General features: G+C 43.4%; 51 protein-coding genes and 1 tRNA gene (2 of these 52 cut by a window edge). 32 read left to right on the top strand and 20 right to left on the bottom strand.

The genetic code is table 11. From position 1 onward, the window contains the following. Both ureG and SJY28_RS02155 read left to right on the top strand, forming a co-directional pair. Window positions 1–553: the 3' portion of an urease accessory protein UreG gene (gene ureG / locus SJY28_RS02160; RefSeq protein WP_379543277.1), read on the top strand. 137 nt of this gene lie to the left of the window's left edge; only the last 553 of its 690 coding nucleotides appear in the window; its start codon lies beyond the left edge, outside the window; the stop codon is at window positions 551–553. Window positions 554–602: 49 nt separating this feature from the next. After that, window positions 603–1340 (top strand): HupE/UreJ family protein, encoded by a 738-nt coding sequence (locus tag SJY28_RS02155; RefSeq protein ID WP_379543276.1) that lies wholly within the window; start codon window positions 603–605, stop codon window positions 1338–1340. A gap of 168 nt (window positions 1341–1508) precedes the next feature. Here the strand turns inward: SJY28_RS02155 and tig are convergent, their stop codons facing one another. Together tig and rdgB are read right to left on the bottom strand one after the other, a co-directional pair. Beyond that, a complete protein-coding gene (tig, locus tag SJY28_RS02150; RefSeq protein ID WP_102091742.1) occupies window positions 1509–2852 on the bottom strand; it encodes a trigger factor in 1344 nt (447 codons plus the stop codon). A gap of 534 nt (window positions 2853–3386) precedes the next feature. Continuing rightward, complete coding sequence (gene rdgB, locus SJY28_RS02145; RefSeq protein WP_379543275.1) at window positions 3387–4040, bottom strand: RdgB/HAM1 family non-canonical purine NTP pyrophosphatase; 654 nt, start codon at window positions 4038–4040, stop codon at window positions 3387–3389. 552 nt (window positions 4041–4592) lie between these two features. On the opposite strand from rdgB, the gene SJY28_RS02140 reads away from it, so the two are divergent. After that, a complete protein-coding gene (locus SJY28_RS02140) occupies window positions 4593–5222 on the top strand; it encodes a superoxide dismutase (protein WP_101205324.1) in 630 nt (209 codons plus the stop codon). Between the two features lie 134 nt (window positions 5223–5356). Here the strand turns inward: SJY28_RS02140 and SJY28_RS02135 are convergent, their stop codons facing one another. The 4 genes from SJY28_RS02135 to SJY28_RS02120 all read right to left on the bottom strand — a co-directional run bounded on the left by SJY28_RS02135 (window position 5357) and on the right by SJY28_RS02120 (window position 9064). Continuing rightward, the gene (locus SJY28_RS02135) at window positions 5357–6097 is read right to left on the bottom strand and encodes an SDR family oxidoreductase (RefSeq protein WP_379543274.1); all 741 of its coding nucleotides are present in this window, start codon (window positions 6095–6097) and stop codon (window positions 5357–5359) included. Window positions 6098–6230: 133 nt separating this feature from the next. Continuing rightward, complete coding sequence (locus SJY28_RS02130) at window positions 6231–6965, bottom strand: hypothetical protein (protein ID WP_372864051.1); 735 nt, start codon at window positions 6963–6965, stop codon at window positions 6231–6233. 132 nt (window positions 6966–7097) lie between these two features. Beyond that, complete coding sequence (locus tag SJY28_RS02125) at window positions 7098–7916, bottom strand: DUF72 domain-containing protein (RefSeq protein WP_379543273.1); 819 nt, start codon at window positions 7914–7916, stop codon at window positions 7098–7100. Window positions 7917–7987: 71 nt separating this feature from the next. After that, window positions 7988–9064 (bottom strand): polyprenyl synthetase family protein, encoded by a 1077-nt coding sequence (locus tag SJY28_RS02120; RefSeq protein WP_379543272.1) that lies wholly within the window; start codon window positions 9062–9064, stop codon window positions 7988–7990. Window positions 9065–9931: 867 nt separating this feature from the next. On the opposite strand from SJY28_RS02120, the gene fadB reads away from it, so the two are divergent. The 4 genes from fadB to SJY28_RS02100 all read left to right on the top strand — a co-directional run bounded on the left by fadB (window position 9932) and on the right by SJY28_RS02100 (window position 15226). Then, a complete protein-coding gene (fadB, locus tag SJY28_RS02115; RefSeq protein ID WP_101205329.1) occupies window positions 9932–12091 on the top strand; it encodes a fatty acid oxidation complex subunit alpha FadB in 2160 nt (719 codons plus the stop codon). A 230-nt stretch (window positions 12092–12321) separates the two neighbouring features. Beyond that, a complete protein-coding gene (gene fadA, locus SJY28_RS02110; protein WP_057761795.1) occupies window positions 12322–13494 on the top strand; it encodes an acetyl-CoA C-acyltransferase FadA in 1173 nt (390 codons plus the stop codon). A gap of 285 nt (window positions 13495–13779) precedes the next feature. Then, a complete protein-coding gene (locus SJY28_RS02105) occupies window positions 13780–14355 on the top strand; it encodes an isochorismatase family protein (protein ID WP_379543271.1) in 576 nt (191 codons plus the stop codon). 241 nt (window positions 14356–14596) lie between these two features. Further along, window positions 14597–15226: an HD family hydrolase gene (locus tag SJY28_RS02100; protein ID WP_379543270.1), complete on the top strand. Its 630-nt coding sequence runs from the start codon at window positions 14597–14599 to the stop codon at window positions 15224–15226. A gap of 93 nt (window positions 15227–15319) precedes the next feature. Here the strand turns inward: SJY28_RS02100 and asd are convergent, their stop codons facing one another. Next, the gene (gene asd / locus SJY28_RS02095; protein ID WP_379543269.1) at window positions 15320–16156 is read right to left on the bottom strand and encodes an archaetidylserine decarboxylase; all 837 of its coding nucleotides are present in this window, start codon (window positions 16154–16156) and stop codon (window positions 15320–15322) included. 274 nt (window positions 16157–16430) lie between these two features. Here asd and dtd point away from each other — a divergent pair, with 274 nt between their 5' ends. The 3 genes from dtd to phoR all read left to right on the top strand — a co-directional run bounded on the left by dtd (window position 16431) and on the right by phoR (window position 18850). Continuing rightward, a complete protein-coding gene (gene dtd / locus SJY28_RS02090; RefSeq protein ID WP_379543267.1) occupies window positions 16431–16883 on the top strand; it encodes a D-aminoacyl-tRNA deacylase in 453 nt (150 codons plus the stop codon). A 112-nt stretch (window positions 16884–16995) separates the two neighbouring features. Then, window positions 16996–17700, top strand: coding sequence for a phosphate regulon transcriptional regulator PhoB (gene phoB, locus SJY28_RS02085; protein ID WP_057761786.1), 705 nt, complete (start codon window positions 16996–16998; stop codon window positions 17698–17700). 58 nt (window positions 17701–17758) lie between these two features. After that, the gene (phoR, locus tag SJY28_RS02080) at window positions 17759–18850 is read left to right on the top strand and encodes a phosphate regulon sensor histidine kinase PhoR (protein ID WP_379543266.1); all 1092 of its coding nucleotides are present in this window, start codon (window positions 17759–17761) and stop codon (window positions 18848–18850) included. A 107-nt stretch (window positions 18851–18957) separates the two neighbouring features. On the opposite strand, the gene SJY28_RS02075 is transcribed toward phoR, so the two are convergent. After that, window positions 18958–19548: a M23 family metallopeptidase gene (locus tag SJY28_RS02075; protein WP_379543265.1), complete on the bottom strand. Its 591-nt coding sequence runs from the start codon at window positions 19546–19548 to the stop codon at window positions 18958–18960. A gap of 197 nt (window positions 19549–19745) precedes the next feature. Here SJY28_RS02075 and SJY28_RS02070 point away from each other — a divergent pair, with 197 nt between their 5' ends. Continuing rightward, window positions 19746–20468 carry a putative quorum-sensing-regulated virulence factor gene (locus SJY28_RS02070; protein ID WP_379543264.1) on the top strand — a complete coding sequence of 241 codons (723 nt, stop codon included), beginning with the start codon at window positions 19746–19748 and terminating at the stop codon, window positions 20466–20468. A 48-nt stretch (window positions 20469–20516) separates the two neighbouring features. On the opposite strand, the gene SJY28_RS02065 is transcribed toward SJY28_RS02070, so the two are convergent. Further along, window positions 20517–21482 carry an alpha/beta fold hydrolase gene (locus SJY28_RS02065; RefSeq protein WP_379543262.1) on the bottom strand — a complete coding sequence of 322 codons (966 nt, stop codon included), beginning with the start codon at window positions 21480–21482 and terminating at the stop codon, window positions 20517–20519. A gap of 303 nt (window positions 21483–21785) precedes the next feature. Between SJY28_RS02065 and SJY28_RS02060 the strand changes: the two genes are divergently transcribed. After that, window positions 21786–22469, top strand: coding sequence for a TIGR00730 family Rossman fold protein (locus tag SJY28_RS02060; protein WP_057761780.1), 684 nt, complete (start codon window positions 21786–21788; stop codon window positions 22467–22469). 131 nt (window positions 22470–22600) lie between these two features. Here SJY28_RS02060 and SJY28_RS02055 read toward each other — a convergent pair whose 3' ends face one another. Then, window positions 22601–24220: an FAD-dependent oxidoreductase gene (locus tag SJY28_RS02055; RefSeq protein WP_379543261.1), complete on the bottom strand. Its 1620-nt coding sequence runs from the start codon at window positions 24218–24220 to the stop codon at window positions 22601–22603. Window positions 24221–24780: 560 nt separating this feature from the next. On the opposite strand from SJY28_RS02055, the gene SJY28_RS02050 reads away from it, so the two are divergent. Beyond that, window positions 24781–25215, top strand: a complete 435-nt coding sequence (locus SJY28_RS02050) for a hypothetical protein (RefSeq protein WP_379543260.1) — start codon at window positions 24781–24783, stop codon at window positions 25213–25215. A gap of 170 nt (window positions 25216–25385) precedes the next feature. Here SJY28_RS02050 and SJY28_RS02045 read toward each other — a convergent pair whose 3' ends face one another. Together SJY28_RS02045 and SJY28_RS02040 are read right to left on the bottom strand one after the other, a co-directional pair. Beyond that, on the bottom strand, window positions 25386–26462 hold the full coding sequence (locus SJY28_RS02045; RefSeq protein WP_379543259.1) for a GNAT family N-acetyltransferase: 1077 nt from the start codon (window positions 26460–26462) through the stop codon (window positions 25386–25388). Window positions 26463–26694: 232 nt separating this feature from the next. Further along, the gene (locus tag SJY28_RS02040; protein WP_379543258.1) at window positions 26695–27294 is read right to left on the bottom strand and encodes a YceI family protein; all 600 of its coding nucleotides are present in this window, start codon (window positions 27292–27294) and stop codon (window positions 26695–26697) included. A gap of 503 nt (window positions 27295–27797) precedes the next feature. On the opposite strand from SJY28_RS02040, the gene SJY28_RS02035 reads away from it, so the two are divergent. Next, window positions 27798–28076 (top strand): type B 50S ribosomal protein L31, encoded by a 279-nt coding sequence (locus SJY28_RS02035; protein ID WP_057761772.1) that lies wholly within the window; start codon window positions 27798–27800, stop codon window positions 28074–28076. A gap of 119 nt (window positions 28077–28195) precedes the next feature. Here the strand turns inward: SJY28_RS02035 and SJY28_RS02030 are convergent, their stop codons facing one another. The 4 genes from SJY28_RS02030 to SJY28_RS02015 all read right to left on the bottom strand — a co-directional run bounded on the left by SJY28_RS02030 (window position 28196) and on the right by SJY28_RS02015 (window position 32841). Further along, window positions 28196–29056, bottom strand: coding sequence for an SGNH/GDSL hydrolase family protein (locus tag SJY28_RS02030; protein WP_379543257.1), 861 nt, complete (start codon window positions 29054–29056; stop codon window positions 28196–28198). Then, a complete protein-coding gene (locus SJY28_RS02025) occupies window positions 29050–30447 on the bottom strand; it encodes a nicotinate phosphoribosyltransferase (RefSeq protein ID WP_379543256.1) in 1398 nt (465 codons plus the stop codon). The genes SJY28_RS02030 and SJY28_RS02025 overlap by 7 nt, the downstream gene beginning before the upstream one ends. Before the next feature lie 197 nt (window positions 30448–30644). Beyond that, a complete protein-coding gene (locus SJY28_RS02020; protein ID WP_379543255.1) occupies window positions 30645–31712 on the bottom strand; it encodes a bifunctional nicotinamide-nucleotide adenylyltransferase/Nudix hydroxylase in 1068 nt (355 codons plus the stop codon). 139 nt (window positions 31713–31851) lie between these two features. Beyond that, window positions 31852–32841 (bottom strand): alpha/beta fold hydrolase, encoded by a 990-nt coding sequence (locus tag SJY28_RS02015; RefSeq protein ID WP_379543254.1) that lies wholly within the window; start codon window positions 32839–32841, stop codon window positions 31852–31854. Between the two features lie 583 nt (window positions 32842–33424). Between SJY28_RS02015 and nfuA the strand changes: the two genes are divergently transcribed. Next, window positions 33425–34108, top strand: a complete 684-nt coding sequence (gene nfuA / locus SJY28_RS02010) for a Fe-S biogenesis protein NfuA (RefSeq protein ID WP_057761762.1) — start codon at window positions 33425–33427, stop codon at window positions 34106–34108. 256 nt (window positions 34109–34364) lie between these two features. Beyond that, window positions 34365–35687, top strand: coding sequence for an O-acetylhomoserine aminocarboxypropyltransferase/cysteine synthase family protein (locus SJY28_RS02005; protein ID WP_379543253.1), 1323 nt, complete (start codon window positions 34365–34367; stop codon window positions 35685–35687). 115 nt (window positions 35688–35802) lie between these two features. Here the strand turns inward: SJY28_RS02005 and SJY28_RS02000 are convergent, their stop codons facing one another. Both SJY28_RS02000 and rsmI read right to left on the bottom strand, forming a co-directional pair. Continuing rightward, entirely contained in the window at window positions 35803–36822 is a 1020-nt protein-coding gene (locus SJY28_RS02000) for an adenosine kinase (protein WP_379543252.1), read from the bottom strand. Window positions 36823–36875: 53 nt separating this feature from the next. After that, a complete protein-coding gene (rsmI, locus tag SJY28_RS01995; RefSeq protein WP_379543250.1) occupies window positions 36876–37832 on the bottom strand; it encodes a 16S rRNA (cytidine(1402)-2'-O)-methyltransferase in 957 nt (318 codons plus the stop codon). Between the two features lie 143 nt (window positions 37833–37975). On the opposite strand from rsmI, the gene SJY28_RS01990 reads away from it, so the two are divergent. The 8 genes from SJY28_RS01990 to hisC all read left to right on the top strand — a co-directional run bounded on the left by SJY28_RS01990 (window position 37976) and on the right by hisC (window position 46044). After that, complete coding sequence (locus tag SJY28_RS01990; RefSeq protein ID WP_379543249.1) at window positions 37976–38461, top strand: YraN family protein; 486 nt, start codon at window positions 37976–37978, stop codon at window positions 38459–38461. A gap of 213 nt (window positions 38462–38674) precedes the next feature. Then, on the top strand, window positions 38675–39475 hold the full coding sequence (locus SJY28_RS01985; protein ID WP_341610590.1) for a BON domain-containing protein: 801 nt from the start codon (window positions 38675–38677) through the stop codon (window positions 39473–39475). Between the two features lie 236 nt (window positions 39476–39711). Further along, window positions 39712–40707 (top strand): alpha/beta hydrolase, encoded by a 996-nt coding sequence (locus tag SJY28_RS01980; RefSeq protein WP_379543248.1) that lies wholly within the window; start codon window positions 39712–39714, stop codon window positions 40705–40707. 164 nt (window positions 40708–40871) lie between these two features. Further along, complete coding sequence (locus SJY28_RS01975) at window positions 40872–41123, top strand: BolA family protein (protein ID WP_102091608.1); 252 nt, start codon at window positions 40872–40874, stop codon at window positions 41121–41123. A 111-nt stretch (window positions 41124–41234) separates the two neighbouring features. Next, complete coding sequence (gene murA / locus SJY28_RS01970; protein WP_114701832.1) at window positions 41235–42503, top strand: UDP-N-acetylglucosamine 1-carboxyvinyltransferase; 1269 nt, start codon at window positions 41235–41237, stop codon at window positions 42501–42503. 94 nt (window positions 42504–42597) lie between these two features. Then, window positions 42598–43290, top strand: a complete 693-nt coding sequence (gene hisG / locus SJY28_RS01965) for an ATP phosphoribosyltransferase (RefSeq protein ID WP_057761746.1) — start codon at window positions 42598–42600, stop codon at window positions 43288–43290. Window positions 43291–43540: 250 nt separating this feature from the next. After that, window positions 43541–44836: a histidinol dehydrogenase gene (hisD, locus tag SJY28_RS01960; RefSeq protein ID WP_379543247.1), complete on the top strand. Its 1296-nt coding sequence runs from the start codon at window positions 43541–43543 to the stop codon at window positions 44834–44836. 74 nt (window positions 44837–44910) lie between these two features. After that, window positions 44911–46044 (top strand): histidinol-phosphate transaminase, encoded by a 1134-nt coding sequence (gene hisC, locus SJY28_RS01955; protein WP_379543246.1) that lies wholly within the window; start codon window positions 44911–44913, stop codon window positions 46042–46044. Between the two features lie 155 nt (window positions 46045–46199). Here the strand turns inward: hisC and SJY28_RS01950 are convergent, their stop codons facing one another. Both SJY28_RS01950 and SJY28_RS01945 read right to left on the bottom strand, forming a co-directional pair. Further along, a complete protein-coding gene (locus SJY28_RS01950; RefSeq protein WP_379543245.1) occupies window positions 46200–47933 on the bottom strand; it encodes an anthranilate synthase component I family protein in 1734 nt (577 codons plus the stop codon). A 3-nt stretch (window positions 47934–47936) separates the two neighbouring features. Next, on the bottom strand, window positions 47937–49172 hold the full coding sequence (locus tag SJY28_RS01945) for a beta-ketoacyl-ACP synthase II (protein WP_102091614.1): 1236 nt from the start codon (window positions 49170–49172) through the stop codon (window positions 47937–47939). A gap of 499 nt (window positions 49173–49671) precedes the next feature. Between SJY28_RS01945 and SJY28_RS01940 the strand changes: the two genes are divergently transcribed. The 8 genes from SJY28_RS01940 to nusG all read left to right on the top strand — a co-directional run. Beyond that, on the top strand, window positions 49672–50793 hold the full coding sequence (locus SJY28_RS01940; RefSeq protein ID WP_379543244.1) for an EcsC family protein: 1122 nt from the start codon (window positions 49672–49674) through the stop codon (window positions 50791–50793). A 411-nt stretch (window positions 50794–51204) separates the two neighbouring features. Next, window positions 51205–51579 (top strand): 30S ribosomal protein S12, encoded by a 375-nt coding sequence (rpsL, locus tag SJY28_RS01935; RefSeq protein WP_011281154.1) that lies wholly within the window; start codon window positions 51205–51207, stop codon window positions 51577–51579. A gap of 218 nt (window positions 51580–51797) precedes the next feature. Further along, window positions 51798–52271: a 30S ribosomal protein S7 gene (gene rpsG, locus SJY28_RS01930; protein ID WP_057761735.1), complete on the top strand. Its 474-nt coding sequence runs from the start codon at window positions 51798–51800 to the stop codon at window positions 52269–52271. Window positions 52272–52614: 343 nt separating this feature from the next. Next, window positions 52615–54741 carry an elongation factor G gene (gene fusA, locus SJY28_RS01925; RefSeq protein ID WP_057761733.1) on the top strand — a complete coding sequence of 709 codons (2127 nt, stop codon included), beginning with the start codon at window positions 52615–52617 and terminating at the stop codon, window positions 54739–54741. Window positions 54742–54964: 223 nt separating this feature from the next. Next, window positions 54965–56155: an elongation factor Tu gene (gene tuf, locus SJY28_RS01920; RefSeq protein ID WP_057758488.1), complete on the top strand. Its 1191-nt coding sequence runs from the start codon at window positions 54965–54967 to the stop codon at window positions 56153–56155. A gap of 330 nt (window positions 56156–56485) precedes the next feature. Next, a tRNA-Trp gene (locus tag SJY28_RS01915) sits at window positions 56486–56561 on the top strand. Window positions 56562–56612: 51 nt separating this feature from the next. Further along, window positions 56613–57098: a preprotein translocase subunit SecE gene (secE, locus tag SJY28_RS01910; protein ID WP_057761731.1), complete on the top strand. Its 486-nt coding sequence runs from the start codon at window positions 56613–56615 to the stop codon at window positions 57096–57098. 71 nt (window positions 57099–57169) lie between these two features. Continuing rightward, window positions 57170–57671, top strand: partial view of a transcription termination/antitermination protein NusG gene (nusG, locus tag SJY28_RS01905; protein WP_057761729.1) — the 5' portion only. Its footprint extends 29 nt past the window's final position; only the first 502 of its 531 coding nucleotides appear in the window; its start codon is at window positions 57170–57172; the stop codon falls past the right edge of the window.

The raw sequence follows: 57671 nt of genomic DNA, 5'->3' as shown, positions 1-57671 counted from the left end.
TGCTTTGACATTAAGACTATGCCAAAACTTACGCGATACGGTCAATATGGCAGTGGTGACCAATGACATCTATACCAAAGAAGATTCAGAGTTTTTGACCCGCAATGATGCCATGCCTGCTGAGCGTATCCGCGGTGTAGAGACGGGCGGCTGTCCGCATACAGCTATCCGAGAAGATGCTTCTATTAATCTGACTGCGATTGCTGAGCTACAAGCAACGTTTGAAGGTTTGGAGTTGATTATCATTGAGTCAGGTGGCGACAATCTAGCCGCGACATTTAGCCCGGAGTTGTCTGATTTGACCTTGTACGTCATTGATGTCTCTGCAGGCGATAAGATACCTCGTAAAGGTGGTCCCGGCATTACCAAGTCTGATTTGTTGATTATTAATAAGACTGACCTTGCACCAATGGTTGGTGCTTCGCTTGAAGTGATGGAACGCGATGCCAAAAAAATGCGTGGCGACAAACCTTTTGTATTTAGCAATATGAAAACAGGCGATGGGCTAGACGAGATTATCGCCTTTATTAAAGAACATGGCATGCTTGCTTAGCTAGTCGCCCACATCGATAACTAGAATAGTAATAACAAGGAAAAATCGTATGATAAAGGTTTCAAAAAACTCTCGCTTTTCACAAGCGCTATCAGCTCATCATATCGTGTCTGGTTCGGCTATGATGATGACATCACTAATGCTACCGTCATTGGCGCAGGCACATTCAGGGCATATTCATTCGACTACCGCGCAAGCGCCATCGTTTTTAGGCACGTTGCAAGCAGGACTGATCCATCCAGTCACTGGCCTTGATCATCTGTTTTTGGCAGTAGGCATGGGCATGTTGTTTTATGGTCTACAAAAGCAGCGCTTAGGCATGATGTCATTGACCGCAGGGTTGTCATTAGGTGCGATATTGGGCACGGCTGGCGTACTGATTGGCGGTATCGCGTTTGCTGCATCATCTGGGCTAATTGAAGTGGCGATATCACTGTCGGTAGTCGTATTGGCTATGGTCTTGATGAGCCAAAAAAGTAGACAAGAGGTATTCTCTGCTCAGACCCATACAGCACGCACGCCAAGTATTCAGCAGCTATCGTTATTTGGCTTTGGTGGTCTGGCAGTGTTTCATGGCATGGCACACGCGATGGAAGTACCAGCGAATGTCGGTGTGAGCGGTCAGCTAGGATTTTATGCAGGGATGATGGTCACGATGCTAGCGCTATATGCAGTTGGTACGCTGGTTAGTCAGCAGTTGCAGCAACGCTTTAGTGATAGCTTATGGTTACAGCGCGGGCTAGTGCTGCTAGGATTAAGCGCCGTATTTGCACCTGTTTTGGTATAAAGTAAGCTTTATATTACAAGTACTATTTTTGTAGGTTCGATAGTTGTGGCTGATTTTATTTAGCTAGCGAACGCCATAAAAAATGCGCCCCCGATCAAAAGGTCGGGGGCGCATTTTAGTTTTGATAACCGACTACAGCATATCTAAAAAGACAGCTTGTCGTATCAATTACATTGCTTGCTGCTGTTGTTGCTGAGCAGCTAGCAAGTCTTGGTAGCTAACTTCTTTGTCAGTTACTTTACCTTGTGCGATCAAGTAATCTACTACTTGGTCTTCTAGTACAACAGACTCAATGTTAGCGCGCTGCTGCTTGTCATTGGTGTAGTACTCGATAACTTCTGCTGGATCTTCGTAGTTTTCAGCGGCTTCTTTGATGAAGGTTTCAACACGCTCTTGATCTACTTCTAAGCCTTTAGTGTCGATAACACGGGCAACGATGATGCCAAGACGGGCAGCACGTAGCGCTTGCTCTTCAAATAGCTCATTTGGCAGCATGTCTTTATCGAAGCTATCAGCATTCGCACCGAACTGCTGAGAAAAACGTTGCATCATCATGTTGCGTTGACGCTCGATTTCTTGCTCTAGCATCGCGTTTGGTACGTCAAACTCGTTCTTTTCTAACAATGCGTCAAAAGTCGCTTGCTTAACTTGGCTACGCGCAGCGTTTTTGATTTCGCGTTCCATGTTTTTGCGTACGTCTTCTTTCAACTTCTCAACGCCGCCTTCTTTTACGCCGAATAGCTCAAGGAACTCTTCGTTGATTTCAGGTAGCTTAGATTTTTCAACCAGTTTTACATTGATTTTGAACTGAGCTTCTTTACCAGCTAGGTTCTCAGCTTGGTAATCTTCTGGGAAAGTGACGTCGATAGTTTTTTCTTCGCCAGCTTTCATGCCTTTGATACCAGCTTCAAAACCTGGAATCATCTGGTTGCTACCGATAACTAGTTTAAAGTCTTCAGCAGAGCCGCCTTCGAATTTTTCGCCGTCGATAGAACCTTCAAAGTCAAAAGTCACTTGGTTGTCTTTCGCAGCCATGCCCTTTTTCTCAACGAATTCTTCACGTTGCTTTTGTAGGTTTTCGATCATAGTGTCAACGTCTTCTTCACTCACTTGTGCAGTGTGACGCTCAACTTCGATCTCATCGATACCTTGTACATCTACTTCTGGGAAGATTTCAACAGTGGCTTGATATACCAAGAAATCGTCTTCAAGTTTTACGTCGTCGATGTTAGGCATGCCAACAGCGCGGATGTCTTCAGATTTGATCGCTTCAAATACAGTATCACGGATGACATCGTTGATAACTTCTTGTTGAATGCCAGCACCGTACTGAGAGCGGATGTGTGACATAGGGACGTTACCTTTACGGAAACCGTCAATCTTGGCAGTTTTCGCAACTTGGCGAATACGGCCTTCAACTTTGTTTTGAATTTTTTCAACGGGCACTTTAACCGTTAGCTGGGTTTCTTTATTAGATAGCTTGTTGGTTGTGACTTGTAAATCTGTAGCCATGTTAATTACACCTTTAGGATTAAGTAGTACGTTTGATTAATGAAATAGTACTTAGGGTTAAATTGTAATAGACAGACCGCGCCTCAAATTACGGGCATGTACGACGGGCTGCCGTTGAAATAAATAGGGGATAGCGATAGTGCACAACGTCAAATTCAGTGCCAGTAGCAATCGCCGCTGATACCAAAAGGTGAACCTGCTGAGGTTGTCCATGCTATCAAATATCGATAATAAACCGTTAATGCACCGCATAATAACGCTTTTTGGTGAATTATACAGCCAAATAACGGATTTCAACAAAATTTTAAAAGTAGAACAGTATAATCTATCTGTTTATTAAAGTAAAAATTATCTCTTTGTCGGCATGTTTCCTTATGTTGCTTGCTATTTTATGGCTTAATTTTATATAAAGAGTTAGCCATATTCATAATCAATAAATAAGATAACGGATAAGAAACAGCGATAAGGTTGCAAGCGTACTATGAGTATTAAGTGCACTTATGGATAGTTATAAATAGAACAGCTATAAGGTACTTATAAAGGTAGCTGCGTCAATAGCTGCTGGATTGCCTGACCACGATGGCTGATGTTGTTTTTATCAGTAGCGCTTAGACTAGCCGCACTGGCTTGTAAATCAGGTAACCAAAACAATGGATCATACCCAAAGCCACCATCACCATGCGCTGTCTCTGAAATCTCTCCATGCCATAATCCTTGGGCGACAATCGGTAGCGGATCATCGGCATGACGCACCATTGCCAGTACGCAAACGAACATACCTTTGATCGGAGTATCTGGCTCTGCTGCGCGGATAGGCTGCAAGTCGGCGATGAGCTTGGCGTTATTTTTACTATCGTTGCCATGCTCGCCCGCATAGCGCGCAGAGTAGATACCTGGCGCATTACCTAGTACAGGCACGCACAGTCCTGAATCATCAGCAATCGCAGGCAGTCCACTGATACGGCTCGCATGACGGGCTTTGATAATGGCGTTTTCTACAAAGCTTAGACCATCCTCGATGGCGTCTTCGATATCAAGCTGACCTTGCGGGACAATCGTCACGTCCAAGTTCACTTCGGCAAATAGCCGTTTAAACTCAGCCAATTTGCCTTTATTGTTACTGGCCAGTACCCATTGGTTGGCTGTTGTCGGGTGGGTAGCAGTTAACGAGGTATCAGTGGTGCTCATAGAGTCAGTCCGTTATATAAAGATGATGAAAAACTATTATTCGAGTAGGTTTTATTTATCTTCTGTAGCGCTAATCGGTAAATTGTTTGTCGATTGAAGTAGTTATACTAACAATGACAACGCATGAGTTTGGAGTGAATGCAGTTACCGCTTAATAAATAACCAATCGCTATACAGATTGTACGGGCTATAACATTTGGTAACTGATATTATTGGTCACTATTGCTATAATAGATACCAAGCTACAGTGAATTATATCTTATAGCTTGTGAATATTAAGTTAATAAAAGTCTATAAAGTCAGAGACTTGGCTTTTTGGCGAAGAATAATAGCAATAAGTAACCGCTAGGTTAATTTTGGATTCATAATGATACGTGATATTGTATTGAGCAGTACCGTGTATCAAGCGATAAAGTTCATTTCAAACAATAAACTCAGCCAATTTAGTCCGCTATTTTATAGTGTTTTTTGCGGTGTAAAAATAGCGTAAAATTCAGTTTCTATAAGCAAGTTTTTATAAACTAACGGCTAAACAGCAAGGATGAAATAATTATGTCAAACATTACTTTACCAGACCTACCATACGCGAAAGACGCACTAGAGCCACATATCAGTGCCGAAACGCTAGAGTATCATCATGACAAGCATCATGCCGCTTATGTAAACAAGCTAAAAGACATGTTGCCAGGTTCTGGTCTAGAAGACAAAACATTGCCAGAAATCATCGTAGCGACTGCTAAAGATGACAGCAAGCAAGGTATGTTCAACCAAGCAGCTCAAGTATGGAACCACACGTTCTACTGGAACTGCATGACGCCAACAAACGGCGGCGGCGAACCTACTGGCGATCTAAAAGCAAAAATCGAAGAAGATTTCGGTAGCTACGACAAGTTCCGTGAAGAGTTCAAAAACGCAGCATTGACTCAGTTTGGTTCAGGTTGGGCGTGGCTAGTTGCTGACAAAGTCGGTGGCAAATTGTCAATCGCTAAAACTGCTAACGCTGACACCCCACTTGCACATGACCAAGTAGCGGTATTGACTTGTGATGTATGGGAACACGCGTACTATGTAGATTACCGTAACCGTCGTCCTGACTATGTTGACACGTTCCTAGACAAGCTAGTGAACTGGGACTACGCAAATGCAAAATATAAAGGTCAAGATGCTGGCGTTGAAGAGTAATCTTTAACGACTAGGTATTTGATTGAAAAAAGGACACCGCGAGGTGTCCTTTTTTATGTGACAATTTTATATATAGCTTTCTATTTTGATATCTGATCAAAACATATTTTTAATAGAGTAGTGCCATTATGCTATTAGGCGATACCGCCGTTTGCGCCGATATTTTGTCCAGTAACCCAAGCTGCTTCTTCACTGACCAAAAATGCCACCACACGAGCGATATCGACTGGCTCACCGATACGATTAAACGGTGACATGCTAGCAAGTCTTTCTACCGTGTCATCCGATTTACCTTGATGAAATAGCTCAGTGTCAGTAGGGCCGGGAGATACTGCATTGACAGTAATGTTGCGCTCGCCAACTTCTTTGGCAAAGATTCTGGTCAGCTGATCTACCGCGCCTTTGGTCGCACAGTAGGTGCCGTAACTAGGTAGCAGCATGCGAGTGGTTGTACTTGAGAGGTTTACCACACGGCCACCGTCATTGAGTTTAGTCGCAGCTTCACGCAATGTATTGAACGTGCCTTTTACATTGATAGCAAATATACGGTCAAAGTCTTCGTCGGTGGTCTCGGCAATAGGTTTGTTAATCATTATACCTGCGCTATTGACCAAAATATCTGGCTGACCAAACGCGCTGATAGTGGCATCAAACATGGCTTCAACTTGCTTGGTATTGCTAACATCAGCTTGAACGGCAATGGCTTCACCACCTGCTGATTTAATCTGGCTTACGATATCATTGGCTGCTGAATCATCATTTGCATAATTAATGACGGTTTTAGCCCCTGATTCTGCAAGTGATAAGGCTATTTGCGCGCCGATACCTTTTGATGAACCGGTTACAATCGCGACTTTATTTTTTAGTGTTGTCATCGATACTTTCTCCAATAGTATAAGTGAATATCAGTACGCTTATATTGCGTTTTGACTGATGTCTCTTGATTCATAGGATTATAAGTTACCAGTGTGCCAGACCAATAAGTAGAGCGATTCTGTAGGCTTGTTTTTATATATTATTTTCGCTAATCTTTTCTTTGTAATAATTGAACTGCTCTTTTATCCATTCTGGTTTATATAACTCGAAACGTACTTCATTTGGGTCTCCAAGTTCAAATGTAGGCTCTATCAGCTTAGCGCCCATCGTACCAGCTACGTCAAAAAGAGCTTGGGCTACTTTCTCCCATGCAGTAGCAGCCAGTTGAGTAAGCTCTATATCTGGAAATTCTGATAGTCGCCAGTAGCGCTCAACGCAAGTATATTCACCACTTCCATCATCTTCCTGGTAAAGAATTCCAAGAAAGTCTTCATCTTTCGCAGCAATGTAGATATATCTTTTTACTGCTTCTTCACTATCACTAAGAGGATCTATTGGCATTCCAATTCCTAACTTCATACCTTTACCTCTCGTAAAACCAACACTGCCTGTACTAGCGGGTTGAAGCATAGATTTATGAACAACTATATCTCGTTGTCTATATAAATAATTAATTAACGGATCCGAAGAAAGTGCAGTCTTTTTTTGTTTTACAACTGTAGAAGTTATCTTATCTTTTTGCAGTTCCATCGTTAACAGCTGCATAATCTCTTTAAGAGATTTGAGAAAAGAGGATAGAGACCATCTGAACCTATCAGCGAAATGGTAATTTTCTTCCATTAGTCGAATAAACCATGCTGCTTCCTCTAGACGGTCAAATGTAGAAGATAATGATTCAAATACTTCTTTGTTTGGGCACTTATTCATATGAAGTAACGTCCGATGTATTATGATGATGTTATTACAGCGTAAAAACTTATTTATAATTAATTAGAATTGAAAAATATTAATCAACTTAACCTATGTTTACTACGAAAATTTGATAAAAATAGATCAGCACTACAACACCTCAAACCCAAACTTACCCAACGCTTCTCGCAGCATCGCGATATTATAATAAGCATGGGCGTTGACGGTGTTCTGAAAGAAGATATATAGCGTATCAAAATGCTGACGCTGATTAGCAATCGCTTGCGCCCAGTCTTGCATCTCTGCCTCACTATAGCGATAGTCATGGCGATCAGCTGCGCTCATCGCATCCCACCAATTTAGATTATTGCCGTGCATACGCAGATAGCCAGTGCGTTCAGTAAATATCAACCGTGACGGCGGCAGTCCGCTGACTTTGGGATAATCAACGCTACACCAAATGAGACCTTGCTGCCGAAAGCTATCAACCACTTGCGGCGTGTGCCAGCCGTTATGACGAAACTCAATGGCGAGTGGATAGTCTTGAAACCAACTGACGAGATTAGCCAGGTAGAGACGATGCTCACGGGTACGGTCAAAGCCGTGTGGGAACTGAAGCAATAATGGCGCTAAAGCATTTGCTTCGATAAGTGGAGATAAGGCGTTTAGAAATGCTTGTGCATGTTCGGCAGTGCCTTTGCGAGCGTGAGTAAAGTCTTGGTGCAGTTTGACGGCGAACTTCAACTGACTGTCTGCTTGTACATAAGCTTTATCGACCATCCCAGCAAAGGCTTTTTGTCCGATGGGCGCATAAAAGGTGCTATTGATTTCGACTGCGCCGTATTGTTTGGCGTATTCACGTAAGAAATCGGTTTTTTTGGTGCCAGTGGGATACAGCGTACCGAGCAAATCGGTATCGCTATAGCCACCAGTGCCGAGGTAAATGCGCGGGGTAGGGGAACTGTCCATGTTGACCACTCACTGCCGTTTTGGGTAATGAAATTTACTACGATATCTGCTTTTGCCTGCTATTCGACAAGCTACTTTTTACGCGACCAGAGCCATTCAATCAGTGCCAGTAGCGCATCATTGTCTGTGCCAATGACATCTTCATTGTCGCTAAGCTCACGACTATTTAGTTCATGAGAAATGGCTGCGCGTCCGTCATTAAATAGCGATTGCGCATAGCTGGTCGCGTCATCGACACCCATTAGTTTTACATAGGTAGATTTGTCTAGTTTTTCATCGCTACCCGCAGGCTTACCAAGCGTATCAGTTGTCATCGTGACATCTAGCACATCGTCTTGGACTTGAAAGGCTAGACCGATATATTGCGCGCACTCTTGTAGTGCCATGCGCTGCGGAGCCGTTGCACCAGCACAGACGCCGCCCATGAGCATTGCCGCTTCAATCAACGCCCCTGTTTTGTCACGGTGGATGGCTTCTAAATCATCCTGCGCGATACTGGCACTGGCTTCGGCATTGAGGTCTAGCATTTGACCCGATACCATGCGTCTGGCGCGCGGCGCAAATATTGCCATAAGCTGGCTTGCGATGGCTGCATCGAATGGCGCAAAAGTTGGCATCTCCGCGGTCAATACTTCAAAGGCTAGCGTCTGCAATACATCTCCTGCCAGCAGTGCTGTCGCTTCGTCAAAGACGATATGAGCCGTCGGCTGACCACGACGCAGCTCATCATCGTCCATACACGGCAAATCATCATGCACCAACGAATAGGTATGCAGCAGCTCCACCGCCAATGCGGCACGGCGCGCCATATCATAGTCTGAGTCGTTTTCTAGCAGCGTGTCTAGATCAGCATCGAGAGTATCGATATCATCATTAGGTTCGTCTGTACGTGCATTATTACTGCTATTAATACTGGCAAAAGCGCTAGCAACCATTAATGGGCGTACCAACTTACCTTGTCCAGTCATGACATAGCGGCAAGCATCTACCAGCGGGCTAGGCAGCTTGGCGTAATCAAACAACACCTCGATATCTTGCGATAATTGGGCACGCACAGCACCATGAAACTGCTCAGTGCTTTGAAAAGAGACAAAGTCAAAAGGGATAACGCCAGTAGAGGTAATGCTAGAAGTAAGGGAAACAGTCATAATCCAACCATTTATCAGGGATACAGTAAAACTTATTAGGGATAAGATAAAAACGCTATTAGTGTAGCATGATCAGTCATATCGCTTATGTGACACACGGTATCAATTGATTGTTTTTTGCATTTTTCTACTAAAGTCTATTCGAAAATAGAGTAGTTTTAGCTGCAATATAACGACAAGATTTCGTTACCGATGGATGATGTCACTCTCTGGTTGAATATGTTCTGATAAAAGAGCAAGCTAGGCTGGCACGTTAATCTTACTACAGTAGAAAAATGGTACTGAATAGCCATCACTGACCAAGTAGCATCGCTCAATTGGCACTTATTAGGTAACGCTAACGGACTGTCGTTCCAAAGACGGTATGCATTAAGTCAACAACACGAAACAAATCTAAATTAATAATTCAGTATACATTTATTCACTAAAACACTTTTATCGTAAGGTAAATGCCTGCAAGTGATTTAAGAGTGACTTGCGAGTATGGTATTAGCTTGTGACAGTTAGGGGCATAATCCCCTACACTAATTGACGTGAAAATGGTCTGATGGTGACCCTACTGGGATTTTTCTCAGGATGTTCAATCGTCGATACCGAGTGTTAGACCAAGTCTCAGTCAATATTTTGAACATCAGTACCTGCAACAGCAGTATATAAATGAAGCGTCATATGATGTCATGCAAGAGACGCAAAATACGTGCATCATGATGAACGCTGGATAATAAAGACATCTTCACTTGTGAGCTGGTTATATGTTTGTCTTTATAACATGACAAGCGCACAGTGCTATTACCCATTTTACTAACAGTAACTGGCTATTTATTTTAATTCAAAACGTAGCTTTCGTTATATAGAAAGGAGTTTCAAATGGTATACCAAGGAAATCGCATCACGGTGACAATGCTAGAGGATGGCATCGCCAACATGCAGTACAACGCCGAAAATGAGAGCGTGAACAAATTTGATGCCGAAACCAACAAGCAGTTTGGTGAAGCAGTTAGTGCGTTAGAAAAAGCCGACAACGTAAAAGGTCTTATCGTTACTTCAGCCAAAGGCGTGTTTATCGCTGGTGCTGATATCACAGAATTCGTCGGTTCTTTCAAAAAATCAGAAAGCGAGATCAAAGATTGGGTCGTTCATGTTAATGACGCGTTCAATCGTTTTGAAGACCTACCATTCCCTAAAGTTGCGGCTATCAATGGCGCGGCAATGGGCGGCGGTTGTGAAATGACTTTGGTTTGTGAATACCGTGTCATGAGTGACAAAGCGATCATCGGTCTGCCAGAAACTCAGCTAGGTATCTTCCCAGGTTTTGGCGGTACAGTTCGTAGTACGCGTATTATCGGTATCGATAACGCACTTGAGCTGATCGCGACTGGTAGCCCAAAGAAAGCATTGGCAGCATTGAAGCTAGGCTTGGTTGACGCGACTGTACCTGCTGATGACTTGCAAGATGCAGCAATTGATCTAGTCAAAAAATGTATCTCAGGTGAGCTTGATTGGAAAGCAAAACGTGAAGAAAAACTGGCTCCAGTTAAGCTAAACCAGCTTGAGCAAGCAATGGCGTTTAACAGTGCCAAAGGTGCTATTTTCGCTAAAGCCAATCCTAAGCAATACCCAGCGCCAGCAATCGCTATCGAAACGATTGAAAAGCACGTTAATTTATCACGTGACAAGGCAATCGAAGTAGAAGCTGCTGGTTTTGCGAAAGCGGCTAAGACGCCACAAGCAGAGAGCTTGGTTGGTCTATTCTTAAACGATCAGCTAGTCAAAAAACTGGCCAAAAAACACAGCAAGCAAGCACATGACATCAGCGAAGCCGCTGTACTAGGCGCTGGTATCATGGGTGGCGGTATTGCTTATCAAGCAGCCAGCAAAGGCTTGCCAATCATCATGAAAGATATCAAGTCTGAGCAATTAGACCTTGGTATGGGCGAAGCAAGTAAACTGCTTGGCAAAATGGTAGAACGCGGCAAGATGACCCCAGCAAAAATGGGTGAAACGTTAAGCCGTATCCGTCCTACTTTGAACTACGGTGACTTTGCTGAGACTGATATCGTTATCGAAGCCGTCGTAGAAAATCCAAACGTGAAGCGTGCGGTACTTAAAGAAGTAGAAGGTCTAGTAAAAGACGACTGTATCCTAGCATCAAACACGTCAACTATCTCTATTACGTTCCTAGCAGAAGCGCTTGAGCGTCCAGAAAACTTTGTCGGTATGCATTTCTTTAACCCAGTACACCGTATGCCATTGGTAGAAGTTATCCGCGGTGAGAAATCATCTGAAGAAGCCATCGCGACTACGGTTGCCCTCGCTTCTAAAATGGGTAAAGTGCCAGTAGTCGTTAACGACTGCCCAGGTTTCTTGGTAAACCGTGTATTGTTCCCATACTTTGGCGCGTTTGACTTGCTACTGAAGCAAGGTGCTGACTTTGCTCATGTCGATAAAGTTATGGAAAAATTCGGCTGGCCAATGGGCCCTGCATACCTAATCGACGTGGTCGGTCTAGATACAGGTGTACATGGCGCAGCAGTGATGGCTGATGGTTTCCCTGATCGCATGAAGCCTGATTATAAAGGTGCTATCCAGCATCTATATGACAATGAGCGTCTAGGTCAGAAAAACGGTATCGGTTTCTATAAATACGAAATGGACAAGCGCGGCAAGCCAAAGAAAGTCGCTGATGAAGCCACTTACGAGTTGCTAAAAGCCACGACTGACAGCGAAAAGCAAACGTTTGACGATCAAGCAATCATTGATCGCACTATGATTGCCTTCTGCAACGAAACCGTTCGCTGCCTAGAAGATAACATCGTAAGCACACCAAGCGAGGCCGACATGGCGATGATCATGGGCGTAGGTTTCCCTCCATTCCGTGGTGGCCCATGCCGTTATGTCGACCAAATGGGTCTAGATAACTACTTGGCATTATGTGAAAAATACGCACATCTTGGCAAAGCTTATGAAGCGCCACAAAAGATTCGCGACATGGCAGCCGCAGGCGAGACTTTTTACGCAACAGCGTAATAGTCAGTCATTACTAGGATGAAGTGCAGTACGTTTGCTATTTTGCATGAAAGCAATTGAGACATGAATCGTCTCCAATAGCGAACGTACGATTATAGTTGGTTCAGTTTAATGCTAGTACGAGTAAATCAAGCGCAAATGTACCTATTGTACTTTGAGCGGGGTTAACAAGGTAATAGTCGTAAATTGGGCTGACTACACTGACAATAAAAATTGAAAAGGAATATGGTATGACAACTTTAAGTCCAAAAGATGTGGTCATCGTAGATGGCGTACGCTCGGCAATGGGCAAAACCAAAAACGGTATGTTCCGTCATGTACGTGCTGACAGCATGTCAGCGGAACTAGTACGTGCGCTAGTAGAACGTAATGACTTTGATACCAATGATATCGAAGACATTATCTGGGGTTGTGTCAACCAGACGCTAGAGCAAGGCTTGAACATCGGTCGTAACATCGGTTTGCTAGCTGGTATCCCAAAGACTGCTGGTGGCCAAACAGTTAACCGTTTGTGTGGTTCTTCTATGCAGGCACTACATACTGCCGCTGCACAAATCATGACCAACCAAGGTGATGTATTCATCATCGGTGGTGTTGAGCATATGGGTCACGTCGGCATGATGCACGGTGTTGATTTGAACCCTGCTGCTTCTAAGCATTATGCAAAAGCGTCAAACATGATGGGCTTGACTGCTGAAATGTTAGGTCGTATGAACAATATCACGCGTGAAGAGCAAGACGCGTTTGGTCTTGAGTCACATCGCCGCGCATGGGCTGCAACCACTGAAGGTCGTTTTGACAATGAAATCATCGGTATCGAAGGTCATGATGCTGCTGGTCGTCTGCAACTATGTACGGTTGATGAAGTGATTCGTCCAGATGCAACGATGGAGCAAATGCAAAAGCTACGTCCAGCGTTTGATCCAAAAGGCGGTACAGTAACAGCGGCAACGTCATCTGCATTATCTGACGGTGCGTCAGCAATGCTAGTAATGAGCGCACAAAAAGCCAAAGATCTAGGTCTAAAGCCACGTGCTCGTATTCGTAGTATGGCTGTGGCTGGTTGTGATGCCGCTATCATGGGTTATGGTCCTGTACCTGCTACCCAAAAAGCATTGAAGCGTGCTGGCATGAGCATCGATGATATGCAAACCATCGAGCTAAACGAAGCATTTGCTGCTCAAGGTCTATCAGTATTGAAAGGTCTGAACCTATCTGACAAGCAAGACATCGTTAACATCAACGGTGGTGCCATTGCTCTAGGTCATCCACTAGGATGTTCAGGTGCTCGTATCACAGTGACATTGCTAAACGCGATGGAGCAGTCAGATACTGAAATCGGTCTAGCGACAATGTGTATTGGTCTTGGCCAAGGTATCGCTACTATTATTGAGCGTGTTTAATCTTATTTATATAAACAAGATTATTTGAACATTCAATAAGTAGCTACTCGCTAACGAAGAACCTCTAGTCATAACGGCTGGAGGTTTTTTTATGGATCAAATTAATGTTTGGTAAGCTAATAAATCACGGAGTCGAAAAATAGAGTATTACGGCGATTAAAAATTATCTCCATTGACGCATTCATGAAACTATGACTAAATAAGAGAAAGATGAACCATGGCACTGTTTATGATAATTCTAAAATAGTTTTTAGTTGCAACTGTCAGCCGTACAAGGAGTGTACTATGTCTACTATGATTAATGATCGCACCTATCGAATCGCTCGTGAGAATACCCAAGCAATGATTGTCGATGTGCAAGAGCGCTTAACGCCGCATATCTACGATCACGAAAATATTGTCAAAAAAACCGTTACCTTGATTAAAGGGCTGCAAGCGCTCAATATTCCAATCATGCTCAATGAACAATATAAAAAAGGATTGGGCGATACCTTACCAGAGCTGCGCGATGTACTCGAAGGAGACAATGCCAAGAGCTTTGAAAAGGTTACCTTTAGTGCCTGCGATAACAATGATTCATGGCACCATCTAGCGCAGCAGAACCGTAGTACCGTGTTGCTTTTTGGTGCTGAGGCACATGTCTGTATTATTCAAACGGCACTAGATTTATTGGATAATGGTATGCAGCCTGTCATTATTGGGGATGCAGTGGGTTCTCGTTTTCCTTATGACAAAAAGCAAGCAATTCGCCGTATTCGCCGTGCAGGTGGGGTGATCAGTACTGTCGAATCAATCTTGTTTGAACTATGCCGTAGCAGCGAAGATCCTGCGTTTAAAACCATTATTAATTTGATCAAGTAGGTGGCTAATATCTAGGTGCTTAAAGACTTGGATAAATGGGGATTCAATTTAACCGTTTATTTTCTAATTTATAATAGATAGCGCTTGGTAAAATAAGCGCTATTTTTTTGACAACGGTAATAGCCTTTTAACCATTGCTAGCTATCAAACTAACTATAATACCTTGAGTAATGAAACTTAAAATTGCTAGAACTCATAAGCATTAAAAAACCAATTACTAGAGAAAACCAGAGAAAAAATAATGTCGCAAGCCAGCTCTATATCACTCACTCATTCCGAATCAACTCCACATATCAACATCGACGATGTCACTCATTTCTTATTGGAGTTAGATGCGCTCAAACGCGTGAATCGCCGCAGCTATGTGACACAGACCACTCGCAAAGAAAACTCTGCCGAACATTCTTGGCATTTAGCGATGGCCTGTTGGTCGATTGCTGAATTATTTGCGCTAGATGTCAATCATGAAAAATTGCTGAAGATGGCATTGGTTCATGATTTGGGTGAGATTGATGCGGGCGATACTTTTTTGTATGCCGATACCCGTACTGATGCACACGTCGAAGAGCGTGCCGGCATTGCCAGATTGCAACGTGAGCGAGGCAATGGCATTAGTGATTTAAGCGAGGTTTGGGAAGCGCAGGAAACAGGAAGTAGCAAAGAAAGTCAGTTACTCAGAGTGGTCGACCGTTTATTGCCGTTTTTGCTCAATCTAAATACCAACGGTAAAACGTGGATTGAGCTTGGCGTTATGCGCTCGCAGGTGGCAGGTGCGCATGCATTTATCAAAGACAGCTTTCCTCCTATTCATGATTGGCTCTCACATAATATTGCATACGCAACTCAGCAAGGTTGGCTGATTGACGCATAAATCTACATAAGTAGCAGGAATAAAAAAGCCCAATCAAGCACTATGATTTACGCTTAACTGGGCTGATATTTTCAGTACTTTTATACAGGCGTGTTATTGAGCGTTTGCCATTCCTAGCAATTGACCCATTTGCACGACGCTGTTGGCTTGCATACCATCTAGCCAGTCAGCCTTTGCTGCTTTTGGTAATACTACGATAGCCGTTGAGCCCAAATAAAAGCGTCCAAGCTCTTCGCCTACTGCAAACTGCATGTCATGATCGGACTCGAATATGTCGTCAGTACGAGCAATTTTGCCAGTGGCGACAGTTTCAATACCAGCGACGATCATAGCACCAACCATCACAACAGCGGCTTTGCCATACTTGGTATCAAACATACAAACCAGACGCTCATTACGTGCAAACAAGTCTGGCACGTTAGCCGCCGTAGTGTTGTTGACCGAAAATAGGGTGCCAGGCACATAGCGAGTCTTGGTCAATGTGCCAGTAAATGGCATATGCACACGGTGATAGTTGCTAGGTGCTAAGTAGATAGTCGCAAAACTGCCATCAGCGAAATAACTGCCATCTTCACTATCAGCAAGTAGTTGGCCGACATCATAGTGACGACCTTTTGCCTGTAATAGTTTATGGTCTTCGATTTGTCCTAGCTGAGAGATAATACCGTCCGCAGGACTCACGATACCGTTTGCAGTGGCGTCGATAGTACGAGCGTCTTCTTTTAACTCACGGGTAAAAAAGTCATTAAAACTTTCATAAGCGTTAAGGCTTTGGCGTTCGTACTCGTCTAAGCTGATATTATAAGCTTTGGCAAAGCTACGAATAAAAGTGCGTTTGACATAAGGGTGGCGACTGGCGGCCAAACGTCCAGCGACTTTACTGAGCTTTTGCTGCGGCACAAGCTGTTGTAAGGTGGTAAATACATTCATAATAAGGCTACCAAAATAAGGTGTAATGTAATAGGGGCGTGTTGGAAATTCGACCAGGGCACTGACAGTGGCTAAAATTGCGCCATACTACGTTGTAAATCTAGATAAGGCATGAGCATTATCGTCGTTTTACGCCTTGTCTGGAACAGTTTTAGCGATCCGCAGTACCTATTTGTGAATATCAAACACGCCCTAATAATAGTTAAGTTAATGACGGTATTTTATCATGGACAGCATATTATTGTATGGCCATAATCTGTTAAGGAATTAGTAAATGAAAGCACTCATACAACGGGTGAAGCACGCTAGTGTGGTCGTCGACCAGCAGTGTATTGGCGAGATTGAACATGGGGTATTGGCATATATTGGCTTAGGGCATGAAGACGATTTCGCCGCTGCCCAGCGTATGATTGACAAAATACTAACCTATCGCATTTTTGAAAATGACGATGATCCTGTCAAATTTGGTAAACTGGATAAAAACGTTCAGCAGGTCGGTGGCGGGCTATTATTGGTCTCGCAATTTACCTTGATGGCAAAAACAGACAAAGGTCGCCGACCAGACTTTGGTGGTGCGATGGTACCTGCTGCGGCGCAAGTGTTATTTGAACAACTGGTCGATTATGCCAAAACTAAGCATCTGAACGTGGCAACTGGTCAGTTTGGTGCTGATATGCAAGTGTCGAGCGTCAATGATGGGCCGCTCAATTTTTTACTAAAAATCTGATTTTAGAGTGTCATCAAGCTGTCATAATTAATCCGTTTAATAGGTAGAGACTGGTGAGTATATATTGCCTTTTTACATGCTAGATTTTGTCCTCTAACACCGAGAATGTCCTATGTATAATGAACAAATTTTGATTGTTGAAGATGAGCCTGCGATTCGTGAAATGGTTGTCATGACGCTAGAGATGGCTGGGTTTGATAGCTTGCAAGCGGCAGATGTGTCAGAGGCGCATCAGCAAGTGGTCGATCATAGACCGTCACTGATACTGTTAGACTGGATGTTGCCGGGTGACAAGAGCGGTGTGGATTTTTGTCGTATGCTCAAAAACGATGAGCTGCTCTCTGAAATACCAGTCATTATGCTAACAGCAAAAAGTGAAGAAGACAGTAAGGTGCATGGTCTTGATGCAGGTGCAGATGATTATATGACCAAGCCTTTTTCGACTCGTGAACTGATTTCTAGAATCAAAGCCGTACTACGCCGCAGTAGCGCGATGAGCAGCGACAAACCTATCGAAATTGGACAGTTAAGTTTAGATACCAAGAGTCAGCGCGTGACAGCTGCAGGTAAAATCGTTGATGTTGGGCCCACAGAATATCGTCTATTGGCATTTTTTATGAGTCACCCTGAGCGCGCCTACACACGAACGCAACTGCTCGATCAGGTATGGGGCGGCAATGTATATATCGAAGACCGAACCATCGATGTGCATATCAAACGTCTACGTAAATTACTGCGACCTTATGACTGTGATACATTGATACAGACGGTACGTGGAACAGGCTACCGATTTTCTAGCCTGATTGAGCCAAGTTAATCTTGTACATATAATGCCGCAGCAATATAAAGGCCGCGGATAGTGGTAAGGATAAAAAATGGACAAGATAGTGCCAACACAAAGTGAGCAATCAGCTCTACTAGAGCAAATATCTACTCAAAGTACAGCAGAGCAACTCAAAAAAATCGGCAGTGCACTACGAGCCCTGCGCGATGCAGTGATTTTGCTCAATAATAATGACGGTCTAGAATGGTGGAATCAGGCAGCACAAGACTTATTGCTGCTACAGCCAGAAGATAAAGGTCAGAACATTTTCGACTTTATCACTGTACCTGAGTTCCGCCAGTATTATGAAGGTACGACGGTACCTAACGATGGCGTCCATATAGAATCATGGCGAGATCCTAGTCGCTACTTAAAGTGCGAACTGACCCCTTTCGGTGATGAAAAATTGCTGTTTGTATATGACGTGACCCGCCTGCGGCACTTAGAGCAAATGCGTCAGGATTTTGTGGCGAATGTCTCGCATGAGCTTAGAACACCATTGACGGTAATGATGGGCTATCTAGAGAATTTCTCTGATCAGCCAGATATGCCGCCGCAATGGCGTCGCGGTTTTGAGCTGATGACGCAGCAAACTGCCCGTATGAACAGAATCGTGAACGACTTGCTACTATTGTCTAAGATTGAAATCGAAGAGTCACATGAGCTGCATTACATAGATATGACTAAGCTACTAACCAATATCTACGACGATGCACAGGCCTACAACCAAGCATACAAACACATCATTCATTTGCATATAGATACGTATGATGGGCTATACGGGTCAGAGATGTACTTGAATAGTGCGCTATCTAATTTGGTAATCAATGCGATCAAATATACGCCAAAGGGTGGCAATATCACTATCAGTTGGACAAGGACGTCTGATGGCTGCCGTTTCGCTGTCGAAGATGATGGGATCGGTATTGCGTCAGAGCATATCGCCCGTTTGACAGAACGTTTCTATCGTATCGACAAAGGTCGTAGCCGTGCGACAGGTGGTACGGGATTGGGACTAGCGATTGTAAAGCACGTATTACACCAGCACGAAGCACAATTGCAAATCGATTCAGTAGAAGGGGAAGGGTCGACATTTAGTGTGGTATTCCCCTCAAACTACGTCAGATCCGTCACAGCCAATTAATATGATTGAGGGTCTGTATTAACGACAGTTTTTCGGCTTCCGTTTTTTAACTAATATCAGCTCAGTGCTATTTCAAATTAGGATAACGACATACTTTTCTATATTCGTTAATCCTTTTGCAAAAGCGGATAAGGGTTGACCGCACTGCCATCAATATAGATACCATAATGTACATGTGTCGGTGTCCCTTTTGCATTACCGCTATCACCCACATAACCTATCACGTCGCCCTGATTGACCCAGTCATTGGGAGAGATGTCAGCATAGTCCTCTAGATGAGCGTAGTAATGTCCTGCGCCACCAGGCCCTACCACTACGACTACGCGCCCACCCAATGTGTTTTCACCAACCTTGCTTACCACGCCTTGTGTGGTTGACTGCACGGGAGTATTACGCGGCGCAAAGATATCGATGCCTTCGTGGGAGCGGCCTTGACTACGTGCCGCGCCCCAAGTGTCTGTCAGGTTTCGTTCTGGTAGTGGACTGGGCAAGCTGTTTTCTGTCGGTAGCTCTTGTTGCAATAGACTCAATTGCTGCCATTTGGCAACCACAAATGACTGCGTTTGTTGGCTAATACTAGGTAGTAGCTTATCGAAGACAAATAATAGTGCTAGCAATACGGTAGCCTTAATCAATAGGCTTAGTAAACGACTGAAAAAAGAAGGTCTGGGAGGCTGGTTGTTTCCATCTGCTAGCATTGATGTCTCATATATATTTGATGTCATTTGAGATTTTATTATAAAAGCTTCGTCTGATAACGTATGTATCGCATTGTTATCTATCGTTTTTACCCCCATAGATATTCTTATGGTTAAGGATATAGACAGCAAATATAGTTTTATCTACTTAACATTTCTGCTGAGCATAGACAGTTGCTACTGATGGTTAATACTTTATGAATGATGCTTTTAAGTCTGCTGATATTTCTGCCACGCGCGAAACAGCACTGGTTATCGATACCGAAACAGATCAGGGCAGTGATCCCAGACCTATCCAAGTTGCAACTATCAATGTAGCAACTGGTTTTGAGTGGATGAAATACTTTAATAGTGGTCGATCTATTTCACCTATTGTCATAAAGGTGCACGGTATTACCGATGATGACGTGGCTGGACTTGAGCGTTTTGAGTTGGAGCAGTTTGAATTACCAGAGTACTTGATTGGCCATAATGTACGTTTTGATTGGCGAGTGATTGGCAGTCCTTCTGCTAAGCTGATTTGTACGGTGAGACTTGCGCGTGCCGCCTTTCCAGAGTGGAGCGCTTACGGTCAGTCCAAATGTATCGAGCAGCTATTGGGCAAAGGTGAGGCGAGTGCAATGACTATTGCCGCTCATGACGCGCTTGGCGATGCTCGAATGTGCTATTTACTATATCAAGCATGCTGCGAGCGTCTAGAGATTGCGCCGACAGATTTTGCAGCGGCACATGCTATCTCTAATAAAGCGACCCCTGTGAGTAAGATGCCGTTTGGTAAGCATAAAGGCAAACCGATCAAGGATGTGCCTATCAGTTATGTTAAATGGATGATAGGCAATATTCATAATATGCAGCCGTCGCTGTATTCAGCACTGACTAAACGCTTACAACTGGATGAAGCAGAAAACGCGAAAAAGTGATCTAAGTTATTACGTAGCCAATATATAAGAGGCTACGTGACGATAAAATTATGGTTGGTCGTGCAACCATGTCACCGCCATCTGCCATAGCTGCGGCGCTTTGATATTGGTCTTACTGCTAAAATAGCGCATATGACCGATATGATTTAGTCCAAAATCCTCAGGGTCTAAGAATCGCTTTTCTACGGGCATTTTTGTAAATACTCTTATCATATCGTCCATGTTTTCACTATTGGCGATATCATCATCGCTAAAGCCAAGCCACAATGCCGGCATGCTGAGCTCATCGTAGAAATGCGTATGTATGCTTTTGCCAAATGCGGTTTTGATATAGCCTGCGCCATTGCACCATTCACGCCATTGACGAGCCACGCCGCGTGGCAGTGGCTCACCCATACCGATTTTGTCTGAGGGTGTATAGCCCAGTGTTAAATTAGTGAATGGAATAAACGCATCCATAAACCCCATGGCTTTGAGCTTATATGGCATACCCATATTTTTGATGCGTCCTGACGAGCAAGCGACGTTGAACACTGAACTAATCGCTTGATAGTTAGGCATCAAGCCGATGAGCTGACCACCTGCGCTATGACCGATAAGATGATAAGAAGCCTCAGGAAACTCATCTTGTAAAGCATCAAGTACAGCTGGCATGTCATGGCGACCCCAACTGATCAAGGAAGCGCTACATTTTGCCAGATCGGTCGATAGTGACTCACCGATTCCTTCATTATCAAAGGTCAGCACCCCAAAGCCGCTTTCTGCTAGGTAGGTCGCAAAATTATGATAAAAGTGGCGCTTAATACCTGTGGCTGGTGCCATCATGATTGCTTTTTTTGTCACATCTTTAGGACGATAGACAGTGGCTGCTAATGCTTGGTTGCGCTCGGTCACAATGATTAATGAGTAAATATCAATATTGCTCGCGTCATGCACATTACTTTTATTAGTGAGAGTGCTATTAAGCACAGAGCTTGATGGCTCGGCAGTGGGAGAGGCATTGTGATTATCCATGGGTATACCTTAGTATTTTTATTAGTAGATAATGAATATCGGGCTATGATGAACAATAAATGCGCATCTTGAAAGTGTAGTCGTTGCGTAGTGATAAATCGTTGTGACTATGTGGTAGCATTGCTTATGTTAAGATAAATGCTTGCAAGACAGTTGCTCAAATATGACTTCCAAGTTTTATATAGCTTGGTTGAGTTTGTCTTATGAATCATGTGCATGACAATATAAATGATAGGTGTCGGTATGCAGCCTTCACTAATAACAAGCACTCAATAAAAACTGACAGGTAATTAAGGAAGCTATATGCAAATGAAAATCAACGATGATACTTATGATGTAATCACAAGCAAAGACATTACCAATATCGAAAAAGCAGTCGACAAGTCTGCCTTATCAATGCCGCTCGTGGCTGTGTATTGCGGTTCACGCTTGGGCAATGGTGACGTATATGAACAGGCAGCACGCGAGCTCGGCAGTGCATTAGCAAATAATGGCATGGGGCTAGTATATGGTGGTGCTAGTATCGGTCTGATGGGCGCAGTTGCGGATGAAGTAATCAATGGCGGCGCGCAAGCAGTGGGCGTGATTCCAACCTTTATGCTCAAGCACGAAATCGCTCACGAGCAGCTGACTCGGTTGCATTTGACTGACACTATGCACACGCGTAAGACTGTTATGGCAGAGTATGCCGATGCTTTTATTACGTTACCGGGCGGGCTAGGAACGTTAGAAGAGATTATGGAAATCGCTACGTGGCGTCAATTGTACCAGCACGAAAAACCAATGATTATTCTAAATATCAATGGTTTTTATGACCGTATGATTGAGCATTTGAAATATACCACTGAGCAAGGCTTTATGAAGCAGGAAGATTTAGACCGTCTAGTGGTGTGTAATACCATCAGCGAAGCGATCGATATGCTACAGACAGTAGTGACCATAGATGATGCTGTGGATACAGAGAAAATGGCAGGCAGTAATAGTTAGGCCGTATCGCTATTCATACACAGCAAATGCTTGAATATTAAAAGCTATTGCAAAAAAGGAGCAGATAACCAAATCTCGGTTATCTGCTCCTTTGTTATATGTATTAACAACCTATCAGCGAATCATGTCTATTAGGCATCAGCAGGCGTGAGATCGTCCAATGCTACTTCACGAATACTATGATTGACATGAGCCATCGCGATTGGGAATCCACGCTGTTCAGCGAGCTCACGTGCGACCTCATCGACAGCCAGACTATCGTTATGAACAAGGTACGACCATTCATGAGCATAGCGACGACGATTCAGAGGTGTATCGTTCTCTATCAAACCTAGATCTGTCAGCTCATTAACTATTTGATCAGCGGCAATCAAGGTCGAAGATGCTTTGACGTTTTCTGCACGGGCATAGCGTATATTAGAGTATAAACTCACATCAGCGACTCGCAGCGTATCATCCTGCCCAGGAATCTGCTGCCCACCATATAGTGCGTTACCAACAGTACGTGCGCTGTTAAATGTCGGTACAAACTCCGCCACATACTCAATCGCTTGCTGACTACGTGCCTGTAGGGGCGCTTTATCCCAACCATCTTCAATATAATGCACATATTGCTGTGGCAGTTTGGGCTGCGCACTGTCTTCACTTGATGCGACAAGACCATCGTCAAACAGAGTAATGGCTTTACTCATACCGTGAATCTGAAAATATCCACCAGGGTAGGGAGTAAGCTGCGCCATGCCTTCTGGCGTACCTCGTTGACCATAAACGATAATCTCTGGTATCTGTCCACCAGCATCGCCCCAATGGGTCACATAAGACGATTTGAACTCAACCATACGCGTGACTTCGACACCAACCATATCGTCAATAACACCTGTACGGAAACCGCAAGCATTGACTAGATAATCAACTTCGATAGACTCAGGCTGAGAGGCATGTTCTTGACTATGAATCTGTTGATAGTCGATACGCCATTTGGTGACATGATGGTCAGCGTTGGTACAGTTCTCACAATCTACTGGCACGACTTTTTGCACAGCAGTTTCGGTAAACACGTGCGCATTGTCGTACTCTTCGAGCGCAAGCTTAGCAGAAGCTGCTAAACGAAAAATGTTCCAGCCATATTCTTGGACAACAATTAATGGAAATTTAACTTTGTTCAAATCCAAGTATCTAGCGACTGGAATCATCCACTCATCAACTGTACTTGGTACAGCGACTTGCTCACGTTCAGACAACTCAATCAATTGCTCATGGCTATAAAGTTGGTAGTAATCCTCAGGTTCACCCAATACTTTATTATTAGCATCTTGCTCGATCAGTTCTTGATAAGCATCGGTCAAAATATCTAAACGCGGTAGTAAGTCTTCAGGCAACCCTTCATCACGTGTCGGTACAGCAAACACAGTAGGACGAACGTCAATAGTATGCGGATATAAGCGCAAAATATCGATACATTGCTTGAGCAGTGCTACGCAATCCTCGTCCGGTATTTCACGGTACAAGTTACCACCTGCATGCAAATGACACATAGGTGGTCCATCAATGAGAGATTTTTTCTTCTCAAATAAGTAGGTCTCTAATCCTAACGCAGCAAGTCGAATCGCAATCGTCGATCCCGCAGTACCGCCACCCAAAATGCCAACACGTTTTTTAGATTGAGTGTTTTGTGCCCCGTAAGATAACACTCCAGAATGAGCATCACGATTAAAGGATTGAGCGTAGTTTTTATCAAAAGACTGAGTCATTGTCGTCGTTGTATCCTTAATAGCATCTGTATTAGGCCGTGCTCGGTATATGTATCAAATGTTCTATATTTCTTGATATGTGTGCGAAGGTAATTAAGTTCAACACATAAATCTGAACTTCAATAGTCATCTTTTCTATTGTTTAGCCGTTCTTCATCTCTATAGGTTTATTTTACGAAGAACTACAGACAATATGATGGGAAATACGTAAGAAGATGCATGAGTTTTGTCAACGAGTCGCTATATGTGTGAAGTTTTTCAGACAAACGAGCCTGTCTAAAAATAGAGTAAACGAGAGAAGTGGCAAACCTGTGAAATCGAAAATAAGCTCGTTTTATTGTTTTGTAAAATTCGACCACTTTTGTAAGCGTGTATATCGATTACCAAGATAATATAAAGCCATATGCTATATTTATTTTGCTTAACAAGAAGCGTAGGTTCTGTTTTGATAACTGTTCAAAATTACAAATGTTGAAATCAACAACAGGGACAGTCGACAAAGTAAACGACAACAGGCTTATCGCTATAAAAAATACGACTAAAATTACAAGGACGTTATGATGAAAAATATAATGATGTTATCGGCACTAACAGGTGTATTGGCACTAACTGGCTGTACTACTTTAAAAAACGTAGTCGGTAACGATATGTCAGGTACGCATGAAGTACAGGCAACGAGCAATAATACAGTGCCAGTCACTAGCAAGAATGGGGTGTTGGTGGATGCTACTAACTATATGACGTTATATACGTTTGATAAAGACTCTATGAACAAGTCAGATTGCGGTGCAGCTTGCCAAGTTGTGTGGCCAATCTTCAAAGCGCCTAGTGATGCTAAAGCCTCAGGTCAGTTCACTGCATTCAAGCGTGAAGATGGCAAATATCAGTGGGCAATGAACGGTAAGCCTTTATACTTCTATGCTAACGATACAAAAGTTGGTGACAAAGACGGTGATGATAAACTTGGCGTTTGGCACGTTATCCCAAGTAAATAGTATACGTTAGATATAAGCTGACTCGAAAACGTTAAGATAAAAAAGCAGCCTATCCTCAATTATAGAGGTAGACTGCTTTTTGTTTTTTTGGTGTTATTCTCTACTGTAATCAACAGCAGCGCACGTATATTCACTAGTATTAGATGCAATCTGTACTATGTCACCTTTGCTCAAGGCTCAATCTGAATGGTCTCTAGCACTTCTTCTTTGCTAGGCTCTTTTCTATATAAAGGAAAAAAGTCTGAGAGTAGATCACTTTCCGTGAACCAGATATCCGTCACCAACTCTGTATATTTCGCTGCGTTGACAACGAGTCTATAAGTCTTGAATAGTAACTCTTGTGAGCTAAAGCCTTTCTTATACTCATATAAAGAATCTAAATTGGAACCAACGCCGCCACCAAGATGTAGCACTTCATAACGGTTCTCTCGTCCCCAGTTGCGAGCGACATGAGTGATAAGTTTAGAAGGTTGTAGGTGCGTATAGGCGTTCAGCGTGCCGCCAAGATGAAACTGCATAATGCCTGACTCTTGGCAGAGCGTATATATAGAAGACCCAATCGCTTTATCATCTTGATAGGCGGTTATCAATAATATTTTTTCTTGAAGGTTTTCAAGCAAATTAAAGAAATAATCATCATCAAAGAAGTAATAATCACTGGCCTTGACGTGTCGCATTGTCTCTTTATAAATGTCTGAGAACACCATCGCATTCTGTCGGGTTAAGAATTCTATTTTTGTCACGACATCCATTTTTATGGCTTTTTTGATACCGCGGCGATGTCGATTTTGTGTTTCGCTCCAATGCTCTTCTTCAGACTTACTCAAATCAGACATCAAGGTCAGTCCGTGAGTCAGTGCTTTGCCAACTGTGGGTATCCATTCTTTATTAATAATCGGATGCAACCGCATAAATAAAGACACGCAGCCTCTCTCGCAAAGAAAAGCCCTTATCTCATCTAGTACGACGTCTAACTCGGCATCAGTGAGGGTTTTGTCCATTAACGGCCCCCCGTAACCATAAGTGGAAGTAGCATCCCAGTGCTCTGAGTCAATGTCTCTAACTATGATGGGTAACAATACTTCCTTGTTCTTATAGTGAGCGATAATGCCTTGAGGTTTGCCCTTGTCGATGACAGCTGAGGCCGCAATCCAACCAGATAAGTGATATATATCAAAATGATGATTTGATACCTTCTTATCCCACTCAGCATCTATCGCTATGTAATCAACTTGTACTGTATCCACGTTGCTGCTCCCTCAGTGTTGCGTTATATATTCGTAAATCCGAATATACGAATATAACAACAAAGTATGAAGCCTTCAAGTATATAAAAACCTTTTATGTAAAATAATGAATATATATAATTAGAGCGTAGAAGAATCTGCAGGAAATAAAAAAGCAGCCTGCCTCTATAAACGAGGCTAGGGCTGCTTTCTTGTTTTTGTCGAAAACTGTTAGAGAGCTATAAGCTTACTGTTATTTTTTTTCTACTAGCTCACCATCAATTTGGATAGGGACGTTGGTAGTGATACCATCAGCGTAAGCGGTCATACCATAAGCGGCGCGATCAAGTGTACCAGTGGCACGGAAACCAACGACTGGCTCTTTGGTAAGAGGGCTATTAGCGATTTTGTTCAATGTAACATCTAAGGTTAGTGGTTTGGTTTGACCCAATAGAGTGAAGTCACCCGTTACTTTAGCCTGCTGCGGATTAATGAATTTGACCTGAGTAGATTTGAACGTCATAGTTGGATATTTTGCTACATTGAAAAACTCATCTGTCTTTAAATGCTTGTCACGAGCATCCCAATTGGTATCGATACTATCGGTTGCAATGGTAAAGTTCATGCTGGTTTGATTTGGTGCTCTGATATCGTAATTCACCATGCCCTCGACATCACTAAAATGACCCATGGTGGTCGAGAATCCCATATGACTCACAGAAAATCCTAAGCGAGTATGTGAGTCGTCTAATTCCCACTGAGTTGGTAGTGCAGCGCTTGCTATTGTAGTAACTGCTAATGCTGAGCCAATAAATAGTGCTTTGGTAGCCGTGCTTATTTTAGTATTTATCATTAAATGATCCTTATTTAATCTAATTAAGTTATGGGTGGTTGAGAAGTAAATTAGTTGCTAGTAGCGATGTTTAAATGGAGTTTGTATCGCGTAGCTGTACCCTTTAAGCATAGTATGGATAATTAAGAGCTAAGGTTGTATTTAGTTAGATTATCTACAATAGTAGATATCATTGATTAATTTAGCTAACTTTATTACTTTACTAAAATCAATCATCTATCTCAATACTCTCGACCTGACAGTGACAACTTATCACATATCTCTATCACAACTGCTCCTTGCGTCTTACGTCAAAAACCGTTAAAATCGCGGTTTAATTTTCCCGCTGGGGAAAGGCTAAGCGAACAGAAGGGTGGTGTTGGGTGCTGGAATAAGCCAGTGACGCAGTTGCCATACTTGTAATGTCCTTAGTGCCTCAGTTACGTATGTCATTATTTGTTTGATACATCATCGCTGATGCTGTATTTAGACGTCGTACATACATCGGACCTAGAGAGTATATTATGCGTAAAGATATCCATCCTAATTACCAAGAAGTTTTATTCCACGACACTAACGCTGACGTGTTCTTTTTGACTCGCTCAACTGCTAAGACTAAAGCGACTCGTGAATACGAAGGTAAAGAATACCCATACTACCCACTTGATATCTCAAGTGCGTCGCATCCATTCTATACTGGTGAGCAACGTAAAACTTCTACTGAAGGTCGTGTTGCAAGCTTCAACAAACGCTTTGGCGCATTTGGTGGCCGTAGCAAGAAAGCTGCAGACGCTGCTGAATAATTTACACTTATGGTGTAAATGTATTTCGCTAAGCAATAAAAAACCGCTGATTATTCAGCGGTTTTTTTTGGTTTAATTTTCTATTATCCAAAAATCAGGCTATCAGGCTATCAGGCTATTTAGCGCTCAAATTCAGTAGTCGATGAGTCCAATAACTGAATAGAATCTAGTAACTGAATAATAGTCTCTACGATTTGCTGTGCCCAATAGCCGTACATCAGACTGCTAGGATGAAATCCATCACTGGCAAACATCACATTGATATCGATAGCCGAGCCATTTGCATGCTCTTCTAACATCCGTGTAAAGTCGGTTGCCATATATGTGACACCAGCATGAGCCGCACAGACCTGCTGTAATATCTCATCCAGTACCGACGCTTTTGCACCTACAAAGTTATTGAGCGGGGCAGGGATTGCAGGCATTTGCGCCATCGGCGGCAAACTTAAAAAAACCAATTCTCGTACGCCAAATTTGCGCTGGGCAATATTGATAATGTCTTCAATTTGCTGTTGCCATTTATGTACAGAGACATTGGACGTCGTATCATTGACCCCTACGCTTAGCAACATCACATCAATAGGCTGCTCAGGAGCGGGCAAGATATATAATCTGCGTAGGATATCAAAACTGGTATGACCTGTGGTCGCTTGCAATGACCAATTGAGTCGAGCAAAGTTTGCTTGGATAGCTTTGTTTTGCTCCAGTATCGGGATTAGCTTACCGACCAACGCTTCTTGCTGGGTCTGGCTACCCACGCCTGCTGCTGCTGAATCGCCAACGACCATAAGGTTAAATGTCTTAGCATTTTGCGCTGATATCTCATTATTCGCTTGAGGCAGGTCAATCATACCGTGCCTTTCACCATGTGGTTCAGGCAAGCGGACTGTATTACGCTTGATTTTGCGACCTTGATAGAGGTAGACAGGGGCAAGTAAAACGTCCTTTGCGACCGACGTTAGTTTACTAGTATCTACCATCCTGCACGTTCCCTGATAGTCGTAAGACTGTCTTCAATTAACAATTTGCCATCGACGTAGACATCACGTAATAGATTGTCAGTTGGGTCGCTCATCTCATTTTCTTTTATGGTTGTTAACTGGCCGCTGTCGGTTTTTACCAGTGCCAATCGTCCTTTCTTCGAGCGCTTCGAGCGGCTGGTGACAGGATCTTTATAAATATCCTTCCATGCGCCATCGATAGAAATAGCGCTAGATTTCATGGCCCAACTCATGGTGTCGCGGTTGACTTGCTGCAATAGACCACCGCCCATACCAAATGTCACGTTTTCTATGCTAAAGCCTGCTTTGATTACCACATCAATAATTTTGCTTAAGCTTTGCGAGCTGATGCCATCACCTTGGATGATGCGTACGTAGTCGGGCAGCACTTTATAGCCTTTGCTGTTTACAGTCGTACCGAACTTCACTGCCAAGCGCTCCAACGCTTCGCGGACGACTTTGGTAGGTTCGCCGCTGTCTGGACGAATGACCAAAGTGCCGCCCATATTTTTGACTTCATCTTTTAAGGCGTCGCCCCAGATATTGTCGATGGCATTCCATAAATCATAACTATCTGAAACGACCGAAAAGGCTTTGTCTTTACCGCCAAACTGCTCGATCATATTGTGAAAAGCAGCAGTCTCGCCATCACGTCCCCAAGCTGTCATCGTACTGTGCTCAGCCGCTGGAATAGAGAATGCCGGCATATCGTCGCCCATTTGATACCAGCGACTAGCAGCGATAAGCGCTGTCATCGAGTCAGTACCAGCAAAGTTGACCAAATGAGCTAAGCTACCGAGTGCAACCGTTTCTTGACTCGATGCACCGCGCGCGCCAAAGTCATGCAAGCGAAAAGGCAGGGACTCTGTATTGTCCGCTGATTTCTCTAATGCTTGACGGATAATGTCTTTGCAATAGTGAGAAACACTAGCGACCGTGGATGGATACCAAATCGCACGCAATAACGCCGTTTCGATATAGCTGGGCAGCCAGTAAAACTCAGGATCAGTGTTGATCACTTGGCAGACTACATTGGACACAGGCACGATACTACCTTCGGGCACGGCTTGGATGCGCAGTGGCAAATAGCCGTCGTGTTTTTCAATCAAATGCTCCCAACCAGCACGATTGAAGGTTAGGCCATGCGCCTGAATGACCTTTTCGGCTTCATCGACATCTTGATGAGTAATAGGAGTGCTTAGATATTCTTTGATAAAGGCTTGTAGACCAAAGAACACCACATCGTAGTCACCTTTGCGGGCCTCAATGTAGCTTGACAGATACTCACTACCGCTCGGGTATTGCACCCAATGTGAGGTCTTATAGCTGTCGCTATTTAAGATTAAGTTGTTTAGATTACTGGTATACATCACAGAACTCCTCTGCTTTGAAATGCCGCAGCTGTCTTTATAAAAGAACAGTGGCGGCGGTTGATTGCCGTCTATCGGCATTGGTATCAAATTATTAGTGCGATATTTAGTGATAACTGTTTTGGTAATAATTTGCTCAAATCGCTACTAGAAAAAGACTACTAAAGAAAGCTACTAGAAAAACGATTAGCAGCGAACTACAAGCCAACCATTTTAGTAATAATCGCATAGTGATCTTCAAACATCATTTTGGCATCGAGCTCAGCCAATGGTAGCCAAAATGCTTTGGTCGCATCATCGCCACCTTTTACTTTTGGCAGACCTTTTGGATCATTTTTGAGCTGAAAATAAAACGCTTGAGTAATGGTGCGACCACGCGCTGAGCGATATGGATCGTCAAAGGTATGTTGACTATGGCAGGAGCCGCGTAATACTGGCTCAGGCACCTTGAGGCGAGTTTCTTCACGTAGCTCACGGATACAAGCATCAAACAGCGTCTCTTTTGGATTTAGAAATCCACCAGGTAACGCCCACAGTCCACGTCCTGGCATACTGCGGCGCTCAACCAGTAGGATGTGCCCCGACTGTACAATCAATGCATCGGCAGTCATGAAAGTAGGCGGGTATGGTGCTGATTCCCACTGTCTTTTATATTTATCAATGAAGTCTGCTTCTTCATGCAGTTGATGATAATCGTCAGTTTGTTTGAATGCATCGAGGACGTTACGCGTCGACTCTGGCGTACGCTCAGGTGTCGGCGTGGCACCCATCAGATAGCTGTCACGAATAGGCGTGGCTGATAAATTATGATAATTGGGTACTGACACTGATGCCCAGTTAGGAAACAGTGACAGATAGTAAGATGAGCTGTCTTTTGAATGCCCAATCAAACCAATATCTGTCTGCAAGTCACCAGTGACAGATTTTACACCTGCTTGCACATACTGTAGCCAGCGGGTGTCATTGTATAGTGCATCATCCAAGCCAACACAGTGAATGCGTGCGGCTTCTTTTTCAGAGTAGGCGCCTTTAATCATTGCGGCACGCTCAGCAACGCTAAATGGATTGCGTAAGCTACGTGGCAAGTTGGCTGAGCCAATCAGCATAATTACTTCGTCTGAGCGTTTTAATGCCTCATCGATGACGGCTTTGTGACCAGCATGAAACGGCTGAAAGCGACCGATAAAGACTAGATAACGATAGTGTTTACTGCTTTTTTGATCTAGGTTTTGCTTATCTGACTGTTGCTCTGATAATTCACTCATAGACGCCAACTTCCTACGACTTATTTTTATTGATTAAAAATTAATGACGCTAATACTGACACAGCCTATGACTTTCTGACAAGTATAAAGATGTTTAGGGGTGTGTCATTATCGAAATCGTCCAAACGACACCTCTGCTTTAACTGGCATGCTTTTCTATCCATGCCGTTACTGTTGGCCAAATCTCTGTAGCAGCATTGCGGCTAACCATAATGCGACTGTGCGTATAATCATCTAAATCGCCATTACTAAGCGAATACTCTCGAAAGGTATTGGACGAGTTATTAAAGCCTTCAAAAAACAAACGACAGCCACAAGTAGGGGAGATGAAGGTATCGCCTTTTGCGCTAATAGAATAAACAGGAATGGTAATCTGTGGCATATGATGACGATAGTCAATAAAGTCATCGCCAGTACTTTTCTGCTGATTAATGCTTTCGTACACTTCGTCTATATTCGTCCTGCCCTTATCAAAATTAGCCTTTTTCAAAAAACTACTTTTAAAGTTTTTACCCAAATTCCAATCGTACCACTGGGTCATCGTATAGTAGCTTTCGTTAAAAGGGCCTACCTTGAACTGCTTAGCGGGTATAAAGCCGACCAATCGCGTAACTATCTTGGCTGTAAGGATTTTCGTGTAGCTGGTCGAGTCTTGCGCCGCTCCAAAAGCTTGGCAGGCAAACATACTGATGCTATTGACCTTATCAACATAGCTTAGGTTTTGGACAAGAAACATGGTCAAGCCAACGCCACCACCACTATGAGTAACGCAGTGCAGGTTATTGAGCTTTAATTCTTCAAAGAAATAGCGAAAAGTCGCCTCATAGTCGTAAGTGGCGACGGTCTCAAAGTTGAACTTTTCTTTCGGTAGTGAGCTATCACCATGTCCACGCCATTCCATGATGTAGCAGTGATGACCAAGCCCTGCAAAGTATTCGGCGATTTTGAGGCAAGTTTGCTTGTCAGAAAACGTACCATGCGTCAAAAATATGTTTTGCGGTGTGATGTTAGGCAGGCTGTTTTCTGATGTGTTAGCTATCGTATCTTTGTCTGAATTATTAACTACTTTCCAAACGGCAATTTTCTCATCATCCTTGGTAGTTACTAGGTGCAACGTCCGTGTCATCATAAAATGATCCTATCCAAAAAATACGTAATATTTATACAAGTCGATATTTATACAAGCTGATATTTATATAAGGCAATTAAAAGCTACCATGCTCATAACTCTAATGCATAAAATCATTCAAATTATCAATACTACGTCAAAACCAGATGACTTGCTCGGACTAGATGTGAACGGTATGGCATATCGAAAACGCTAAGTGCGCTTGATAAATGGTACCGCTGTCTTTATATAGAGAATAACTTGGCAGCCAACACAGTCATTTAGCGTGTTTGTGGTTTCTCGTCTAAATGTAAAGTTGCTTTGCCACCTGTTAGCATCATTAAAAAAACCAATGACAACCATTTACAAGAGCCTCAGTCCAATTCACAGTAGCGTGGTCGGAATTGATGCTTGATTCAGGTATAATGACTGCTATAGACGGATTAAACTTTATACTCATGTCGACCAATGTCATACAATAATAAATATCAATCATTGCCAGTCTGCATGCCTTATATAAATCGTAAATATTTTAAAAATCCAAATTCACGACACAGTAGCCATAAGAGATATAGCGTTTGTGTCATAACGCATAGGAAACATTATGAGTGAGCAAAACCAAGCTGATAACCAACTAGACCAAACAGCTGGCTATGAATCAGCCCTAGATACCGAGCAAGTCGAAGCAAAAAGCAACATCACTATCACTGAGTCAGCTCAGGGCTACTTGGCAGATTTGTTGTCTAAGCAAGATACCGATGGTATCGGTGTGCGTATCTTCGTTGAGCATCCTGGTACGCCGCGCGCAGAGTGCTGCATGGCTTATAACCAGCCGGGCGAAGAAGACAGCGCTGATTTGCGTTTTACGTATGAAAACTTCTCTGCCTTTATTGAGGCGGCGTCAGTACCTTATCTAGAAGACGCGGTCATCGACTATAATAAAGATCGTTTCGGTGGTCAGCTGACTTTCCGCGCGCCAAACTCTAAAGTACCTAAAGTAGGTGCTGATGCTAGTGTCGAAGAGCGCATCAACTATGTATTGCAGTCAGAGATTAACCCTGGCTTGGCAGCGCATGGCGGTGACGTACAGTTGCTTGAGCTTATTGATGAAGAAGGCATTGGTCTAACCGCTGTATTGAAATTTGGCGGTGGTTGCCAAGGGTGTTCAGCGGTTGATATGACTCTACGCCAAGGTGTTGAAGTGCAGCTAAAACAGCAAATTCCAGAATTGACCCAAGTGGTTGATGAAACTGACCATACTCGTACAGAGAATGCTTACTACAAATAAAATAAAAAATAGTTAAAAGCAAAGTGGCTGCTATAAAGGTGGCCATCATCTCTAGTATAGATATGCCTGTTTGGTTTGCTGCTTATGAATATTTGTCATGAAGAGATGTGTATTTTGCTATTCTTTTAATAAAGAAGCTGAGTTATGATGAACTCAGCTTTTTTTATTGCTATGATTTAGCAGACAGTTTTTTAAGATGGTTTTTGAGCGATACGTCGTCAATAAATCATCTTTTATCAAAATAAAGGAATGTACTATGAGTGACGGATCAGCAGACCAGCAGACAGCCCAATCATTAGAAACCCCTCAACGTCTTGAGACCTTAGCGATTCATGCCGGCTATAGTGTAGAGCCAACGACCAAAGCAGTCGCCGTGCCTATTTATCATACCAGTTCATATGCGTTTGATAATACTCAGCATGGTGCAGATCTATTTGATTTAAAAGTCGCAGGCAACATCTATACTCGTATCATGAATCCGACCAACGCGGTGCTAGAAGAGCGTGTGGCTGCACTAGAAGGTGGTATCGGTGCGCTTGCCGTAGCCTCTGGTATGGCTGCCATTACTTATGCGATTCAGACCATTTGTGAAGCAGGCGACAATATTGTCGCTGTGTCGACCTTGTATGGTGGTACTTATAATTTATTTGCTCATGCATTGCCGCGTCAAGGTATCGAAGTGCGCTTCTTTGATCATAAAGACCCAGAAGCCATTCGTGATCTAATCGATGATAAGACCAAAATGGTGTTTGCCGAGAGTATCGGTAATCCACTAGGTAATATCGTGGATATTCAAGCGCTCAGTGATGTCGCTCACGAATATGGTGTGCCTGTCGTGATTGATAATACCGTGGCGACGCCTGCAATATGCCGTCCGTTTGAGTTCGGTGCAGATATTGTGATTCACTCATTGACCAAGTACATGAGTGGAACCGGTACTTCAATCGGTGGTGCGATTGTCGATAGTGGCAAGTTTGCTTGGGGTGATTATCCTGAGCGTTTCCCACTCTTGAACACGCCAGATCACAGCTATCACGGTGTGAACTTCGTCAAAGATGTAGGCGCGCCAGCCTTTATTGCTCGTGCCCGCGTTGCGCCATTACGTAATACTGGCGCAGCCCTCAGCCCGCTCAATGCTTTCGGTATCTTGCAAGGTATGGAGACGCTAAGTCTACGTATGGAGCGTCACGTGCAAAATGCACAAGCCGTTGCAGAATATCTGCGTGACCATGATAAAGTTGCTTGGGTTAAATATGCAGGTCTGTCTGACCATCCTGAGCACGAGCTTGCCAAAAAATACATGAAGGGCACGCCTTCTGCTATTTTGACCTTTGGTGTTAAAGGCGGGTTAGAAGCAGGTGCGCGCTTTATCGATGCGCTACAACTGATAACTCGTTTGGTAAACATCGGTGATGCAAAGTCACTAGCCTGTCATCCAGCGACGACGACCCATCGTCAGTTAAATGAGCAAGAGCTAGAAAATGCAGGCGTTAGTACAGATATGGTACGACTATCGATTGGTATTGAACATATCGAAGATATCAAAGCCGATCTCGCCCAAGCATTAGCTTCTGCTTAATATAAAGCGCTTATTAATTGAGCAAACTGTTTGAACAAGTCTGAATGATATAAAAAAAGCCCATATCGATTTGATATGGGCTTTTTGTTCTGAGTTCAACAGATGTGTTTAACAATTAAGCAGACAGTACACGCTGCGCAATATCTCGATAATCCTGCGAGGCAAGACGCGGTCCAAACTGCTGAATAACTTGTGCTGATATTTCGCTGGCAAGACGACCACATTCTGGCAGACTATACTGCTGTGATAATGCGTATAAGAAAGCACCAGCGTAGTTATCGCCTGCACCGTTGGTATCGATGACGTTGGCCACTGCTGGCGTTGCAACGTCATACACCTCAACTTCTGCCTCGTCATTAGGCTGGTGAGCGATTACCGCACCCTTGGCACCATCAGTGACGACGGCAATTTGGCAGTATTCAAGCAGGGCACGCGCCGCTGCTTTGACTTGTTTTTTATCGGTGAATAGCTTGGCTTCTTCGCTATTGCAGAATATCACTGCGACTTTATTACCGAGCATATTGAGCAAGCCATCTTTGGCAAATTTTACTACCGCAGGGTCAGCAAAGCTCACCGCGATCTTTGCATTATGAATACCGGCTTGTTGACGTAATTGAGTCATCGCTGGTTGGATGCTCTCAGACATGGCCAGATAGCCTTCGATATATAGCCAATCTGCTTGCGTCAACGCGTCAAAATCAACATTGTCAGCGGCAATCTCACTTGAGGTGCCAAGATAGGTCTGCATGGTACGCTCGCCATCTTCGGTAACGGCAACCACACATGAGCCGGTCACGCCGCCTGCATGAATAGATTTGTCTGAGGTCGCGACACCTGCTTCGTGCAAGTCTCTAAGGTAAAACGCCCCTTGATCATCATCACCGACGCGGCAAGCATAAAAAGGCTTACCGCCTAAGCTGGCAAAGGTAAACATAGTATTGGCTGCTGATCCGCCGCCTGCTTGTTTTGATGGCTCAATCTCAGCCAGTTTAAAGTAAGCCAGTAGTTGCTGCTGCTCTTCAATACCAGCCAGCGTCATATTACCTTTGGTCAGCTCGGTCTCTTCTAGTGCCGCATCTGACAGCACATACTCGTGATCAACTAACGCATTGCCTATTGCCATTACATCGTACATTGCTTATCTCTCCTCAATTCATTTATAAACGGTTGTCTTTTTATTATTAGCAGCTAGTCAGCTTGCAACTCTAGTAGACGTTGATAAAGTGCGTTTTTCTTTACACCAGTGATGTCAGAGGCCAGTGCGGCTGCCTTTTTGACCGACAAATCCTCTAGCAAACGCTGTAGCAATTTATCATGCGTACTGATGTCGTCAGTATCTTTTGCCACACCGACGCCAGCGACAACTACAACTATCTCACCGCGTTGCTGATTGTCATCTGCTTTGACAAACTCAACCAATTCGCCAAGGGTGCTCTTGTGTACCGTCTCAAACGTCTTAGTCAATTCCCGACAAAAAGTCACCGCGCGGTCTGCACCAAATATCGTTGCCATGTCTTCTAGACTAGATACGATGCGATGCGGCGCTTCGTAAAAGATTAAAGTTTCGGTACGTGCGATTAGATCGCTCAGCTGTTTTTGACGACCATGCGTTTTGGCGGGCAAAAACCCAATAAAGCTAAATCGATCAGATGGTAGCCCTGCTACTGACAATGCGCCAATGGCAGCAGAAGCCCCAACGATAGGTGATACGGTCACGCCTGCTTCATGTGCAGCTTGCACCAATTGATAGCCTGGATCGCTGACCAGAGGTGTACCCGCATCACTAATCAAGGCAACCGAATGACCTTGCTCAATCATTTCGATAATTTTGGGCGTTTGAATGGCGCTATTGTGTTCATGATAGGCCCATAGTTTATTGTGACCTTTTTGCTTTGTCGTCGTGTCAACATCTTCGACACTACTTTTGGCAGGACGAGTCTCTGAGTCTTTTGTTTCGTCAGCCTTACTTCCTTTGGTATCGATGCCAAAATGTGACAGTAGTTTACCTGAGGTGCGGGTGTCTTCGCAGGCAATAATGGCGACCTGTTTTAAGACATCAATTGCATGCGTTGTCATGTCGGACATATTGCCAATCGGCGTGGCAACGATATAGAGACAAGCTGGCATCGCAGTAGGGGTAGACATGAAAACCTCGAGTCGTTAAAAAGACGTGAAAAAATAATAGTGCGCTAGTATGTACAGTCGTTATCTATGGTTTTTCAGTCAAATAATGAATGAGGCAATCGATAGATTGTGAGAGTAGAACGCGCAGAAGTGGCTAGTTTAGCATGTTGTGCTATGATAATTCTCAAATGTTAATCAGACCAATTAACCTTATGCCTAATCATAAGCCCTTAATCTTAACCTCACCAAAACAGCGCCAAGGTAGTCGGTTTGAGCAGCAGGCGTGTGAGTATTTACAAGCGCAAGGGTTAAGGCTAGTCGCGCAAAATTGGCAACAGCCAAAAGTAGGTGAGCTGGATCTGGTCATGATTGAGACAGGTTCAGCATGGTCAACACTGGTATTTATTGAAGTTCGCCAGCGCAAGTCCTCGAATTATGGCGATGCGGCACTCAGCGTGACAGCAAGCAAACAGCGCAAAGTTATTAAGACAGCGCAGTCCTTTTTGCAGCAGCATCCTGAGTATGCTCATTATGATTGCCGGTTTGATGTCATTGCTTACAACACGATGAGTAAGTCAAATTCAAGAAATGAGCAGTTAGACCATCAACCAGAATGGATTCAAAATGCTTTTATAGCCAGTGCTTGGTAATAGAATAAGTGAGATAGATGCTGCCAAATGAAGCATCTAACCATATCTGACAAGTAAGGTTCGTTACTAAAAAGCTAACCGCTGATGGCCAAAATTAAGTAAAGTAGCGGTTATAGTCAAGTTCCTATAAATCAGATACAGTATTATCTTACCGCTACGTTTAGCTCGTCACTACTTATAAAATTGTCACAACCATGTTCTAAGAGGTAAATAATGACACGGATGCATTTGCGCACTGCTATTTTTGGTTCATCACGCCGTATTACGACTGGCATTATGATTGCTGCCTGCGTTGTCAGTACAGGTTGTGCCACCAACTATCTGACCAACAGTACAGAAGGGACTTATGGTGTGCCAATGACTGAGCGCACGATTCCGCAGCGTCTGCTCGATCGTAGTATTGAACATACTGCCAAAATAAATGTATACGGGCTAAAAGAAGACTTGCAGCAAACCAGCCGTATGGGTATTGATAGTTTCAATAGCGAAGTGCTGCTAACAGGTGAAGTGCCAACTGAAACGCTTAAAGCAGAAGTAGAAAAAGTCGTTAGCTCTATGCCAGATGTACGCCGTGTCTACAATGAGATGGAAGTCAGTGCGTCAAAAGGGTATAGCTCAACGGTTCATGATGGTTATATCACTTCAAAGCTACTGGCCAAAATAGCCGCCAGCGATGGCGTAAGTGCATCACAAATCAAAGCCGTTACCAATAATGGTGTGGTCTACATTATGGGTCGTATGACACCTACTCAGCAGAGTCATTTGATTGATATCGCCAATGGTACTGTGGGGGTCACTGAGTTGGTATTGCTGACAACTGTCGTTGACGATAGAGGGGTGAAAATAAATAATGATGACATCATGTATGAGAATAATTTGGCCAATCCTGCAGCAGCGCCAGCTGCCCAAGACACTACTATCAGCACGGCAACGCCTATTGTCATAACGGAAGAAGAGGCCAATACTACGCAGCCGTCATCAAGCCCTTATATTGACCTTTATCAGAACCAGTAGGCACTCTAGTTCGCCAAGCGATAAATGACGTTAATCACAATAAGCCTAAATAGTGATAACAGTAAAGGCACGAGAAATCTTCAGCCAGTGAGTACTATATCAATAGCAAAAGGTAGCAGAGTCAGCGTGTTGGTCAATGATACGAATATCAAACACCTCATTGGCTAATGGATGAACCATTATCGCTGTGAGTCTGTTACTACTGATTGATAAATAAATATAATAGGATACTGGTCATGAAGGATTCACAGGCAAATATACAACCAAATGAAGAAACAAGCGTCATTGGTAATATAGGCATACATAATAAACCTGCTCATAAGAAAACGCGAACATTGAGATTTGGTGGTGCGGCAATATTGGCATTGGGCAGTATCGCGTTAGCCACGCAAAACGCACAGGCACTATCACCGTTAGCTATCGTCAATGGGATTACTTTCAGTGGTGGCGTTGGGGTGAGTAAGGATATCTTATATGGTGATCAGCCTTCACAAGACCTAGATATCTATTATCCAAAACCGCTAGCACAAGCTATGAAATCTCAAAGTGCTATTAATACTAGCTATCCTATGGTGGTATTTGTCCATGGTGGTTCATGGGAGAGCGGTAATAAAGAACAATATGCCTTTGTCGGTCAGAGCTTAGCCAAAGCAGGGTATGTCACCGCAGTGATTAATTACCGTAAAGCGCCTGAGCACGTCTATCCTGATTATGTCAAAGATGCAGCTCAGGCAATTGCTTGGAGTATTGAAAATGCGACCAGTCTCCATGCAGATCCGTCACGCCTAGCAGTGATGGGTCATTCTGCTGGCGCGTTTAATGCAGTAGCAGCCGTTGCCAACGAAGACTTTTTGGCGCCTTATGGTATTAAGCCAACAGATATTGCAGCCGTTATCGGAATTGCGGGTCCTTATAGCTATGATTTCCGCAAGTTCAGTAGTGCAACAGCGTTTGGCCCCGATGCCACACCTGATGAGGTGATGCCAGATCGTCAGATTAAAGGTGCGCAGCCGCCGTATCTATTATTAACGGCGGAAAAAGACAAAATTGTACATGTGACGAATACAATCAAAATGACAGAAGCGTTTAAAGAAGCAGGCGTAACCGTTGAAACGGGCGAAATCGAAGGGGCCAGTCACGCAACCAGTATTGGTGCGATGGCACCGCCGCTACGCTGGGTCAATGATGTGCGTGCGCAAGTGTTGACGTACTTGGATAAAACGCTCAAATAGCTTATTACTATGCATATCGATGACTTTTGACTGTTTAATTGATAGCACTGTCTTAATGCTTAAACACACTTGAGTAAGACAGTACTGTAAGATATGCAAACTCTTGTTATAATGTCATCACTTTAAATCTATACCCTATTCTAAACTTTAAGGCAGACCATTCTATGAGCATGAACGCTGACGATTTGATCGCATTTTTACAGACTCACTTCCCAGACGCTTTTATTCAAGCTGCCAACCAAGGTAATAAGTTTGACGTACGCGTGGTCGATGCCAGCTTTGAAGGCAAACGCGCGGTTCAGCGTCAGCAAGCAGTATATGCGTTAGTCAATGATAAGATTGCGAGTGGCGATATTCACGCACTCAATATCCAAGCGCTGACGCCTGCTGAGTGGGACGTTCAATCAAAAGGCTAATCAAATAGCTGTCTATATGACTAGATATTACCGAATCGGCCATATGCATGGTTGAGAGTTATAGTTCTGGTTTTCACAATTTTTTATACTCATCGCTAGGTTGTCACCTTTATGGATCAATTTTTAATCACTGGTAGTAGTCGTATCGCAGGGGAAGTCACCATCTCAGGCGCCAAAAATGCCGCTTTGCCGTTACTCGCAGCTATGATATTGGCTGAGACTCCAACGACACTGCATAACGTGCCGTCACTACAAGACGTGCGAACGTTGATTGAATTGATCGGTGGCATGGGTATCAAAATCCAAAAGCAAGATGATACGGTCACTTGCGATACCAAAAGTATCGATAACTTTTATGCCCCGTATGATTTGGTAAAAACCATGCGCGCGTCAATCTTGGTGCTAGGGCCGTTACTGGCACGTTTTGGCGAAGCTGAAGTCTCATTGCCAGGTGGTTGTGCGATTGGTTCACGCCCTGTTGACCAGCATCTAAAAGCGTTTGAAGCGATGGGTGCCGAAATCAGTGTAGAGAATGGCTATGTAAAAGCCCAAGCGCCAAAAGGTGGCAAGCTATTAGGCTGTAATTTCTCATTTGATATGATTACCGTTGGCGGTACTGAAAACGTCATCATGGCAGCAGCATTGGCTAAAGGCACAACTGTCTTAGGCAACTGTGCGTTAGAGCCAGAAGTGGTAGATTTGGCCAATATGTTGGTTGCAATGGGTGCCAAAATAAGCGGTATCGGTACATCAACGATGACCATCGAAGGGGTAGAGCGTCTACACGGCTGTGAGTACTCAGTAGTCCCTGACCGTATCGAAACAGGCTCATACCTTGCTGGTGCCTTGATGACACGTGGCGATGTATTGACCAAAAAAACATCTGCTCTATTATTGACGCCAGTGCTAGAGAAGTTCGAAGACATGGGTGCAACTATCACGAGCGGTGATGACTGGATTCGTGCGCAAATGAAAGGCCGTCCGAAGGCAGTTGATATCCGTACTCAGCCACATCCTGGTTTCCCAACGGATATGCAAGCTCAGCTAATGGCGATTGCTTGCTTAGCGGACGGTACGAGTACTTTTATCGAAAACATCTTCGAAAACCGCTATATGCATGTACCAGAGCTCAATCGTTTGGGCGCGTCTATTCAGGTTGATGGTCACACTGCCGTAGTACGAGGTGTCGAAAACTTTACCGCAGCACCAGTAATGGCGACAGATTTACGCGCGTCTATGTCATTAGTAATGGCAGCGGCGACTGCTGAAGGCGAGAGCTTAATCGATCGTATTTACCACATTGACCGTGGTTATGAGCATGTTGAAGACAAGCTGCGTAGCTTAGGCGTGAACATCGAGCGTATTAATACCAACGCTTAATATTGATTAACTCAATATCGACTGTTACCCATATTACGTTATAAATTAAAAACTCCCCTTTCAATAGGGGACTGCACATGGACACGATGTCATTATGACTGAGACAAGCAAATCTTTACCAGCCAGCGGTTTATTAAATGAAGTAAACGATGAGTTTTCAGGTCTAACCTTGGCTTTATCAAAAGGCCGCATTCTAGAAGAGACCATGCCATTGCTACGTGCAGCTGGCGTTGACTTACTAGAAGATCCTGAAGCGTCGCGTAAACTTATTTTTCCAACCTCAAATCCAAATGTGCGTGTATTGATTTTGCGTGCCAGCGACGTGCCGACCTATGTCGAACATGGCGCTGCTGACTTTGGGGTGGCGGGTAAAGATGTGCTGCTTGAGCATGGTGCCAATCATGTTTATGAATTACTCGATTTGCAGATTGCTCAGTGCAAACTGATGACTGCGGGTGTGAAAGATGCACCGCTACCAAATCGTCGTCTGCGTATTGCGACCAAATATGTCAATGTCGCTCGTGCTTATTTTGCAAGCCAAGGTCAGCAGGTTGATGTCATCAAACTTTACGGTTCGATGGAGCTTGCGCCGTTGGTTGGCTTGGGCGATCTGATTGTCGATGTGGTCGATACAGGCAATACATTGCGTGCCAATGGACTTGAGGCACGCGATCATATTTGCGATGTTTCCTCACGTTTGATTGTCAATCAAGTTAGCTATAAGCGCAAATTTGCACTACTAGAACCAATCTTAGATAGCTTTAAAAATAGTATCGCCAATGGCTAACTATCCAGTGCAAGTCATTGGTAATATAAAGCATGGTTATACAAATTTTTAAACCAGTTTAGCAGGCTATGAGTGACGTAGCGTGCTAAACTGGTTTTGTTGTCTTAGCTTGCGAAAACATAAAATCACCGTAAAATTCAGACAAGAAGACATCGAATAAGTCACAATATTTTGAAAGATAAACCTACTTTACTCAGTTCCAAACCGTTCATTTTTAGCACTACTTTACGCTCAGATATAGGATTAGGTCATGCGCCAGTTAAGTACCCAAGATGCCGATTTTGATAGTCAATTGACACAGTTGCTTGCCTTTGAAACAGTCAATGATGCTGAACTACTACATACCGTCGACGATATCATCGCCCAAGTACGTGCTGATGGTGATAGCGTCGTATTGGCATTGACTCAGCAGTTTGACCAGCATCCAGCAACGTCGATGCAAGAGTTAGAGTTGTCTAAAGAAGCGCTTGCTGAAGCGTTTGCCAATCTTGATGAAAAAGTAAAGACAGCGCTGACCACAGCCGCAACTCGGGTACAGACATTCCATGAGCGCCAAGTACAAGAAACATGGCAGTATGAAGACGAGCTAGGCAACCGATTGGGTCAAAAAGTTACACCACTTGATCGCGTTGGGATTTATGTACCAGGCGGTCTGGCCTCTTATCCTTCTTCGGTGTTGATGAATGCTATTCCTGCTAAGGTGGCTGGCGTCACTGAAGTTATCATGGTCGTACCAGCGCCTAAAGGCGTGCTCAATTCGTTAGTATTGGCAGCGGCTCATCTGGCCCAAGTCGATCGCGTCTTCACTATTGGTGGTGCTCAAGCAGTAGCAGCTTTAGCTTACGGCACTGAGACGATTCCAGCCGTGGACAAAATCACAGGACCAGGTAACAAATATGTCGCAGCTGCCAAGCGTGCGGTATTTGGTCAAGTTGGTATCGATATGATTGCTGGACCTTCAGAAGTATTGGTATATGCAGAAGGCGAAGCACAAGATAGAGCGGACTGGCTAGCGATGGATCTATTGTCTCAAGCTGAGCATGATCGTATTGCACAAGCTATCTTTGTGACGACTAGCGAAGAGCAGCTCAACGAAGTAGCGCTAGAAATAGAAAAAGCATTGGCTGAACTGCCAAAAGCAGATATCGCGCGTGACTCATTGCAGAACCGCGGCGCACTGATTTTGGTAAAAGATCGTAGCGAAGGTATGGCACTTATCAATCGTATCGCTCCTGAGCATTTAGAGTTATCCGTTGATAATCCTGATGCACTGTTGAATGATATTCGTCATGCCGGCGCTATTTTTATGGGTCGTCATACGCCCGAAGCTATTGGGGATTACTGTGCAGGGCCAAATCATGTACTGCCAACATCAGGCACAGCGCGCTTTTCTTCTCCGTTAGGTGTGTACGATTTTCAAAAGAAATCATCTATCATTTATTGCAGTGAATCTGGCAGCAAGCCTCTGGCTGAGACAGCTGATATTTTAGCGCAGCGTGAGGACTTAGAAGCCCATGCGCGTTCAGCTCGTTATCGTTATCAGTAATTGATTTTGAATTTTTAGCTTTTACTTTTGATATTTATTTTTAATAGTCTTTGTGGCTAATAGTAGGATAATTTATGAGTGAGTCAAAGATAGACACCAGACTATGGTCGTCTAAAGCGCGCAACTTGTCACCTTATGTTCCAGGTGAGCAGCCGCAACACGACAATCTATGCAAACTAAATACCAATGAAAACCCATTTCCACCCTCGCCAAAAGTAGGGGAGGCTATTGCCAAGGTTTTGGAGCAGCAAGCTGATGAACTACGTTTGTATCCTGCTCCTGAATCTAATGACCTACGTGCTGCATTAGCACAGTCATACAACCTTGATATCAATCAAGTATTTGTCGGTAATGGTTCGGACGAAGTCTTGGCGTTAGTATTTGCGAGCTTCTTTTTAAAAGAGCGTCCGCTACTATCACCTGATATTGGTTATAGTTTCTATCCTGTATATGCACAGACGTTCGGTGTAGAGCTTGTACAGATTCCTTTAGAGGAAGACTTTAGCATTGATCCTGATGCTTATCGTCAGCCTTGTAGCGGTATCATCATCGCTAATCCTAATGCACCAACAGGCTTACTGCTGTCGCTTGCTGATATCCGTAAACTGGCGAGTGAGCATTCTAATGCAGTCATTGTAATTGACGAAGCGTATATCGATTTTGCTCAGATAGACGAGAGCAATGCAGATGCTCCAGTCTCAGCGGTGAGCTTAATCAATGAATGTGATAACGTTATCGTGACCCAAACCTTTTCAAAATCACGCTCGCTTGCTGGATTGCGGGTTGGTATGGCCTTTGGCAATGCATCATTGATTGAAGCACTAACACGTATGAAAAATAGCTTTAACAGCTATCCATTGGATAAGTTGGCTCAAGCTGGTGCGACTGCGAGTGTGTTAGACACTGAGTACTTTGAGCAGACCCGTCAGCAAGTCATTGATTTACGTACGTCGCTAACAGCAGAATTGACGACATTGGGCTATAAGGTCCTACCGTCACATGCCAACTTCGTATTCGCTCGTCCAAAAGATGGCGATGCTAGCTTTGTCGCGAGTGCGTTACGCGAGCAAGGTATTATCGTTCGCCATTTTGATAAGCCGCGTATTGCAGAGTACTTGCGTATTACTATCGGTACAGCAGAGCAGAATAACCGTTTGATTGATGCGCTAAAAGCCTTGCAGGTCGATGCTAGCGTTGCTGCTGAATAATATTAGATTGATAGCTTAATATAGAATATTGATAGGTTAGTCCCTTTACTCATCACGTAAAGCTCTATCGATAAGTCTTAAAAATAAAGCCTGCTAACGTAACGTTGGCAGGCTTTTTAAATTTTAAATTAGCAATAATATTTGAGTTCGCTATCTTAGGTTTTTTGAGCAAGTACTGATAATAAATTACCTACTTTATCTAAGCATTCTTGGTATTCAGCATCACAATCGGACGCGACCGTAATACCGCCACCTGCCCACAGGTTAACGTGTCTTTCTTTATTACAGTCATCATTTGACAAAGCGTTGGCTTGCAAAGTGCGAATGAGCACATTCCATTGACCACTACCATCAAAGTTCATATAACCCATAGTACCACAGTACGCACCGCGCGGCGTAGACTCCAACTCAGCGATGATTTCGACAGCGCGTTTTTTTGGTGTGCCAGTGATAGAGCCAGCAGGCAGACTACCAAACAATACAGCCAACGGATGAGTATCAGTTTTTAGCTCAGCGGTAATAGTACTGACCATATGATGCACGTTACTAAAGCTCTCAATTGCAAATAATTGCGGTACTTTCACACTGCCAATTTTGGCGTATTTGCCCAAATCATTACGCAGTAAATCTACAATCATGACATTTTCGGCACGGTCTTTTTCGCTATTGACCAGTTGCTGTTTATACAGATCATCTTGCTCGTTAGTAACACCTCGTGGCATGGTTCCCTTAATAGGCTTGGTGCGAATAGAGTGTTTGCCAGTGTCGATTTCTCTAGTGAATGTAAAAAATAACTCAGGTGAGCAGCTTAATAGCTCAAAATGATTGCCGTCTGCGTTAAAGCTATTGCTTCTATTTAGGTAATCACCATCATTGCCCTTAACGCTCACATATCCTGCAAAAGGCGCTTTTGTATTGCGATATAGCGCAGGCAAATAGTCAATAAGTGAAAAGGCTGATTGAACATCGTTATTTTTACACGCTAAACTGCCAGACCATTTCTGTGTCAGGTTTATCTGATAGCAGTCGCCTTGCTGTAGATAGTCTTGTGTGCGATTAAATGCTTGTTGATAATCAAGCTTGCTCCATCGCGGACTTAAAACTAGGGAAGTGATACTTGATGAATCTTCGAACTGTGATTGATTGAGATAGTTATCAGACAGTTTTTGATCCAGTTCGTCGAGGTAAGAGGTAAGAGTCGTTACAAGATTATCGTTTGTCTTATGACCAATATTCTCATAAGTGTCATCGTTAGTTAGATGATTCCTTAATTCCCAGCCTGTATCAGTATGTGCCGTAGGTGTTAGATAAATATCATAATGTCCTAATGAAGCAGACGGCTGCATCGCTAATTCAATTCTATCGGCAGGACTTAGTTCGAGAGCTGCAATATCATAACCAATAAAACCGATAAGCCCATGATGATAACTGGGTTTCGAGCTTTCTTCGCTATTGATATATGACGTGTCGTGATTGGCTTTTTGAGTATTGCTATAAGCGATTAGTTCCTCTTGCCATTCTAGATAGCTCATATAAGCTGTCGTGCTAGCATAACTATTGTTATCGCTATTTACTTCAGTATCGCGACGCACGCCATTGCCACGGCAACTTTTAATCACCTTATAAATATTGGGTAAGTCACTAGATGTTTGCTCATCATTGGGATATACAGACCAGCTGACTTTTGGGAGTAAGCCGATTACTGGTCGACCATCGTTATTAAGCCAAACAAGTTGCCAGTTTGCTTTAATATCTTGAGCGAGCAAGTGACGCTGTAGCTGCGGCATCAGTTCTGCAGCAGACAAATCACCAAAACGCCAGCTAGGTTTGCTAGCTGGCGATGGCGCAGAATCTGTCTGCTCAGTTGTATTGTGATTTGATACAAGCATGGGTTAAGCGTCAAACTTTTTGATAATCAGCGTAGCGTTAGTACCACCAAAGCCAAAGCTATTACTCATCAAGGTTTCAAGATTTGCTTCACGCATTTCAGTGACGATATCGAAACCTTCAGCAGCAGGATCTAGGTTGTCAACATTGATACTCGGAGCGATAAAGCCGTCCTGTAGCATTAGCAGACAATAAATTAGCTCTTGTGCACCAACAGCGCCCAAGCTATGACCTGTCATTGATTTGGTTGAGCTGATAGCAGGTACCTTACTGACGTCATTATCAAATACTTTAGCAATCGCTTTAAGCTCAGTAATATCGCCTAGCGGTGTACTAGTACCATGACTATTGATGTAATCCACACTTTCTAGACCCGCTTCGGCCAAGGCTTGTTGCATACAGCGAACAGCACCTTCACCACTTGGCGCAACCATTTCTGCACCATCAGAGCTAGCACCATAGCCAACGATTTCAGCCAAAATATTGGCACCGCGTGCTTGAGCATGCTCCAGACTCTCTACAACCACCATCGCACCACCAGCAGCAATCACAAAACCGTCACGGTCTTTGTCATAGGCTCTTGAAGCAAGTTTTGGTGTGTCATTATACTGAGTACTGACTGCACCCATGGCATCAAACATACAAGACTGTGTCCAGTGTTCAGCTTCACTACCACCAGCCAATATCACATCGGCTTTACCCAATTGGATAAGCTCAGCAGCATGACCGATACAGTGCGTTGAAGTCGCGCAAGCAGAGGCGAGCGAGTAGGAGACGCCTTGGATTTTTAGACCGGTTGCTAAAGCGGCTGATACCGAGCTGCCCATTGTCTTTGGTACTGCCATTGCGCCGACACCGCGTAGACCTTTTTCGCGCATAGCATCGATAGCATTGACGATATTTTCTGTTGATGCACCGCCCGAGCTTGCCACTACACCCACTCGTGGGTTGTTATTGATAGTATCAAGCGATAGTCCTGAGTGCTCAATCGCATTTAGCGCACTGACGTAAGCATAGAGACTGGCGTCACTAAAGAACCTTTTCAGCTTACGGTCGATACCACTGGTATCAAGTTCTGATTGATTGATGCTACCGCTCACGTGTGATTTAAACTCGTGCTCAGCATAAGAATCGTTAAATGTGATGCCAGACTGACCTTCTTTGAGGGCAGTGGTGACAGTATCTAAATCATGTCCAATACAAGAGACAATCCCTGCTCCAGTAATAACGACGCGGCGCATATGCTATTCCTTATAAGTAACGACTTGCTAGCAGTTGGTTGCAATAATCGTGGTAAATCTATATATGATGTTTAACTATGAGTTAATTCGAGCATTATAATGAAAAAATAGTCTATGTAGATAACGATAGCATGAATTTAGGTAACGAAATTCTGTTAACGGTCTATCAGAGGCAATATAAATTCAGTGTACAATTATGCTCTCAGTTATGGCACATGATAACGTATCAAGCACTGAAAATCTTTGGACAAGTGTAAAATAACGACAAAATAACACTTATGACTGAGTTTTGAGTAAAGAGATGAGACGTAAGCCTAGCTACTGGCTATGGACGGAATTATACTTTAGATACAAAATTTGTGATTCTAATAACATTGTTCGCACTGACACCAGTTACGATAACTGGCTAAAATAATAGATTCATTATTATTAATAATTAACTATCATATTAAAATACAATTATATTAAAAAACCAACTCATCATATTAAGGACATCACGATGGCAAAGCGTAGTACTCTTTCTAAAAGCATCAATACTATTGGCTCTTTTACTCGAAACAATCTAGAGCGCGTAGGGGCGATGATTGACAGCGTAAACGCTAAAACAGGCAAGCCGCGTCAATACAAAGCCGTAGACCTAGGCGATGAAGACTACCAACAAGATTTGTTTCGTGAGCAAACACTAAAGGCTACGCAGCAACTATTAGGACCACGCTTTGCTACTTATGGTAAATACGCCAAGAAAGTCGTGCCGAATAGTTTTTTCCAGTCGACAGTTGACGGCGCATTTGCCCAAGTGGCCAACCTCGCTGCCAACTGGAGTCAACTAGACTTACCTAATGAACATCGTTTTGCCAATATTGCTACTTTAGATGACGAAGAGCGTTATGCGCTAGCTACTGATATTGCTAATCAAAACCGCGCGCTTGCAATGATGGGTGGTTTGACGGGTTTAGCAGGTCTACCAGGTTTGCTCGCTGATACACTATGGCTATTATTGGTTTCATTACGTACGGTTTACCAGATTGCTGCTGTATATAATAAGCCGCTGACAGGTAAGCAAGGCGTCAAGATGGCGTACGAACTACTATCAAACGCTGATTTGAGCAAAATGCAAGAAAAACAAGCGCTACTAGCTGGTCTAGGTATTGGTAAAGGTTTGCTTGATAATGCTCAAAGCAATGGACTACATAGTGAACTTAAAAATCTCGGTCTAAAAAATAAAAATGTGAATTTCTATGCTGAGCAAATAGACAAAGTCGCCAGTCAAGTAGGTGTTGATTTAGATCAGATTAATTTATCATGGGTTCGTCGATTTATTCCTGTCACCGCAGTAGCGATCGGCATGCACTATAACAGCCAGTTGATTGACGAAGTTATTGGCGTTGCTCAGGCGACCTTTGCACCAGAAGCAAAATTGGCCAATCGTGCTATTACTGATGACAGCAGCAGTGAGTCTAAAGTAGAAAAGGCTGATACTGATGAGGCGAAAAAAGACACAGAGCGTAAAGAAAAAAGCAGTGATTCAGAAAAGGTCTCTGATAAAGAAGAAGCTAGTAAAGAAAAAACTAGCAGTAAAAAAGACGCAGACAAGCAAACGTCTGATAAAAAAGCCAAGTAATAGACATATAATTTGCTAGTTGGGTTATATATTTATAAGTACGATGGTATTTATCTTAGTTTGATTGAACAACATGACTTGAAAATTAGGATAAATACCACCACTTAGTTACTATCAAGTACCATTTCAATGTTAAACATCTTTTCTTAATGATGCTTGAGCTCACTTTGTTTGCTTTATTTATTACGCTATTTTTCTGCGAAAAATCTATAAAGTGATACAATGAGAGGCTGAATGCATATCTATCAAATGTTGTAAAGCGAAACCATTCATAAGTGGTTGAAATAGCAGCAACAACTCTTTATAATACACTGTCCTAAAAATGGGTGCCCCGAAATCTGCAATTATTGTCAGATAGATGGTGCATTGGCCCATTTTTTTGTTTTATACCAAACGGGAGAAGGATGCCTTATGGCAACAACTAACCAATTGATTCGTAAAGGTCGCAAAACCATCAAGGAAAAGTCAAAAGTTCCTGCGTTGGAAGCGTGCCCACAGCGTCGCGGTGTATGTACTCGTGTATATACTACCACGCCAAAAAAACCTAACTCTGCCATGCGTAAAGTATGTCGTGTACGTTTGACTTCAGGCTATGAAGTATCAAGCTACATCGGCGGCGAAGGTCATAACCTACAAGAGCACAGTGTTGTTCTAATCCGTGGTGGTCGTGTAAAAGATCTACCAGGTGTACGTTATCACACTGTTCGCGGTGCATTAGATTGCGCAGGCGTTAAAGACCGTAAGCAAGGTCGCTCTAAGTACGGTGCTAAGAAGCCTAAAGTTTAATAACTAAACGTTATTAAATAAGCTTTTTGCACTACCCAATAACTGTGCATGGGTTTGGTGTCAGTAGTAATATCGCTTTTATATAAATATATATCTGGGATTTACTCTTAAAACATACCACCATGCAGTAAGGCTAACTGATAACTCACTGCTATATCCTAGTGATAAGTAGTCGATGTTGTGAATGTTAGACACTCCTGAAGATAAGGAAATTTATTATGCCAAGACGTCGCGTCGTTGCTGCCCGTGAGATCCTACCGGATCCTAAGTTTGGTAGCCAAACTGTTGCAAAATTTATCAACCATGTAATGAGTGATGGTAAAAAATCTACTGCTGAGCGTATCGTTTACGGTGCACTTGAGACAGTAAGTGAGAAGCGTAAAGTTGAAGATCCAGTATCTTTCTTCGAAGAAGTGCTAGAAAATGTACGCCCAATGGTAGAAGTAAAAGCTCGCCGCGTTGGCGGTGCAACCTATCAAGTACCAATGGAAGTACGCCCCTCCCGTCGTACTGCATTGGCTATGCGTTGGTTAGCTGAAGCTGCTGCTAAGCGTTCTGAAAAATCAATGGCTTTGCGTTTAGCTGGCGAATTGAATGATGCTGCTGATGGCAAAGGCGCTGCTATGAAAAAGCGTGACGAAGTTCACCGCATGGCAGATGCTAACAAAGCATTCTCTCATTACCGTTTCTAAGCTACTTTTTAATAGTAGCTTGAGATTAGTGGCTCATGCCATTTAATCTTACATTGTTGTTTATTCTATTGATTGCCGCCATCATCATTCGGTCATATATAAATGTTATTTATTGATGACTGAGGTGGCGGACATCTATCCAGATGTCTCTCTTAACAAATACAGTTTTTGCTGGAGAGCATCCCAAATTTGATGCCGCACTATTCTTAGTATTTGCTCTTTTTTTGTCCGTATTAGGCTCAATAATCAGTAAGTAATATTACGAAGCTGAACGCTTTGTCATAGAGTATGAGGTAGAGACACAATACATTATTATATACACGACTTTTCCTAGGAAAACACTATGGCTCGTAAAACTCCCCTAAAACGCTATCGCAATATTGGTATCTCAGCGCACATCGATGCTGGTAAGACAACCACTACAGAGCGTGTTTTATTCTATACCGGTGTTAGCCACAAAATTGGCGAAGTACATGATGGCGCAGCCACTATGGACTGGATGGAGCAAGAACAAGAGCGTGGTATTACTATTACCTCAGCGGCAACAACTTGTTTTTGGTCAGGTATGGCTAAACAGTTTGACGAACACCGTATTAACATCATCGATACCCCAGGTCACGTTGACTTCACGATCGAAGTTGAACGTTCTATGCGTGTACTTGATGGCGCTTGCATGGTTTACTGTGCAGTAGGCGGCGTTCAGCCACAGTCTGAGACCGTATGGCGTCAGGCGAACAAATATAAAGTACCACGTCTTGCATTTGTAAACAAAATGGACCGTGTTGGTGCTGATTTCTATCGTGTTATCGAACAGATCAAAACTCGCTTAGGCGGTAACCCTGTACCATTGGTTATCCCAATCGGTAAAGAAGATGACTTCGAAGGCGTTGTTGATCTAGTAACCATGAAAGCTATCTATTGGGACGAAGCGTCTCAAGGTATGCAGTATGATGAGCGCGAAATCCCAACTGAACTACAAGAAAAAGCAGCAGAATACCGCGAGCACCTTGTAGAAAGCGCTGCTGAAGCAAACGAAGAGTTGATGAACGAATACTTAGAAAATGGTGAGTTGACTGTAGAACAAATTCACGGTGCTATTCGTCAGTTAACTATCGATAATGAAATCATCCCGCTTCTTTGTGGTACTGCCTTTAAGAACAAAGGTGTACAGAAGATGCTAGATGCCGTTATTCAGTATCTACCTGCACCAATCGACGTACCTGCTATTAAAGGTATTCTTGATGACAAAGACGAAAGCGAAGGCAGCCGTGAAGCATCAGATGAAGCACCTTTCTCAGCACTAGCGTTCAAAATCATGAATGACAAATTCGTTGGTAACTTAACCTTCGTACGTGTTTATTCTGGTGTAATGAAGCAGGGTAGCAGTGTTTATAACCCAGTTAAAATGAAGCGTGAGCGTGTTGGCCGTATCGTACAGATGATGGCAAACTCTCAAGAAGAGCTTGCAGAGATTCGTACTGGTGATATCGCAGCTCTAGTCGGCATGAAAGATGTGACTACTGGTGATACGCTATGTGATGAAGACAACGTGATCACTCTTGAGCGTATGGAATTCCCAGATCCAGTTATCTCTCTAGCTGTTGAGCCAAAAACCAAAGCTGACCAAGAAAAAATGTCAATCGCTCTTGGCCGTTTGGCAAAAGAAGATCCATCGTTCCGTGTACACACTGACGAAGAATCTGGTCAGACAATCATCAGTGGTATGGGTGAGCTACATCTAGAGATTCTTGTTGACCGTATGAAGCGTGAATTCAACGTTGAAGCAAACATCGGTGCACCTCAGGTTGCTTATCGTGAGACGATTCGTAACACTGTTGAACAAGAAGGCAAATTCGTACGTCAAACAGGTGGTCGTGGTAAGTTTGGTCACGTTTGGTTACGTCTTGAGCCACTTGATCCAGCTGGCGACACTGAATATGAATTCGCTGAAGAAGTTGTTGGTGGTACTGTACCAAAAGAATTCCACGGTGCTGTTGACAAAGGTATCCAAGAGCGCATGAAAAACGGCGTACTTGCAGGCTACCCAGTAGTTGGCGTAAAAGCGACCTTGTATGATGGTTCTTATCATGACGTTGACTCTGATGAATTGTCATTTAAGATGGCTGGTTCTATGGCCTTCAGAAAAGGTTTCTTAGCAGCTGATCCAGCGCTACTTGAGCCAGTAATGAAAGTAGAAGTTGAAACACCTGAAGACTACATGGGCGACATCATGGGCGATCTTAACCGTCGTCGTGGTTTGGTACAGGGTATGGAAGATCTACCTGGCGGTACTAAACAGATTCGTGCTGAAGTACCATTAGCGGAAATGTTTGGTTATGCCACTCAAATGCGCTCTATGTCACAAGGCCGTGCAACTTATTCAATGGAATTCCAAAAGTACGCTGAGATTCCAAAATCAGTTGCTGCTGAAATCATCTCTAAGTTCAACTCTAAAGATGATGACGAGTAAATAAAGCTTACTGAAAGTGACAATATAGAGTGCGTCTGTGTATTGTCACTAAAGAATACGCCAATAACTTGTTAAAAGACTTGTTATTGGCCGCGATTTTCTTATAATATCTGCACATTAGTATGTGCAACCTTTTAACAATTATCTTAATGTGGTCAAAATCGTCTTAATAATCATATTTATATGAGTTAAGTCTTGAACCCCAAAAAAAGAGGAAATACCCATGGCAAAGGCCAAGTTTGAACGTAACAAGCCACACGTCAACGTCGGTACAATCGGACACGTTGACCATGGTAAAACAACCCTTACCGCTGCAATCGCAACCGTAGCTGCAATCACCTCTGGTGGCGAAGCCAAAGACTACGCGTCTATTGACTCAGCACCAGAAGAAAAAGCACGTGGTATCACGATCAACACCTCACACGTAGAATATGACACAGACAGCCGTCACTATGCTCACGTAGATTGCCCAGGTCACGCCGATTATGTTAAAAACATGATCACTGGTGCGGCACAGATGGACGGCGCAATCCTAGTCGTATCTGCAACTGACGGCCCAATGCCACAGACTCGTGAGCACATCTTGCTTTCACGTCAGGTTGGCGTACCGTACATCATCGTATTCATGAACAAATGTGACATGGTTGATGACGAAGAATTGTTAGAGCTAGTAGAAATGGAAGTTCGTGAATTATTGAACGACTATGACTTCCCAGGCGATGACACTCCTATCGTTAAAGGTTCTGCTACTGAAGCCCTAAAAGGCTCAGAAGAAAAATACGGCCAACCAGCTGTTGTAGAACTACTAAACGTACTAGACACTTATATCCCAGAGCCAGAGCGTGACATCGACAAAGCATTCCTAATGCCAATCGAAGACGTATTCTCAATCTCAGGTCGTGGTACTGTAGTAACAGGCCGTGTTGAATCTGGTATCGTTAAAGTTGGCGACGAGATCGAAATCGTTGGTATCCGTGACACTCAAAAAACCACCTGTACTGGTGTAGAGATGTTCCGTAAACTGCTTGACGAAGGTCGTGCAGGCGAAAACTGTGGCGTACTACTACGTGGTACTAAGCGTGAAGACGTACAACGTGGCCAAGTACTAGCTAAACCAGGTTCAATCACTCCTCATACCAAGTTTGACGCTGAAGTATATGTATTGTCAAAAGAAGAGGGTGGTCGTCACACACCATTCCTAAACGGCTATCGTCCACAGTTCTACTTCCGTACTACTGACGTAACTGGCGCAATCCAATTACAAGACGGTACTGAAATGGTAATGCCTGGTGATAACGTTGAGATGGGCGTAGAGCTTATCCACCCAATCGCTATGGACAAAGGTCTTCGCTTCGCTATTCGTGAAGGCGGCCGTACTGTAGGCGCTGGTGTTGTTGCTAACGTATTGAACTAATACTTAAGTCTCAGTAATGAGCTTTTGAATTAGTCATAAAAAAGGCCATCCTATTTAGGGTGGCCTTTTTTTATTGAGGATAGTGAAGCACGTTCAAAAATAGAATTAGGCTTAGCGCGTATCAATAGATTTGCAATATCCATGACAGAGACAATTATTTGTTAGATAGCATATTGTAATCTACGGCATAGCTTGTTATATTATCGCTGCACTTAACGCTAGCAGCTGTTTTAGATTGCAGCAGTGCAAAATCAGGTAAAATTAATAATTTTACCGTCAAGGGCTTGCATTCTATGCTAAATATTGTATAATGCTGTCCTTTACACCCATAGGCGATTGGCTCAATTGGTAGAGCATCGGTCTCCAAAACCGAGGGTTGTAGGTTCGAGTCCTACATCGCCTGCCATCTTCTTATCACATCTTTGTTGTACCCCACCATCTCCGAAGCGAGTTCTTTATGAGCAATGATCAAGATAACCTCGAGACTAAGTTATCTGATGCCAAGGCGGTTGCTGGTGGAATGCTGTCTAAAAATAAGCATGTTTCAGCTAGCGGTACTACTGCTGTTGAAGTGGCTAAGACTGGCTCAATAAAAGATTTGATTTTGTGGCTACTTGCCGCAGCTGTATTAATCGGTGCGACTTTAGTAAATCAATATTTACCAGGCTATTGGCAACCTGCCAACGACGTCTGGGTACGTATTGGTATTATTGTCGCACTTGTTGTATTTGCATTAGTCTGTTTGGCGTTAACGCATCAAGGCCGTGCTTTTAAAATATTGCTAAAAGACGCTGCCGTTGAGCTTCGCCGAGTGACATGGCCAGGTAAAGACGAAACCTTTCAGTACACATGGCAAGTAATTGTTGTGATTGCGATTGCTGGTTTCTTTATTTGGTTATTGGATAACTTTTTTAATTGGTTCGTTGGTATCTTTATCGGTTAATAGCACGTATTAGTGACTATTAGCGAGACATTTACTCATAACGACTTATTTATAATGATCAGGAGCGTGATATGCGTTGGTATATTGTCCAAGCGTTTTCAGGATATGAAAAACAAGTACAACGTTCATTAACTGATCGTATTAATCGTAGTGACTTCGCTGAGTCATTCGGTGATGTATTGGTTCCTACTGAAGAAGTCGTCGAAATGAAAGACGGCAAAAAACGTAAGAGTGAGCGTAAGTTCTTTCCTGGATATGTATTGATCCAGATGGAGATGAACGATAATACTTGGCACATCGTAAAAGACTGTCCTCGTATTATGGGCTTCATCGGTGGTACGCCTGAGATGCCTGCACCGATTACGCAAGTAGAAGCTGATCGCATTTTAAACCGTTTGAACCAGACTGAAACTGACCCACGTCCTAAGACTCTATTTGAGCCAGGCGAAGAGTTGTTGGTTATCGATGGTCCATTTACTGACTTTAAAGGGTTGGTAGAAAAAGTGGATTATGAGAAGTCTAAACTACATCTAACGGTAAACGTATTTAATCGACCTACACAGGTTGAGCTTG

This window comes from Psychrobacter sp. R86515 (assembly GCF_042466315.1).
Lineage (GTDB): Bacteria > Pseudomonadota > Gammaproteobacteria > Pseudomonadales > Moraxellaceae > Psychrobacter.
Note: the sequence above shows the minus strand (reverse complement) of the source record. Positions and strands in the feature narration are given on the sequence as shown.

Excerpts from the sequence above, each read along its gene's own strand:
- SJY28_RS02155 (WP_379543276.1), top strand. The coding sequence starts at position 603 with ATGATAAAGGTTTCAAAAAACTCTCGCTTTTCACAAGCGCTATCAGCT.
- tig (WP_102091742.1), bottom strand. The coding sequence starts at position 2,852 with ATGGCTACAGATTTACAAGTCACAACCAACAAGCTATCTAATAAAGAA.
- rdgB (WP_379543275.1), bottom strand. The coding sequence starts at position 4,040 with ATGAGCACCACTGATACCTCGTTAACTGCTACCCACCCGACAACAGCC.
- SJY28_RS02140 (WP_101205324.1), top strand. The coding sequence starts at position 4,593 with ATGTCAAACATTACTTTACCAGACCTACCATACGCGAAAGACGCACTA.
- SJY28_RS02135 (WP_379543274.1), bottom strand. The coding sequence starts at position 6,097 with ATGACAACACTAAAAAATAAAGTCGCGATTGTAACCGGTTCATCAAAA.
- SJY28_RS02130 (WP_372864051.1), bottom strand. The coding sequence starts at position 6,965 with ATGAATAAGTGCCCAAACAAAGAAGTATTTGAATCATTATCTTCTACA.
- SJY28_RS02125 (WP_379543273.1), bottom strand. The coding sequence starts at position 7,916 with ATGGACAGTTCCCCTACCCCGCGCATTTACCTCGGCACTGGTGGCTAT.
- SJY28_RS02120 (WP_379543272.1), bottom strand. The coding sequence starts at position 9,064 with ATGACTGTTTCCCTTACTTCTAGCATTACCTCTACTGGCGTTATCCCT.
- fadB (WP_101205329.1), top strand. The coding sequence starts at position 9,932 with ATGGTATACCAAGGAAATCGCATCACGGTGACAATGCTAGAGGATGGC.
- fadA (WP_057761795.1), top strand. The coding sequence starts at position 12,322 with ATGACAACTTTAAGTCCAAAAGATGTGGTCATCGTAGATGGCGTACGC.
- SJY28_RS02105 (WP_379543271.1), top strand. The coding sequence starts at position 13,780 with ATGTCTACTATGATTAATGATCGCACCTATCGAATCGCTCGTGAGAAT.
- SJY28_RS02100 (WP_379543270.1), top strand. The coding sequence starts at position 14,597 with ATGTCGCAAGCCAGCTCTATATCACTCACTCATTCCGAATCAACTCCA.
- asd (WP_379543269.1), bottom strand. The coding sequence starts at position 16,156 with ATGAATGTATTTACCACCTTACAACAGCTTGTGCCGCAGCAAAAGCTC.
- dtd (WP_379543267.1), top strand. The coding sequence starts at position 16,431 with ATGAAAGCACTCATACAACGGGTGAAGCACGCTAGTGTGGTCGTCGAC.
- phoB (WP_057761786.1), top strand. The coding sequence starts at position 16,996 with ATGTATAATGAACAAATTTTGATTGTTGAAGATGAGCCTGCGATTCGT.
- phoR (WP_379543266.1), top strand. The coding sequence starts at position 17,759 with ATGGACAAGATAGTGCCAACACAAAGTGAGCAATCAGCTCTACTAGAG.
- SJY28_RS02075 (WP_379543265.1), bottom strand. The coding sequence starts at position 19,548 with ATGCTAGCAGATGGAAACAACCAGCCTCCCAGACCTTCTTTTTTCAGT.
- SJY28_RS02070 (WP_379543264.1), top strand. The coding sequence starts at position 19,746 with ATGAATGATGCTTTTAAGTCTGCTGATATTTCTGCCACGCGCGAAACA.
- SJY28_RS02065 (WP_379543262.1), bottom strand. The coding sequence starts at position 21,482 with ATGGATAATCACAATGCCTCTCCCACTGCCGAGCCATCAAGCTCTGTG.
- SJY28_RS02060 (WP_057761780.1), top strand. The coding sequence starts at position 21,786 with ATGCAAATGAAAATCAACGATGATACTTATGATGTAATCACAAGCAAA.
- SJY28_RS02055 (WP_379543261.1), bottom strand. The coding sequence starts at position 24,220 with ATGACTCAGTCTTTTGATAAAAACTACGCTCAATCCTTTAATCGTGAT.
- SJY28_RS02050 (WP_379543260.1), top strand. The coding sequence starts at position 24,781 with ATGAAAAATATAATGATGTTATCGGCACTAACAGGTGTATTGGCACTA.
- SJY28_RS02040 (WP_379543258.1), bottom strand. The coding sequence starts at position 27,294 with ATGATAAATACTAAAATAAGCACGGCTACCAAAGCACTATTTATTGGC.
- SJY28_RS02035 (WP_057761772.1), top strand. The coding sequence starts at position 27,798 with ATGCGTAAAGATATCCATCCTAATTACCAAGAAGTTTTATTCCACGAC.
- SJY28_RS02030 (WP_379543257.1), bottom strand. The coding sequence starts at position 29,056 with ATGGTAGATACTAGTAAACTAACGTCGGTCGCAAAGGACGTTTTACTT.
- SJY28_RS02025 (WP_379543256.1), bottom strand. The coding sequence starts at position 30,447 with ATGTATACCAGTAATCTAAACAACTTAATCTTAAATAGCGACAGCTAT.
- SJY28_RS02020 (WP_379543255.1), bottom strand. The coding sequence starts at position 31,712 with ATGAGTGAATTATCAGAGCAACAGTCAGATAAGCAAAACCTAGATCAA.
- SJY28_RS02015 (WP_379543254.1), bottom strand. The coding sequence starts at position 32,841 with ATGATGACACGGACGTTGCACCTAGTAACTACCAAGGATGATGAGAAA.
- nfuA (WP_057761762.1), top strand. The coding sequence starts at position 33,425 with ATGAGTGAGCAAAACCAAGCTGATAACCAACTAGACCAAACAGCTGGC.
- SJY28_RS02005 (WP_379543253.1), top strand. The coding sequence starts at position 34,365 with ATGAGTGACGGATCAGCAGACCAGCAGACAGCCCAATCATTAGAAACC.
- SJY28_RS02000 (WP_379543252.1), bottom strand. The coding sequence starts at position 36,822 with ATGTACGATGTAATGGCAATAGGCAATGCGTTAGTTGATCACGAGTAT.
- rsmI (WP_379543250.1), bottom strand. The coding sequence starts at position 37,832 with ATGTCTACCCCTACTGCGATGCCAGCTTGTCTCTATATCGTTGCCACG.
- SJY28_RS01990 (WP_379543249.1), top strand. The coding sequence starts at position 37,976 with ATGTTGTGCTATGATAATTCTCAAATGTTAATCAGACCAATTAACCTT.
- SJY28_RS01985 (WP_341610590.1), top strand. The coding sequence starts at position 38,675 with ATGACACGGATGCATTTGCGCACTGCTATTTTTGGTTCATCACGCCGT.
- SJY28_RS01980 (WP_379543248.1), top strand. The coding sequence starts at position 39,712 with ATGAAGGATTCACAGGCAAATATACAACCAAATGAAGAAACAAGCGTC.
- SJY28_RS01975 (WP_102091608.1), top strand. The coding sequence starts at position 40,872 with ATGAGCATGAACGCTGACGATTTGATCGCATTTTTACAGACTCACTTC.
- murA (WP_114701832.1), top strand. The coding sequence starts at position 41,235 with ATGGATCAATTTTTAATCACTGGTAGTAGTCGTATCGCAGGGGAAGTC.
- hisG (WP_057761746.1), top strand. The coding sequence starts at position 42,598 with ATGACTGAGACAAGCAAATCTTTACCAGCCAGCGGTTTATTAAATGAA.
- hisD (WP_379543247.1), top strand. The coding sequence starts at position 43,541 with ATGCGCCAGTTAAGTACCCAAGATGCCGATTTTGATAGTCAATTGACA.
- hisC (WP_379543246.1), top strand. The coding sequence starts at position 44,911 with ATGAGTGAGTCAAAGATAGACACCAGACTATGGTCGTCTAAAGCGCGC.
- SJY28_RS01950 (WP_379543245.1), bottom strand. The coding sequence starts at position 47,933 with ATGCTTGTATCAAATCACAATACAACTGAGCAGACAGATTCTGCGCCA.
- SJY28_RS01945 (WP_102091614.1), bottom strand. The coding sequence starts at position 49,172 with ATGCGCCGCGTCGTTATTACTGGAGCAGGGATTGTCTCTTGTATTGGA.
- SJY28_RS01940 (WP_379543244.1), top strand. The coding sequence starts at position 49,672 with ATGGCAAAGCGTAGTACTCTTTCTAAAAGCATCAATACTATTGGCTCT.
- rpsL (WP_011281154.1), top strand. The coding sequence starts at position 51,205 with ATGGCAACAACTAACCAATTGATTCGTAAAGGTCGCAAAACCATCAAG.
- rpsG (WP_057761735.1), top strand. The coding sequence starts at position 51,798 with ATGCCAAGACGTCGCGTCGTTGCTGCCCGTGAGATCCTACCGGATCCT.
- fusA (WP_057761733.1), top strand. The coding sequence starts at position 52,615 with ATGGCTCGTAAAACTCCCCTAAAACGCTATCGCAATATTGGTATCTCA.
- tuf (WP_057758488.1), top strand. The coding sequence starts at position 54,965 with ATGGCAAAGGCCAAGTTTGAACGTAACAAGCCACACGTCAACGTCGGT.
- secE (WP_057761731.1), top strand. The coding sequence starts at position 56,613 with ATGAGCAATGATCAAGATAACCTCGAGACTAAGTTATCTGATGCCAAG.